Origin of the sequence: Chryseolinea sp. H1M3-3, assembly GCF_029360725.1 — a bacterium.
GTDB lineage: Bacteria > Bacteroidota > Bacteroidia > Cytophagales > Cyclobacteriaceae > Chryseolinea.
Genome location: NZ_JARKMY010000003.1, coordinates 1 through 57671, shown reverse-complemented (window position 1 = coordinate 57671; position 57671 = coordinate 1). Strand labels below are relative to the sequence as shown.

The following is a 57671-nucleotide window of genomic DNA, read 5'->3' as shown; positions in this document are numbered from 1 at the left end:
TACCTCTGAATTGGTCGCATATCATACCCCTGCTCGCCAGAGATCGAAAAGTAATAGTTGCTGAAATGCAAGGGCATGGTCGGACTAGAGATATAGCCCGTGAACTAAGTTATGAAGGTATGGCAGACGATGTATCCGGCCTGCTTAAGCACCTCAAAGTAGATAGTGCGGACATCTTGGGATACAGCATGGGCGGTGGTGTAGCCTTTCAGGTAGCTGTTCGTCATCCCGAACAAGTACGCCGGCTCGTGGTACTGTCAGGCACCTATACCCATGATGGCTGGTGGCCCGATGTCGCGGAAAGCTTTTCCACGTTCACAGCAGACATGTTTAAAGGCACGCCAATTCAAAAGCAATATGATAGTCTCGGAAACGATCCGGCACATTTTCCCGAATTCGTGAAGAAGGTTATCAGCATTGATGTGAAGCCTTATGACTGGTCCAGGAATGTAAAAAATATACAAGCACCGATATTTATGGCGATTGGGGATGCCGACGGCGTACGATATGAGCATGCACTGGAGCTCTTCCGTGCAAAGGGTGGTGGAAAAATGGGTGATATCCATGGACTTCCTAAATCCCGCCTTGCCATTGTACCGGGTACTACCCATATAGGCATGATGCAGCGGACAGATTGGTTGATACCCATGATCACCGATTTCCTGGATTCTGATCTGAATGCCAAGCCACCGACATTTTAAAACGCGATTAAAGACTGCGTTTCTTAAATTAAGCTTAAGAGTTTTTCGATGCACCTATTGGGATCCTACGCGCCACCTGGATGTAGAAAGTCATAAAGGTGGCTTTTTTTAGGAGGGTTCTCGCTTTAACATTGGCCACACGAACGCCAAGCTTCCAAGCGATGTGAAACGCCTGGAATAAAATTCAGGCTGTTTATGAAATAGAATCGGAGCGTCCCTCACGTTGCTCATTTATTTCAATCTTTTGCAGCAATAGCTGCCGGATAGTCTTAGTGTGTTCTTCCCGTACTTAATGCCCGCCTTAAAATCAACATCACACCATATCTATAATCCGGCCATTAAGAAATGTATTCAAGAGCCGGTAACAAACACTTTTATCCGATGCCAGTTGCTTCTCAATTTTTAAGGATTAACATTTTTTTCCGGCCATTAACCCTGTTTTAACCGGATTTTTAACCAATACATGACAACGTTAGCAGTCGAATTGCAATCGATAGAAGGCGTCTCTTCGCATCGGAAATGAAGAGGCTTTTGATGCAAACGAGATCATGTTAAACCTTAAACCATCCTAACCGATTATGAATAGAATTCTACGAGCTATCGGGTACATTCTTTTGCTGGGAACGGTCCTTGTCATACAGAGTTCCTGCGACAACGAAGATGAACCTCTTAATGACAATTTCGGGACAATAACCGGCAATGTGACCGATGGCGCCGGGCAACCTGTTTCGGATGTGACTGTTACCATTTCCGGTATCGACGAAGAGGATGTGTCGGTCACAACGGGCGCGGACGGTAAGTACACAGTTGAAAATGTATCCTTGAAATTACATGCCGTCACTTTTTCCAAATCCGGATGGCTAACCGTCAGCAACTCAGTGCAATTTGGGGATTTTGATGAGGGCAAAGTAGCCACAGTAGATGTTACGTTGGTGAATGCTTCAGCAAAAATCATTGGGGCTATTACGGATGCAAAAAGCGGTGGCGGACCGCTAGCCGACGTCAATGTTACCGTGGGGGTTGCGGGTACCGTGAAGAGTGGTGCCGATGGAAATTACGCCATTGAAAATCTTGTTGTCGATAACTATACCGTAACGTTTACGAAAGAAAATTATGTTACGCTTACTAGACAGGTAACTCCCGGCGACTTCATTGATGGCGTCGTAACAATGAACGTGACGATGGGAAGTCAGGAGCTTTTGCGTGGACTTACTGCGGACGACCTTTCGTCGGCTGACAAATGGTATTACAATGAATATCGTGGCGGACGCAATGCCGATGCTTATCCTCACTGGGACTGGGCATGCGATTATATGAGCACACTTGATTTCCGTGGTGCATGGCAGGAGCAGAACGAAGGAACAACACTGCAGATTCGTAATAATGAAGATGAGCGGACCAATCCAGCCGATCTCAATGTATTCGATTCGTTCGTGTACGGAAGTAAATTGATCACTGCGGATAACAAGATCTTATCATTAAGATTACGCACCCACAATGCCGACGAAGCAAGTCCTGCACATTTTGGCGTACAAGTAATTGACCTATCTGCGGCCCAGCCTGCTACCGTAAAAATTGGCGACAACCGAACCTATGGATCCGGTGATTATACCGACTTCGAATTTGACTTAAGCGAGTATGTAGGTAAAGAAGTAATTCTCGCAATAGGCATTTACCGGCAGGCTACCGGCGACTATTGGAAGCAACTTGTTCTTCGCGCGATTCGCTTTGCCGACAGAAAGGTAACAAACTGGGATTGGCTGCCGGGTACCGAAGTCATTCCGGAATGGAAGCTTACGCAGGAAACGGCACGCTCCACCATGCCGCATACAAAAAAATCATTTACAGGTTTAAGTCCGGTATCTGGGAACCGCGATAATTATGTAGATGCTTATCGTGCATGGCGTGACGTCGGCCACGTAGGCGCCGAGTGGTCTTTTGTTCCACTAAAGAAAGATCCGGAAGTGTTTCCTGCTGAAGGTTATATCCTCAAAACTCGTAATACACCGGAGGTCAGTACAACAGTGCCGGATGCATATATGTACGCGAAATTTGCCATTGCATCAGGCAGCAACCAGCTGACGTTTACAACGCGCAATTTCGGGAGCAACTTCACTTACTTCAAACTTACCGCTATTGAAGACAACGGTACGGTTACGCATGTGGCGCCTCAATCAAATACCGCCCAGGAAGCAAGCGCGGCCGCAGATGGTTGCTGGAAATTTAAGCATGGGGATGGAGGGTCGGGCAACCCGGAAGGTTATGCATCATTCGTGTATGACTTGTCACAATTCGATGGAAAGAATGTAACGCTCGCTTTTGGCGTGTATAACGGCGAGGCGAATACAGGTGAGAACAAACTTGTTTTTCACACAATCGATTTGAACTAAAGCGTGAATATAGCAATGACAAAATTTCGCACCATTACTTTTAAGATCACGACATGCATTCTCGTGTTTCTAATAATAGTCTCAGCGTGCAGCGATACCGTATCAGAAGAAAGCCCCGTGAATCCTCCGGGGGAAGTAAGCCTAGCTGAAAAAAATCTTCTTCGTGCTATGGAGCTAACCGACAAAGCCGTCTCGTCCCATTTTACTGGAGAAGGTATGGCGATGGCGAGGTATTACAATCCGTATACAGGTGTCCGTTCCGAAGAAAAAGGTAGTATATGGATGTACACCAGCGCCATTGAAGCGGTAACTGCTATCCTTCGTGCGCTCGAAACACAAAAAGAACACGGCAACCCCGCGCTTTACGACCAACATTTTAACAAGTATTCGGAATTGCTGGACAAGTTGTATGACAATGCAGATTATTACATGGGCACCTTCCAACTTGTTTCCTATACGCAAACCCGGGATTGGTCCGTATATGGGGTGAATCGCGGTGGTTCGAAAGGCTCCGCACAGGTCGCAGCAATCGATAACGTGTATGATGATCAGATGTGGCTTATTCGCGAACTTCTCGAAGCCTACAAAGTGACTGGTCAAGCCGAGTATCTGGAGAAAGCAGAATATTTAACGGAGTACGTGCTTGATGGATGGGATTGCACACGTGATGAAAATGGTGCAGAACGAGGCGGTATTCCTTGGGGGCCCGGCTATGTTACAAAACATGCATGCAGCAATGGACCCATGGTGAGTCCGCTTGTGTGGCTGCATGAATTGTACAAAGATAAAAGCGATGAAGTAGCCTACCGGTACATCGATGAAACCGATAAACAAACACGGCAGACAAGGCAGTTAAAGAAAAGCGATTATTACCTGGATTTCGCGAAAAAAATATATGCGTGGCAAAAGAACGAATTGCTTCGTGCCGATGGCGTGTACGATGACATGCGGGGTGGCTGCACTCCCGGGACCCCGCAAACAGAAACAGTTAACGGATTCGTCTATCGTAGAGGAAGTACCTGCCCGGATCGTGTAGGCCCACCGATAACTTATAACAGCGGCACCATGCTTTCAGGGGGGGCGGATTTATATCGTGCGACTGGCGAAAACGTGTATCTCGAGGATGCGAAAAATTTGTCGGATGCCGGTTTCCAATATTTTGCTAAGCTAGGACAAACGAGACCGGGCTACTATACCTATGACATCAGTGGATTCAGAAACTGGTTCAATGGCGTGCTGATGCGTGGCTATGTAGATGTATATCCTGCTTACGGAGGTGTTGCAGACTATATTGATTCATTCCAAAAGAATCTCGACTACGGATACGACAACTTTCTTTATGAAGGCGTTCTCCCTACAAATTTATTGGTAGGCTGGAACCTTGACAAAGGCAAGAACAACACAGAAGGCATGTTCAGCTTTGCTTTTGCCGCCGAATACGCCGTGCTCGCGCGATATGAACTTGAAAAATAACTAAAGCCAGTTTAGCCTATGCAGAATAAATACAAAAAACTATTGAGAAAACTGATCAGGCATTCCTTGTTAGGAATCATTGTTCAGTGCGTTGTTTTTTCTTCCGCTATTGGTTCGGAACCAATACAGCAGCAAGAGATAACAGTCACCGGTACAGTTACCGCTTCTGAAGATGAATCCGGCTTACCAGGGGTGAATGTAATTGTAAAAGGTACCAACAGAGGAACCACGACAGACACCAACGGAAAGTATACGATACTCGTTCCGGAAAATAACGCGACGCTGGTTTTTTCATTCATCGGTTATACAACCCAGGAGATAGCAGTCGCTTCACAATCGGTGATTGATGTGGTCCTGGGTGCGGATGTTCGGCAACTGAACGAAGTAGTCGTGGTTGGTTATGGTACCCAACAAAAGGTAACATTGACCGGAGCTGTAGCTAACATCAAAGGCGATGAATTGCGTCAAACTAAAAACGAAAATCCACAAAACATGCTCACGGGTAGAATTGCCGGTGTTCGTGTATGGCAACGAAGCGCTGAGCCGGGAACATTCAACAACAACTTCGACATCCGTGGACTAGGGTCTCCGTTGGTTGTAATCGATGGTATTCCCCGGTCAGTAGACGACTTTCAACGATTGAATCCAAGTGACATTGAAGATATATCTGTATTGAAAGATGCTTCCGCAGCTATTTACGGCGTACGTGCTGCTAACGGGGTTGTACTTGTAACTACAAAGAAAGGAGAAAAAGGAAAAACGTCGATAATCTACAACGGTTCGTATACGCTTCAGAAACCTTCAGGAATGCCTGTGCTTGCCGATCCGTATGAAACAATGACGCTCTACAATGAGAGGTCAATGAACAATATCAATGGGGGGAGTATCATATATGGAGAAGATGATTTCGAAGCTTTCCGAAGTGGTGCTCGTCGCACGACCGATTGGACTTCCCTACTGTTCTCGGATTTTTCGCCTCAGACTCAACACGATGTGAGCATTAATGGTGGAGCCGAAAAAACCCAATACTACGTCGGGATGGGATACCTCTTCCAGGAAGGTTTTTTCAAGTCAGGTGATTTAAACTATAATAAAATAAATCTTCGGACCAACATTACTACAGAGCTTGCAAAAGGATTGACTTTCAATCTAAACCTCAGTGGGATTGCCGATCAGCGTAACACACCGTACTCCAGCGCAGTGGACATTATTAGAAACTATTGGAGGCAAGGCGTATTGTTTCCAGCCTATGCCGATCCTGAAAATACGATGCTGAACTATGAAGGGCTGGATCTCGAGGAAAATACCGTAGCCAAAATGACTTCCGATATATCCGGGTATCGAGAATATAATCAGAAATATTTCCAGTCTTCAGCAACACTCAACTTCGATTTTGGAACAGTATCGCCTGCACTCGAAGGCCTATCGGCAAAAGCATTGGTCAGCTATGATTATCGCAACGACGACAATACAATTTATCGAAAAGAGTATTATCAATATGCATACAATACATCAAGTGGTTCGTACGAGTCTAAACTGTACAACTCCAGCTCTCCCAATCAAATACGCCGCGAATTGTTTGGCAAGCAACAGCTACTAGGTCAGTTCATACTGAATTATAATCGCACGATCGGAGACAGACACAATGTGAGCGGTCTCGTAGGTTATGAAACACAAGAGCGTAAGGGCGATAACTTCTATGCGCAGCGCGACCTTGCATTTGGTATGGAATATCTCTTTGCCGGCGTGAATGAAAACCAGCTTGGCGGCATGCTAAGCGGCTTGGGTGATGTTTACCAGTATGCCAACGCAGCGTTGTTCGGAAGATTGAATTACACCTTTGCCGATCGTTATATTGTCGAAGGTCAGTTTCGCTATGATGGTTCATCAAAGTTTGCTAAAGGTCAACAGTGGGGTTTCTTCCCGTCGGCGTCAGTAGGCTGGCGTATATCCGAGGAATCTTTCTTTAAATCATCTTCGGCGCTGGCGTTTGTCGATCAGTTGAAAATTCGTGCAAGCTATGGTGTGCTTGGCGACGACGGTGAACTGCAATACGATTGGGCTACAGGCTACACTTACCCTGCGGTGGGTGAGAATGCGGGCGCAGGGTATTACAACAAATATGCGCCGGGTTATGTGTTCGATGGAGATTTTGTATTTGGTGTGTCTACGTTAGCACTTCCCAATGAGTTGATCACCTGGTTCACTGCGAATACGTTTGATGTCGGTGTTGACTTTGAAGGATGGAATGGTTTGTTTGGATTTTCATTCGATTATTTTGACCGTAGGAGGGAGGGACGTTTTGCACGCCGGACAGGCGCTTTGCCTACGGTAGTCGGGGCTCAGGCTCCAAGAGAAAACCTGGACAGTGATCGTCATTTTGGTATCGACCTTGAACTCTCACATCGTAACACAATAGGAAATTTTTCCTACCGCATAAAAGCAATTGGTTCCATTACCCGCCAAAAATATCTGACAGCATCAGAAAAGGGACCGTGGGGAAACTCCTACGACCGCTGGCGCAACGACAATCTTAATAACCGCTTTCAGGGGTTGGAGTTCGGATACGAAGGGGCTGGACGTTATGAAAACTGGGACGACATCTGGTCATATCCAATTTACAAAGAAAGAGACATTCTGCCCGGCGACTACAAGTATGAGGATTGGAATGGCGATGGTGAAATTAACGGTCAGGATGAGCACCCTTATGCCTACAATCAAACACCATGGATGAATTTCAGTTTGGCCTATGACTGTTCATATAAAAGTTTTGACCTGAACTTCCTCTTCCAGGGAACGGCCCTGGGCTCTATGCAATATAAAGAACCGTTGTATTCTATTTGGGGAACCAACGGAGGGGGTACGCTTGAACAATATCTCGACCGATGGCATCCAGTGGATCCGTTGGCAGATCCATACAATCCCGAAACGGATTGGGTCGATGGTTATTATGGTTTTACGGGAAGATACCCACGGGAGAATTCTGATTTCAACCGTGTGAGCACAACCTATCTCCGGCTTAAGAGCATCGAACTTGGTTACACGCTACCCAAAAAGATCAGGGCATTCTCTTCCATGAATGTTCGGGTGTTTGCCAACGCCTATAACCTATTCACAATAACAGGGGTGAAGTATGTTGATCCGGAGCATCCCGATGATGACTTGGGTAGGATGTACCCGATCAACAAAACGTATACCGTTGGTGTGTCGGCCAAGTTTTAATGCATAGAATGTAAGACTTATAAAAAATTGACGATAACTATGAAAAGGAAATATACATTACTCCTGATCGCCTTGATTACTTTCTCCGGTTGTACGGATCTTGATATTCCACCGCAGAATATTATCAGTGATAAAGATCTGATGACAAGCGATTCGGGAATGAAAGTTTATCTGGCCCGGATGTACAGCAGAATGCCGTTTGAAGATTTCAAATACATGGCGGAGTGGGGTATCGAATACAACGCATGGCTGGGCTCGATGGGGATTGAAGGTACTGGAGAAGCTGTGAACAGGGACGGCATTTCAAGGGCGTTTACTGGTGAGAGAACTGCATACTGGACAGATGCATTTGTTTTACTTCGCGATGCCAATTATTTGATCGAAACGTTGCCTCAATATCAAAACGTTTTTCCGGAAGTTACCTATAATCATTATTTAGGGGAAGCTTACTTTGCGCGCGCCGTTGTATTCTCTGCCATGGCACGACGTTTTGGGGGTGTACCTTTGGTGACAAAGATTCTTAACTATCCGGCAGAACAAGATGAATTAGAAGTGCCACGCGCCTCCGAGGAGGAAACCTGGAACCAGGTGCTCGCCGACTATGATCAGGCAATTGCCTTATTACAACCGATTAGTCCTGAAAGAGGGTATGCAAACAAATATGTTGCCTTATCTTTCAAATCAGAAGCCATGTTGTATGCAGGCAGTGTAGCGAAATACAACGAGACGGTTACCGGTCGACTTACCGGATTTGGTCAGAAAACCGGTGTACGCGTAATTGGATTTGCCGAGGAGACAGCACAGGAGGCTTCGAAAAAATATTTCCAGGAAGCTTATTCAGCTGCCCGCGAAGTGATCAACAGTGGCCGATATTCGCTTTATAAAAGGAAATGGGCTGCAGGCGATCGTGACGCACAATATCAAAACATGGTTGATATGTTCAGCGATCTCACAAGTCCTGAAAATATCTATGTGAAAGAATATGTTTATCCTACCTTTACGCATGGCTACGATGCGTATAGCGCACCGTTTATATTTAAGGCGCCGTTAGCATCGGGCACTTGTCCTACGCTAGACTTCTTAGAATTATTTGAAGGTTTTGATCGCTATCCTGACGGTACGATTAAAGTGACCACCGGTTCTTCCAATATGGAAGGCGAATACCTGATGTACGATTCGCCGCTGGATTTTTTTGAAAATGCCGAACCACGTCTTCGTGCTTATGTAATTTTCCCCGGCGATGTATTCAAAGGAAGGGAAATTGACATTCGCGCTGGCGTGTACACAGGTGCTACGCCTGTAACTCCCTTATTTAACGACTATTCGTACGCAACTGCTGAAACACGTTATCAAAATCTGCCTGCTTATACCGGCGGATCCAAAACACTTTTTCTTAGTCCACGGGAAGGCAATGGTCAGGAGACGGTGCCTTATGGCGGGGGCAACATAACAGCTGCCGGTGCCAATGGTCCATTTTACGACAACGGAGAAGGCTGCCTTACAGGGTTGTATGGTCGCAAATGGCTAAACCCCAATCCTTCTTTCGAAGCCGGTGAAGGTAGATCAGCGCAGCCCTTTATTTTAATGCGCTATGCTGAAGTATTACTTACGGCAGCAGAGGCAGCAGTAGAGCTATCGTTAGCTGGAGAAACTTCCCCCGATGGTTCCGATCTGATGCTGGTCGCAACGGAAGCTGTGAATCAGATTCGCGAAAGAGCGGGGGCAACGCTTCTTGCTGGAGGCATCACACCTGACGTAATGGGTCGTAACATTGTGCGGAAAGAACGCCGCAAGGAACTTGCGCTTGAACACAAAACCAAATGGGATTTGCGGCGATGGAGAGTGCAACACTATGAAGAACGAGATGGCTTCTGGGGTGAAACCAGAAACAAAGATTTGTTTAGCAGCAACGCGCGTTATCGCTTCCGCGGCTTGTATCCGTTTTTTTCTACACAAACTGGTAAGTACTTTTTCGATGCCCGTTTTCAATGGGTAAGCCTGAAGACCTTCGAGTACAACATCGTCGACTATTACTTTCAGATTCCCGCGGGTGAAGTATCAAAAAGTGCGGTAATTGACCAGCAGCCAAACCGTTAAATAATGACGAATTATTAATAACCATAGAATTACAGAAGATGAAAAAGTTATCATCATATATACTATTGCTCGCACTGTTTCCTTTCAGTTCATGCAGTTTGTTTGAGCTTGACAACTATGAAGAACCCACCGAAACACTGCAAGGCGAAGTGGTGGATTCAGAAACGGGTGAACCGGTACTTACTGATCACGGGAGCGAGGGTATTCGTGTGCGACTCACTGAACTCAGCTGGGGAGATAATGTTACGCCCAATCCTGACTTCTTTTGCATGCCTGACGGAAAATTCCAAAACACAAAAGTATTTAAAGGAACCTACAACGTTCGCATTGACGGACCTTTCATTCCTTTAATTCGTGAAGATGATCGTGGAGTTCCTCTTGCTGATGAAACTCAAACGGTAGACATCCAGGCCGTCACCAATGTTAAGTTTGAAGTGCAGCCTTTCCTCAAAATAGAGTGGGTAGCAGCGCCTGAAGTTGTTAACGGTAAGGTTAGAGCAAAGGTACGTGTTACACGCGGCGTGACTGAAGAAGATTTTCGAGCTAAGGTTGAACCGATGGGGGGTTATAGCAACAGCTTTCTAAATGTTACCGATATACAGCTGTTTATCAGCTATTCCTCTACTGTAGGTTATCGTGCGCGCGACGAACGTTGGTCAAGCGTGTTAGAATATTCCGGTTCAACTTTCAACGCATTGTTAGGCGAAACGATTACCATCGAATCGAATGGAACAATCCCTTCCGGAAGGGCCGTCTTCATCAGAGCTGCAGCGCGCATCAACTACGACACACCCAGAGGCAGCGGCACCAGGAGATGGAATTACAATGAAGCTAAGCAATTGCTGATCCCATAATTTGGTTTGGGTTGGAAGTCACCTCACAATGGGGTGGCTTTTTACCTTTTCATTATGGGCCGGCGGGTGAGCTGTTCAGATCTCATCGCAAGTTTTTCACATGACTTCGATCTGCCGGGATAATCACTTCCCTTCCTAAGTAAAACGCGATTAAATATCAAATGGAAAAAACGATCATACTTTATCTTCTGCTAGCCCTTTCGTTTCAAGTTTGTTCTCAGTCACATCAAAAGGAGAAGCTATCACGAAGTACGCCAGGAGAAAAAACAATTTTTCAAACGGCTAATCCATGGAAACCTGTTACCGATACCCGGGCTGATGTTGCCATCGTGTACAGTGTAAAAGAGCATCATGAAAAAGGCAGTTTAACTTTTGAACAACGCGTTCAAACCTGGCGTGACAAAGGATACAAAACACATTTCATGACTGGAATCGCCTGGGGTGAATACCAGGATTACTTTACTGGCAAGTGGGATGGAAAGAAGCACTTCGACGAAGGGCAGGTAACTCAAAAAGGTGACACCATTTGGCACGGGCGCATGGTGCCATACATTGTGCCTTCCATGAATTTCATCAAGTATTTAAAAGAAGAAGTGATTAGACGTGTGATCGACGCCGGCATTGACGCTATTTATCTCGAAGAACCCGAGTTCTGGGCAAGGGCGGGCTACAGCGCAGCATTCAAAAAAGAGTGGAAGGAATACTACGGGTTTGACTGGAGACCGCAGCACGAATCACCCGAGAACACATACTTATCCAACAAGTTAAAATATCACCTTTATTACCGGGCAGTGAACGAATGTTTCACCTTCGCGAAGGCGTACGGTAAAACCAAGGGAATGAACATCCGTTGCTATGTCCCAACGCATTCGCTAGTGAATTATTCACAGTGGATGATTGTCAGCCCGGAAGCTAGTCTCGCTTCCTTGCCTTGTGTGGACGGTTACATTGCACAGGTCTGGACGGGTACGTCACGCGAGCCCAATTTTTTCAATGGGCAAAAAAAAGAACGCGTGTTTGAGACTGCATTTTTGGAATATGGTTCCATGGAGTCGATGACATCGCCTACCGGAAGAAAGATGTTTTTTCTCACCGACCCGATCGAAGATTGGCCACGCGATTGGGCGGACTACAAGAAAAATTACGAGGCAACTTTTACGGCACAGCTACTCTATCCGATGATTGCCGATTATGAAGTGATGCCATGGCCCGATCGAATTTATGAAGGTCTCTATCGCACAAGCGCCGAAAACGATAAGAAGGAGCGGATCCCGCGTTTTTATTCAACGCAGATGCAGGTGATGATCAATACCCTGAACAACATGCCGTTGTCTGAAAACAAAGTGAGCGGCTCGCAGGGCATAGGTATTCTTATGGGGAACTCACTGATGTTTCAGCGTTTCCCGGTTCACAATGGCTACGAAGATCCACAGCTGTCAAACTTTTATGGTCAAGCGCTTCCATTATTAAAGCGAGGCGTTCCCGTTAAAACAATTCACATAGAAAATGTTTCCGTTGCCAAAACATGGAGTGATGTAAAGATCCTGATCATGTCTTACTCCAATATGAAACCCATGGATAAGGCAGCGCATGATCACATTGCCGAGTGGGTAAAAAATGGAGGGGCGTTAATATACTGCGGTAAGGATGATGACGCTTTTCAAAGCGTACAGGAGTGGTGGAATACAGGTGCAAATACTTTCAAGACGCCATCAGCGCATTTGTTTATTAAGCTAGGTTTGAAAGAACCTTTCAGCGCCGGTGAATATACTTGCGGCAAAGGAAAAGTTTATATCATGCGGAACGATCCGAAAGAGTTTATTATGAAGGAGAAAAATGATAGCACATTTGTAAATGCTGTTAAACGATTGTATGAAGCAGGGAGAGATCAGGCAAAACTTGAGTTAAAAAATCACTTTAGGCTTACGCGGGGACCTTACGAACTTATTGCTGTTATTGATGAAAATTCCGATCAGTCTCCCTTCACCATTAAGGGAAAGTTCATTGATTTATTTGATCCGGAAATCCCTATTCTAGATGAAAAACAAGTGCAGCCCGGAGCGCAAGCATTTTTATACAATATCAGCAACGTTAAAAATCCTGGAACACCGCAGGTACTGGCAACAGCTGCGAGAGTTTATGAAGAAAAGGCGATGAAGAATGGTTATTCATTCGTTGCGAAAAGTCCATTGAATACCACCAACGTGATGAGAATTCTGCTTCCTGAAAAAGTAAAAAGTATTGAAGTGACAGATGCTGACGGTAATGTGGTGCAGGCGAAAACATCGTGGGACGAATCGAGCAAAACGTGTTTTCTAAGTTTTGAGAACAACCCGGATGGAATCCATGTCAAATTAGGCTGGTGAATCATTATAAGGATAACGGAGAGGCTATTTAATTCAATGCAGAAAAAATAATGAGCTAAGATGAGGAGGAAGATTAAATTATTAGGGCAGACGTTTTTTGTATGTTGTTTTATCGTGAATGTAAATGCGCAGGTCGCTGACCCTGTTGATTATGTAAGCACAATGGTAGGAACGAATTCCAAATTCGAGCTTTCAACAGGAAATACCTATCCCGCCATCGCGCTTCCCTGGGGCATGAATTTTTGGTCCCCTCAAACGGGTAAGATGGGCGACGGGTGGATGTATACTTATACAGCTGATAAGATCAGGGGATTTAAACAGACCCATCAGCCAAGTCCATGGATGAATGACTATGGACAATTTTCCCTTATGCCCATTACCGGCAACGCGGTGTTTGATGAGGATCAAAGAGCAAGCTGGTTTTCACATAAGGCAGAAGTTGCCAAACCTTATTATTATCGGGTACATCTAGCCGATCACGATGTGACGACGGAAATCACCCCTACAGAAAGAGCGGCCATCTTCCGCTTTACTTTTCCTGACAGTAAGCACTCTTTCATTGTTACGGATGCTTTTGACAAAGGATCGTTTATAAGAATTATTCCTGAAGAGAACATGATCGTTGGCTACACAACACGTAATAGCGGTGGCGTACCTGACAACTTTAAAAATTATTTTGTAATCGTTTTTGACAAGACTTTCTCTTACTTCGCGACTGTTCAAGATGGCAAGATAATAGAAGGAGAGAAGGAGTTCAAAGGAAATCATGCAGGCGCAATTATTGGGTTTCCAACATCAAAGGATGAACAGGTCCACGCTCGCGTGGCTTCTTCTTTTATCAGCGAAGCGCAGGCACTCATCAACTTGAAAGAGCTGGGTTATGAAGGCTTCGACAAAGTAGTTGACAAAGGAAAACAACGTTGGAACGAGGTGTTGGGAAAGATCAAAGTCGAAGACGATAATATCGACAACATAAGAACTTTCTATTCTTCTTTTTATCGCTCGGTTTTATTCCCTCGGAATTTTTCTGAAGTTGACGCAAATGGTAAAATCATTCACTATAGCCCATACAATGGAAAAGTTTTGCCAGGTTACATGTTTACTGATACTGGATTCTGGGATACCTTTCGCAGCTTGTTTCCATTCTTGAATCTTTTATTCCCTTCTGAAAATGTGAAAATGCAAGAGGGTCTTGTCAACGCGTATAAGGAAAGCGGTTTCCTTCCGGAATGGGCCAGCCCCGGACACCGGGATATCATGGTAGGAAATAATTCGGCGTCTGTTGTAGCCGACGCTTACTTGAAAGGCTTGCGCGGATATGATATCGAGGTATTGTGGGAAGCGCTTAAGCATGGCGCGAACACGGTACATCCGAACGTTTCCGCTACGGGTAGAAAAGGTTATGTGTATTATAACAAGCACGGTTATATCCCGAGCAACGTAGACGTTGACCAAAATGTAGCCCGCACGTTAGAATATGCTTATGATGATTGGACGATCTACCGGCTTGGCAAAGCACTTCATAAGCCGCAACAGGAAATTTCGGTGTATGCAAAAAGAGCTATGAATTATAAAAATTTGTATAATCCGAAGCGTAGATTGATGGCAGGGCGCACGACAACTGGATCTTTCTCTGATTTGTTTAATCCGACAGATTGGGGCCGTGATTTTACTGAAGGAAACAGCTGGCACTACTCGTGGTCAGTATTTCACGATCCCCAGGGATTGATTGAATTGATGGGCGGGCAAAAAGAATTTGTAACAATGCTCGACTCTGTTTTCACTATTCCCGGATCGAAGGGGATGGAGAGCCGTTCGATGATTCACGAGATGCGAGAGATGCAAGTGATGAACATGGGCCAATATGCGCATGGCAATCAGCCAATTCAGCACATGGTGTATTTGTACAACTATGCAGGTGAACCCTGGAAAGCGCAATACTGGGCGCGGGAAATCATGGACAAACTTTATGCTGCTACACCGGATGGATATTGCGGCGATGAGGATAACGGACAAACGTCGGCGTGGTATGTGTTCTCTGCTTTAGGATTCTACCCATTGTGCCCGGGTAGCAATGAATATATTCTAGGGTCTCCGTTGTTCAAGTCTGTGACGATACAACTTGAAAATGAAAAAGAGATAGAGATAAAAGCAGATGGTAATTCAAAAGAAAACTGCTATATCGCGGAAGTATTGTTAAATGGTAAGTTGCACACAACAAACTATCTGACACACGAAGATTTAATGAAGGGAGCAAAAATCAATTTTAAAATGGGCCGGGTTCCCAACAAAAGCCGGGGAATAAATAAGAGTGACTTCCCATATTCTTTCTCAAACGAAAAATAAACAGCAAAGGAATTAAGTTTTATGTTCAAGATATCTTTAAATAAAATACTCGCCGTTTTTGTTGTAACCTTCAGTTTGGGTTCATGTGCCCAACAGGAGAAACAAAATGAGGAAGCCGGCCGCGAGTTTCGTGCGCCAGCCTATCCGTTAATAACAATTGATCCTTATACGAGCGCATGGTCAACCTCCGACCAGTTATTTGACAGTCCGGTAAAGCACTGGACAGGCAAAAATCATTCGTTGATCGGTGCCGTGCGGGTTGACGGGCAAACGTACAGATTCCTTGGAAAGGAAGAAACTCCACTGCAGCCAGTTTTACCCAACGCGAAATATGAAGCCTGGGAGGGTAGATTCGTTATCAAAGAACCTGCAAAAGGGTGGGAGAAACCGGGGTTCAACGACGCTTCATGGAAAAGTGGCAAAGCAGGTTTTGGCACACCCAATACCTTCGAAACGAATACGTCTTGGGAAACAAAGGAAATATGGGTGCGCAGGGAATTCAACTTACCAGCTAACGAAAGCAATGAACTCTATTTAAATTATTCTCACGATGACGATTTCGAGTTATACCTGAACGGAACTCAGATCGTTAATACAGGCAACCGCGCCAGGAGCAATGTGACGCTGAAACTTGATAAGAGTCTGTTGAATGCTGGTGGGAAAAATATTATCGCTGCCCACTGTCTTGATCGCGGTGGTTTGGCTTATGTTGACTTTGGTATTTTTAAAGAAAGTGATCAGAAGCCCACCTTTAAACAAACTGCAATTCAAAAAAGCGTAAAGATCACAGCAACACAAACGAAGTATGATTTCACCTGCGGCCCTGTGGACTTACACCTGGAATTTGTTTCTCCATTGCTGATGGACGATTTGGATTTGCTTTCGCGACCAGTAAACTACGTCAGTTATGAAGTGGTATCTAACGATGGGAAATCACACGATGTGGCGGTATATTTTGATGCAACACCCGAGTGGGCCGTTAATGAATTAAACCAGGAAGTTGAAGTTACCGCTGGAAAAACTGGTGCGGTCAATTTCGCTAAAGCCGGAACAACGGAACAATCCATTTTGCAAAAGAAGGGCGACAATGTGCGTATAGACTGGGGGTATTTTTATCTGGCTTCCACTGAATCTACAAACACCGCTGTAGCTGTTGGAGGCTTCTCTTCGATGAAAGAATCTTTTGTAAAAGGAGGCAAAATAAATTCTGCAAGCGACAAAATCACAGCAGTCATGTCTAATACAATGCCTGTACTTGCTTATACTGACAATCTTGACAAAGTTTCCACTACACCCGAATCAGGCTATGTGATGCTGGCATACGATGATCTTGAATCGATACAATATTTTGGAGATAATCTTAAGGCGTGGTGGACGAAAGACGGTCAGGTCACGTTTGACAAAGCCCTGATTGCCGCTGCCACCGACTACAAGAAAATAATGGCTCGGTGTGATGATTTTGACAGCAAAATCTATCGCGAAGCACTTCAAGCAGGCGGCGAAAACTATGCACGCCTTTGTCTGCTGGCTTATCGTCAATCCATTGCGGCGCACAAATTGGTTAAGGATACGCAAGGCAACACGCTGTTCCTATCAAAGGAGAATTTCAGCAATGGATCCATCGGTACGGTGGATGTAACCTATCCATCTGCGCCTTTATTTTTGAAATACAATCCAGAACTTTTGAAAGGAATGTTGAACCCGATCTTTTACTATACTGAAAGCGGAAAATGGACCAAACCTTTTGCCGCTCATGATGTAGGCACTTATCCCCAGGCCAATGGACAAACGTATGGCGGCGATATGCCAGTGGAGGAATGTGGCAATATGTTAATTTTGACAACGGCTATTGCTGATGTAGAGGGGAATGCCGGCTACGCTGAGAAACATTGGGAAGCCCTGACGACCTGGGCGAATTATCTTCTCGAACACGGACTTGATCCCGAGAATCAACTTTGTACCGATGACTTCGCAGGACATTTTGCTCACAACGTAAATCTTTCGGCTAAAGCTATAATGGGCATTGCCGGTTATGGAAAGCTGGCGGAAATGCTTGGCAAAAAAGATGTATCCGAAAAATACACATCGGCAGCGAAGGGCATGGCGCAGGAGTGGATAAAAATGGCTGACGATGGTGACCATTTCCGATTGACGTTCGATCAGCCCGGAACATGGAGTCAGAAATATAATCTTGTTTGGGATAAATTGTTAAACCTCGGAATTTTTCCTGAGGAAGTGTTGCAGAAAGAAGTTGCTTATTATCTAACGAAACAAAATAAATATGGATTGCCATTGGATAACCGGCGCACGTATACAAAAGCAGATTGGATTATATGGACCGCCACGCTAGCAAGTGATACGTCCACTTTCCGGAAATTTGTTGACCCGGTTTATGGTTTTGTTATTGAAACGCCTGACCGTGTCCCAATGAGCGACTGGTATGAAACACCCGATGCGACACAGGTCGGATTTCAGGCTCGTTCGGTAGTGGGAGGTTATTTTATTAAGATGCTGGATGAAAAATAATTAATTTGATAAGCTAACTCGAATAAAGAGTAATAGATAATTGGAATCGCGAAGCATTCGCGGTATAGCTCATGTTGAACCTTTGTAAGGATGAGAATAATCATTGCCCATTGCTTTTCTATATTCAATAACAAAAGCCTGATAGCGGATTCTGGCTTCGTCATTCATTTTTAATTTTTGCATCGCCTTAATTTGATACGTCAGCGCTACATCATTGAGTGGATCGATATTAAATATAGCTTCTGCTAAGGCAATCGTTGTATGATAGCGCTCCGCTGAAAAACTTTTTTCCATTTCTACAATCAATACCGGTTCCAGTTTCTTTTCCATCTCTTCTTTAAATGAATCATACAGCGGATGGTCAGAGAGTTGCAGAAACTTGCCGCGCGATAATATTTCAACGAGTTCATCTCTGTGTCGTTCTGCATCCTTCGTGAAGATTAACTGTATGCAACGGGTATAGTCACAGTAGACTCCCGGGCCTTGCTCTATTTTAAAGTGGCCTTTTTCATATATTAATTCTATGCCGTCAAGTTCACTTAAAACTTTACGCAAATGATTTATAGTAACTCCCCTGGAATTTTTCACTTTGTCGGCAGGCTTGTCGGGCCATAGGATATTGCTGAGTCGCTGTGACGCAATGCCCTCATCGGTTATGCTGTATTGCAATATCAGACAGAAGATTTGCTTCAGCTGAGCGCTAAACATGTAAGTAATGTCCCGATTTTTTTTGTCACGTACAGTGAAATCTCCGAAAAGGTAAATGCTGTTAGCTCTTGTTGGGCCTTCAATCTTATTTGCCGGCGTTTCGATTTTATTAATAGCAATGGAGTCTGGCCCAACAGGATATCTAACCTCCCTGGATTTTTTGTATCCCAGCTTCTTATAAAAAAGATAACCCAGGATAGCTACCAATGAAAACGAAAGTATAACTACCGCTAAGGTGTAGTTGTTTTTCTCCATTGAATAACTTGCCAGTTCCTGCGCCGTAAGTGGAGGGAATGACAAGGAATAAACTTTCACATTTGAAGAAATGTCATCGTCAAATTCCTGAACAACAGCAAATAAATTGTTTAGTACACTGTCATAGTAGAGATTAGCGTTGGTTGTAATTTTATCTGAGCGTATCGGAATTGAATCTCCAAGTATCTCGTAAGTACCATCCTTCAGTGAAAATTTGTACAGCTTAAGAAGTGATTCAGAAAAATGCTCTGGATAGCATAGCGTATAAAAGCATGAATCGTCGAGAATAACCATTCCTCGTACGGGAACCATATTGTCCTGTTTCCATTGAATTTCCCAAAGCTTTGAAATATGTTTTGTATCGAGGTCTATCTTGTACAGATCATAATAGTATTTTCTTCCAACGGTCTGCTCTCCCGATTCATTACCCATTCCGCCAAAAACATAGATGGAGTTGGTTTTTTTTAAATAGCCAACCGACGAAAAGTATCGGGGTGATAGAAAGTCTCCGGTAAAACCTGCCACGGTATCCCATTCCTTTTTATTTAAATCATAGGAGAAGAAATCCTTACTGTAGCGCATGCGTCCGAAACCACCAAACAAAGTGAATTGCTCTGCAGAGGGGTTGAAGTAAGCGCCATGGTGATGCAACGGACTGGGTAGTTGCTCGGAGCTTTCGGCTGTCCATTGATACGAACCCAGGTCCAGGCTCGCTACGGTTGGGCCGGCATAGTCATCATTGTATGTTTCATACGCATACAGTTTCTCATGTTTTGTATCAATGAAGTTGGTTCCTAATACGAGTTCAACCGGACATTTTTCCTGGAAGACTTTGAGGTTTGTGACACCCGATCTCGTGTTGTAGATATACAACGAATCGCGGTTGAAATAATATATCTCCTTCCTTTCAGGATTATAATTTGCGCCGGCTACCGATTGCGACTTAAATGATGTTTTATATCTCCAGTGGTACGCGTCATTTACCAACCACTCCGGATTTAAAACTGCACCAACGGCTTCGCCTCTGACATCATGGACGATGCTGCCTTTGCTTTCATCTAAAGCAAAGGAGTGCTTCTCATGATTGCCGACAGAAAGGTTTTTTATCGCGAATGAGGGTACATCAATAATATGATCACTTCTGCCGAAAAGTATGACCGGCGAATACACGTCGGGAAACTTTTCATTTCCAGTGCTAAATGTTTGATTGTTTATTGTGAGTTTTATGGAATCGCCTTTCAGGTCGAATGAGATTTTCATTTTGAACCAATGCATGTTAAGCAATTCCGCCCTGTCGATGTTGGCTACGATCAGATTGCTCTTACCTTCTTCATTAAACTTGAAGGTGAGGTTATCACCTTGACCATCATAAAAAAGATTATAGATTCTATTGCTTTCTTTGTTTTTGATTCGCAGAATATAGCCGAACTCCGATTCAGGGTAAAGTGAGAGGCTAAAATCAATATCGAAATAGTCTGAGAACGTGATAGTTTTATTACCGAAAACATTGTACGACGTCCGTTGATTGATGGGTTGTTCACTGCCATGAAACTTCAATCCTCCCGGCGACGACGCATGCAGCGGCATAAACCCAAACATTAGCAATACACAGCATAACGATTTTAACGACGAAAGCATAACTTCAAAATTCCGAAAGAAAATACACACATCCCCTTGCATTCCACGTTTATTCACGGTTTTCGGAGACAAAATATAAAAAAGCAAGCATTTAATTTCGAATGCAAGCGCCTGCCTTTTTTTGTCACAGGTTTTTATTTATTAAAATCGGTCAGCTTAAAGAATGTTTTTGCAAAAAGGAACGATGCTTTCAAATAGTCAAAGGACGACAGGCGGGCGGTTTACAGACATTCACGAGCATCATCCGGATAATCCCAAAAAATCATCAACATAGACTGGCCCCGCGACGACCAGAGACAACACCAGACCATTCGTGAGAAAACACTACCGTTGTGAGCTTGATTGCCCAGGTCATTTTGGAGAAGATGGGTAATATCCCCATGATTACTCAAGTCAATCTATGGATTACCGCATCGAGACCGAAAATACCTCACTAGTGAAAGTCCAAGAGCAATGTTGCAAAGGAGATTATGAATATTCCGATCAGGTGATGAGGAGAAACTTTTTTTAACATAACGTCAATCTTTAAAAACGATTACCATCAAAAAACTAATTCCTATTTTGAAGTATTTCTAACGCTTTGGCTGGATGGCATGGTTTTTAATTCATCGATAAATGCTTCATAACCTTCTATGTCATTTACGATTTCCCAGGCACGTTTATAAACAGGTGGAAAAAGATTGCGATAACGGTTGTCCACCCAGTTTAACAATTCCCCTCTATTAAGTTTTACAAGAATCATTTTTTCAAGGGCCATCTCATGAAGATGATTTAAAACTACGGGCGGTTCTGATGCATATTTTTTCCTCAGTGGTGAAATGTCATAAACATTTCGAACATAGGTATGCATTACTTCATGAAAAACGATCTCAGGGAAAGCCCACAGGGGATGTTGATTTACCGCAGACGACAGGAAGCCTTTTACATTAATGATCAGCGGTGAACTCACAGACGACAAATCGCAGACGGTAAGTGTTGCTTGCATCTCCCTGTATGGGAACGGAACACCTACTTCTTGTAGTGCCGTTTCCATAAACAATGCACCATCTTTGTCCCATAAATCCTGAAATTCTCCAAGGCGGCTTGCCGCCTCATCAATCGAAGATTTTTCAACTGGCTTCTGCATAAAGCTTCCGCATTCTCGGTCAAACGGAGTTCCGTTTTTGGGGTACACCAGAAAAATCTTTGGTGCGGATATGTTTTGTCCGGACTTTACGGTTTGAGAGGTACTTTGAAAGGGAGATAATATTACTAATGAAAAAAATGCGATGGGTAAAATGAGTTTCTGCATGGTTATAATCCCCCATTGTGTGGACATTTGACAAAGCAATCACTTCTTTTCAATAAAGAAAAATACTTAATTTGAATAGACTTATTCCCAAATGGAATAACACGCTGTCCTGTAAGAATGAGCGATACAAACTTCAAAGGCCGAAGATCATGGACATTCAAATCCTGCAGAACTTCTTAAAGGTTGCTCGAACATTGCATTTTACAAAAGCATCGGAAGACGCTTCCATCGCCCAGCCGGCCTTGAGCCGTCAGATCCAACAGCTTGAAGACACACTAGGGGCGCAACTGTTTAAGCGTAACAAGCGCAAAGTTGAGCTTACCGAAGCCGGGCTTTTTTTCAAAACCGAGGTAGAGCGAATATTGCAGCAGTGGAATGATGCATGTACCCGGACGGAGCAAATTCACAAAGGCGTTGCGGGTGAGATACGAATTGGCTATACGCATTCCGCCATGCAAGCATTTTTACCCGACATGATCCGGCAAATCAATCAGGTATTTCCGAATATGAGAACCCGCATGTTTGAACTCACCAACCTGCAGCAGGTAAAGGCGTTGGAAAATAAAGAGCTGGAAATCGGATTTACTACCAATCCGGTGATAGAGGGAAGTATAAAAAGTAAAGTTTTACTTCATGATAACTTCGTAGTTGTTGTTCCCATAGGGCACCCCGTATCCCAGGAGAATTATAACGACTTTTCGGTATTTGCGGAGGAAGGATTTATTCTCCCACCAAAGGATGAAAGTTCACTGTACGTTGCTACCATTGAATCAATTTGTCTTGACGCAGGTTTTATCCCGAAGATCGTGCATGAAACTTCATTCGCAAGTACAGGTATACGTCTGGTTGAAGCTGGCATTGGTATAACTATAGAACCAAAGTCGGGTTTACGCGGACAGCCTCATGGCGTAAAATATATCGAACTTAAAAATATTCCTCAGAAAGCTGATTTGACAATGCTCTGGCATAAAGACCTTGAAAAGCAAAAACCACAGTTGCTGAATTTGTTGCTAAAGGCGTAGCAATTACTGAGCGTTAGAAACCTGCGAGCAAGTCCAATGCCCTCGGAATTACCTGGAGATACATCACTTGTGAATCTCCTTGTGTTAGAGTATCCAAGCTGATCAATTAAAAGATCGTCTAAATTCCAAGGGCGAAAGATTTGTTTTTGTCTTGAAGAATTTGCTGAAAGATTGGGGATGTTCAAAACCCAATGCATATGCAACTTCACTTACCGTTAAGCTGGTGCCTGATAATTTTTCTTTCGCTTTCTCAATTAATTTGTCGTGAATGTGCTGTTGCGTATTCTGTCCTGTTAGCGCACGCAGCATATCGCTCAAATAGCTTGGCGAAATGTTTAAAGTTTCGGCAAGGGATTGCACGGTTGGTAAACCTGCCCGCAATGATTTTTCATCATTGAAATGTCCATCTAAAATTTCTTCGAGTTTTTGTAACAGATCGCTATTGACCGTTTTTCGGGTAATGAACTGACGCTTGTAAAACCGATTGCTGTAGTTTAGCAATAACTCAATTTGAGAAATAATTACATCCTGGGTAAAATCGTCGATCCTGCTTTTCAACTCTTCCCCGATTATTTTAAAAATAGAAATGATCGTGGCTTTTTCCTGTTCCGACAAATGCAATGCCTCATTAGCTGAGTAAGAAAAAAAGCCATACTGTTTTATTTTTCTTGCCAGCGGATGATTCCACAGGAAATCAGGATGAATCAGCAATGTATACAACGAGCATGGCGTAGCATCGTTTGCATCATTGCCGATCACCTGGCCGGGAGCGGCAAACAATAAGCCGCCCTCATCAAAATCATAGTAATCCTGACCATATCTTATTTTCGCACTAAGTTTTGGTTTATACGATATCTTATAGAAAGTCAACACATGGGGATGCGGAAACCTATTCATGGGAAATGAAACATCCGCGTGATCTATCAGACTTAGCAGCGGATGCAATGGTTTGGGTAAACCGAATGCCCGGTGTACGTCGGATAAAGAATCAAATTTGTGAGGGATATTTTCTACCTTCTTCATAGTTAAAATATAAGACGATGGTAGCCGAATTATATTGTTTTTAGTTATTGGATATTAAAATTGATTGTTCTTGACTAGGTTTCCCTGTGCTTCAATCGATACGGATTCCCATGCTTCCCAGGTTGCCAGCCGTTCAGCATAGGTGGAGCGCACCCAGGGTAAACTGTTACTTCCCAGAAAAAATCGAAGCGGTGGATTCTCTGCATCGACAATTTTGAAAATCGCTCCGGGCGTGGCGGCAGGATCGCCTCGTTCCATGGTTTGTAGCCCGTTGAGAAATTGTGTTTTAAATTCCTCGTAGATGGCGAGACCCGATGCAAATTTTAATGAGTCCGGACTGCCAAACTCCGTGGCGTACGCACCAGGTTCTATGATCGTTACTTTGATTCCGAAGGATTGAACCTCTGCGGCCAGGCTTTCGTGAATTGCCTCAAACGCCCATTTAGAAGAAGCGTAATAGCCGATCACCGGCAGTGTTACATGACCGACGTTACTTGATATTCCAAGGATGTGTCCCCAGCCCTGCTTTCTCAATAACGGTAGCGCTGCTTGAATCACAGAAACCGAACCGATAATATTTGTCTCGTATAGTGCGCGGATATCGTCTGCGCTGGCTTCCTCAATAGTAGCGATAAGTCCATAGGCAGCATTATTGAGAACGATATCAAGTCGTCCAAAGTGAGCGTGTGCTTTCGTGATGGCAGTTTTTACTTGATCTGGCTTGGTGACGTCTAGTTCCAGCGTTAGAACGTTTGTGCCGTATTTTTCCTTGAAGTCGGCGATGCTTGACAACGTCCGGGCTGTCGCTGCTACCTTGTCCCCACGCTTAAGGGCGGCATCTGTCCAAACGCGTCCAAAGCCGCGGGAAGCACCCGTGATGAACCATACTTTATTTGCACTTGTGTTGTCGTTTTGATGCGTCATGATTTTATGTTTAAATTCCTGATGCAACAAAGGTCTGGATCTGCTATATGACAGATGTAGTCAAATTGAGGGTTTCTGTATCTCAAATGAGGTAATAGATGCGCGTAGTGTTGTTATCATGTTTTATCGTTACGTAGTGAATAAAACATTCGCTGAAAAAGTATGATCGTGATAACCCACGAACCCGGATGTGGATTTGTAAACTTGCGATGTTGTTAACGCAGAAACAAGCTTTTGACTAGACACATAAAATTACATCTATAGCGCCGCAAAGTTTTTCGGACGTAACATCACGCTTGTTAAAAGATTGAAACGGCGCCGACCATAACCCTGTTTAGCATCGCTGCTTTGCTGCTATTTCTTTTCCCGAACATTTTGTACAGCCATGCCGGGAAGCTGGTTATTGCCGCTCTGTTTTTCTAATTCAAATTTAAGCATAGTTATAAACCAGCTTCCGTGCAGATTTTTCAGATCCGCATGATAACGGCCTTCGACGGTCCAGCTGTCGTTACCGATAAAATGGTCGGCCTTGCCTTTAAAGGTAGCGGTGGCATGCCCATCATTATCCTGAATGGTAAAATCAGAAAGCTGATGATGTGTCCGATCAAAGCCAGGCAAAAAGGATTTCCAGGCATCAATAATTTGAACCGATGGTTGGACCGAAGCAGGGTTCCCGGAGAGCGATGAATAATCAAGAAGAACATTTTCAGCAAAGGCCATCTTCACTTTTTCCCAATTGCGTTCATCCGCGCCATTGAAAAGGTCTAAAACGCGTTGTTTAATTGTTGTGTTTTCCATAGCAGTAGCTGTGTTTAAAGGAAATGCTACGATAAACTGCAAGGTGCGTTTAGCACTTCAGAAATTCAACATTTAGCCTATAGCAAAAAGTTACTTACGAGATTCGATACCTCTCCGAAATTGGTTTCCAGCGCATGGTGACCACCGTCCAGAATGTGTACTTGAGCATTCGGCAAGTCTCGCTTATAACAATTGGCTTCTTTCACACTGAAAAATGCGTCATGCCTTCCCCAGATAATTAACGCGGGAGGCTGGTAAGTGCGGAAATATTTTTGGAATGCCGGATACATTTCAAGATTGCTTTTATAATCGCAGTTCAGCTCAAATTGCATATCAATATTGCCTGGCCTGCTCATGCGGTCCCAATCGAAGATCCAAAGTTCAGGACTAACACGCGCGAGTAGTTCATTGGATAACCCGGCCGTGTACTGCATCTTAATCCCATCCTTACTTAAGAATGCTGCAACACGCTGTTTCTTTTCCTCGGTAGGATGCTCCCAATAATCCCGTGTTTCATCCCATTCGGGGCCAATACCCTCCATATAAGCATTACCATTTTGAACAATTAGCTTTTCAATCTTTTCAGGCTGGTTCAAACATATCCGAAGGCCAATAGGGCAACCGTAATCATGGAGATAAATGCTGAAAAATTTTAAATCTATCGCTTCCGTAAACCTGTGGATGTGTACGGCAATATTTTCAAATGTATATTTAAATCGTTAGCGCTCGGAAAGGCGCTAAAGCCAAAGCCCGGATAATCGGGAGCGACGAGGTAAAATTTATCTGAAAGTAAAAGCATCAGATTCTTAAAAATAACGGATGATGACGGGAAGCCATGAAGCAGCAATAAGCATGGCTTTGTCCGATCCCCGGCCTCTCGATAGAAAATTTCTACCCCGTCGACAGGAATGGTTCTGTTAAATATTTGCCTCGTCATACTTCAGTACTGTGAAATTATTCTGCACTAAGCACAAGCTATTTACATCACGGTAATAAAGACAACATTGTTCCAGGCGAATTGTTAAGCTGCTTATTAAAGATCAAGGACGTCGCATCATGGGTTATAAGTTCATCTAAAGTTTTTTGCTTTTAATTCTCAGTATCCGGGTACCCGCGTCGCGTATTGGTATTTGCTCGAAAGGGAGTAGGGCGTTATCATTTTACCACTGTTGCTTCCAATTCGACTGACAACGTTTCGAAGAGACTTTTAACTTCCAAGAACGTCAAAGCCTGTTTCATGTCATGCTTTGCAATCCATTCTTGAAGGATGTTGAAGTGAGGCCAAAGCGCTGCTGAGGAAGTGGTATAAATATTCAACCGTACCATGTTTTTCGGATTGTAGCCAGCTTCCAGAATAACTTTTTCAAGATTCTCAATCGCAAGCATCAATTGTGTTTTCATATCCGCATCACTTGATTTTCCATCAGGGTGGATTGCGGTCTGTCCCGACACATATAGCGTACCCGTTACATTTTGCACTTCAACCGCTTGTACGTAGCTGCGGGCATCTTGCCATTTCCAGGGATTAATAATTCGTTTCTCCATTCGATTTTGTTGTTTTGTTGGTGGACATACCTAGGACATTAAAAGCCATTAACAGGCGCCTTTTTTAGTTGCATCTTTTTACTGTTGCTGGGGCAAAGTTGTAAAGAAGAAATACTCCTGTTGTGTGATAAATATCACAATTTAAAATCTGTGACGAACATCACATGGCAAAGGTTAGGAAGACAACCTGCTCAACGTTTCGCGCGAAACCCCTAAGTATGATGCAAGCAACGTTTTGGGCACACGTTGAAATAGGGTGGGATGCTGCTTAAGTAATTTCTCATAGCGCTCTTTTGCGTTAGAGGTGATGAAAGACAATATTCGCTGCTGAGCCGCTATATGGCCGCGGTTTGCTTTTTCAAGAAATAAATGCTCCATCTTGTGAAGTTTAGCACACAATGTCTGATAACCTTGAAGCGAAAGACACAACACTTCGGTATCTTCAAGACAACGCAATGACATTGTTGCTTTAGCGCCAGCATAAAAAGCATAATAATCCGTTTCCCACCAGTCTTCCATAGCAAAGGAAACTACGTGTTGTTTTCCTGAACCATCATCGTATGTAAGCATGATAAGACCTGACACAACAAAATAAACATAGGGTACGTCGTCTCCTTGTTGAAAGATAGATTCTCTTCGTTTATAATGTTTGGAAGCGAAATGAGCAAATATGTAGTCAAATTCCTGGTCGTTGAGTTTAACGATTTCCTCAATGTGTTGTCTTAGTTTATGCTGCACGGATTCAAGATAATTAAGGCGGATAAACTGAAAAACCTCGCCGCCTGCCTACGGAACCTTTGTGCATATAGGGCAGGGTGAGTGAATGAAATGATTCCATCATCACAAATTTGATAAAGGGATACTATACTGTCAATCTTAGAAGCTAACAATCCAATTGCAAATAGTGCTAAAAGTGCCAGGCGGTTTATTTAGTTACCATCGTTTGGTAAGCTGTTAAATGCATTTCTTTTTTCATTCATCCAGGCATTGGTTGCTTCAGGAGAAGTCATGGTACTGCGCATTTCATTCATGGCAGCGATGTGCGCTGCGTCGCCTTGTTGCACCATCTCACGTGCGTGCTTACTCACCATCATGGCGATCTCATCAAACGTATTGGCACTAAATGTTTGGTTGCAGGCGCCGCCCAGTTGTTTACAAGTCATCGTTTTCATGTCGCTTTTGTTTTCTGTCTAGCCAAAAGTATGAAGTTTTATGTTAATGCGTTTGCAACGAAACCAGAGCAGCTCACCCCAAGTCACTCGGTCTTCATTTCTTACAAAATGAACTTCAATTGATTTGCGTGTACCTGATGAGTGCCACTCTTCTAAAAAGAGGTCCGTTGTAGTTATTCTCCAACACCTTTTTTGTGTGGTCGTGTTAAAATATAAACCATCATGATGGAAGAAGCGATAAAATTTATTCGTTAGGCTAATAATCTTGTTTTGACCTTGAACAAAGAGTGGCAGAATTTTTTTATACATGTAAGCGATTCATTTCTGCTAGCAGTAGGAGAAGAGCGCCGTTGGGTATCGATAACGATTGTAACGAATCCTGAGGCGATTAAGGGTTCACAAGCACGCGTTTTTGCCCTTGGCCGTACGCATTAACGCCGGAATTAAAGGGGATAATTTTTCCTGCGAAGTGACTAATTGATTATCAGCTCGTGTGCGTACACACACGCATTGTGTGCGGTTACAATTGCATAAATTCGTTTGCTTTTTATTAACGCTTCTTCTAGCTTTAGTGATAAGATGGCCTTACATCCGCAAGGGTGGACAAGTGCGGGCGTTTTTTTACCGATGACAAATAACCGAGCAAACGTGAAGCGCCTCACAAGATCATCTTAACTACAACCAGCAGTTCAATAATTCATTATTAACCTAAACATCAAAACCCAAATGAAAAAACGTTTACCAGGATTCATGATCATCTTCCTGATATCGTGGGCGAGCGCCGTGGCGCAGCACACCGTGACGGGGAGAGTCACACAATCGTCGGATGGAGCAGCACTTCCAGGTGTTTCCGTTGTTGTAAAAGGCACTAACACCGGAACGTCAACAGATGCTGATGGAAAATTTACAATTGGTGTACCAAGCGACAACGCGACGCTTGTATTGTCTTTCATCGGTTTCACAACCCAGGAAATTCCAGTAGGAAGTCAGACCACTCTGGATGTAAGCATGAGTGAAGACACTCAACAATTGAGTGAAGTTGTTGTGACAGCACTTGGTATTCAACGCGAAGCAAAATCGTTGTCTTATGCGCAACAAAGCGTTGATGGAAGTGACCTCGTGCAAGCTCGCGATATCAACATTCTGAACAGCCTTTCGGGGCGTGCAGCAGGGGTGGATATTAAAAAGAGTAGCTCTGGCCCAGGTGGTTCTACCAAAATTGTTTTGCGTGGAAATAAGTCCATGAGTGGCGGCAGCCAGCCTTTGTTCGTGATTGACGGTATTCCTATGGCGAACAACACAGGTACCCAACCAGGAATGTGGGGTGGAACCGATCGTGGCGATGGTATGAGCCAGATCAATCCGGATGACATTGAAAGCATGACGGTGCTGAGAGGGTCCAATGCCGCAGCGCTGTATGGAAGTCAGGGTGCCAACGGTGTGGTCGTGATCACCACCAAAAAAGGAAAAGAGGGAGCAGCTAAAGTTGAATTCAATACCGGTGTAACAATCGAGACGGTGTTGAAGAAACCTGAACTTCAATTTAAATACGGTTCAAAAAGCGGTACTGAAAAAGAAAGCTGGTCAACCACACCTGGCAACTATGCCAGCAATTATGTGGATGACTGGTTTCAAACAGGAACGAATGTTATCAATTCGCTTGCCGTGAGTGGCGGAACAGGTAAGACAAACGTGTATTTTTCGTATGGTAATGTTTCAGCCAGAGGGATTACACCAACGAACACGTATGACAGAAACAACTTTACGTTCAAGCAGTCCACCAAACTATTCAACGACAAGTTGACGATCTCTTCAAATGCAATGCTTTCCGCTGAGCGTTCAAAAAATAGAATGCCTGCAGGATACTATCTGAACCCACTCACCGGTTTGTATATGTTCCCTCGCGAACGCGATTTTTCTTTATATAAGGAAAATTATCAAACCTTTGATGATACGCGAAACCTGTATGCAATGAATTGGTTTGTTACTGATCATCATCAGTCAAACCCCTACTGGATCATTAATCGTGAGCCAAGGAAGGATTTAACCAACCGCGTTATTTCCAGTCTTGACTTAAACTATGCGTTCACGGAAAACTTGAGTTTATCAGTACGCGGAAATATTGATTATGCGATCAAGTCTTTTGATCAACAACATTCCGCTACGTCTAATACTACCAACGTTCACCCTAACGGCTCATGGCAATATCATAAATACACTGATCAGCTAACGTACACCGATGCGATTTTAAAGTATAATAAAAAGGCCGGTGACTTTGATTTTAATTTGGTCGGTGGAACAAGTTATCAGAAAACCGTATACGGCGATGGCGTGCAAGTAGAAGGCGACGCGAATAATGGTTTGTTCTATCCAAATGAGTTTCATTTTGGAAATCTTCAAACCAACGTACGTGTTAAGTCCACGTTGGCGAGCCGTTTGATCAAACAGGCTGTATTTGCAAACGCGACGATCGGCTTTAAGGAATTGTTGTACCTGGATATTTCCGGCAGAAATGACTGGGCATCGAGCCTTGCTGGCACAGGAAACGATTCTTATTTCTATCCTTCAGTGGGTATGACCGGTATTATCAGTGAAATGATTACCATGCCAACGTTCTTCAGCTTTGCAAAGGTTCGTGCATCTTATTCGTCAGTTGGTAACGAGGTTCCATTTAACCTTGTGAACCCGGGCCACGAGATTCTTGCCAGTGGCGGCGTTAAGCGCAATACCAAAGCAGCGTTTGCTACCTTAAAGCCGGAAATGATCAAGAGTGTAGAGCTTGGAACTAATCTGCGCTTTTTTGACGACAATCTAGGCCTGGATTTCACGTATTACCATATCACCAGCACGGATCAGTACATTGAACTAAATGCACCTTCCGGTTCTGGATTTGAGAAGTATTATGTAAACGCTGGTAAAATTGTAAACAAGGGTGTTGAGATCACAGTTGACGCTACGCCTGTTTATAATGAAACGTTTTCATGGAAGACTGCTGTTAACTTTTCAAAGAATATCAACGAGGTGGTTGAAACCCATCCGAACCTCACAGCGCCTATTACAACAGGTGAATCTGAAGGTTATTACTCGCGGTTCGAAGCTGGTGGATCTATCAATGATGTTTACGTCTACAAATATCAGCGTGATGATCAGGGACGCATCATGTTAGGAGGTACTGGTGCGCCGTTGAAAACAGCACTTGTTGAGTACGCAGGAAATCTGAATCCGGACTGGATCTTGGGATGGAGCAATACGCTGACTTATGGCAATTTCTCTTTGAACTTTATGGTCAATGGAAAATTTGGAGGGGTTACATTCAGCCAGACTGAGTCTATGCTGGATGGCGCAGGAGTTAGCAAGCGGACAGCAGATGCCCGCGATGCAGATGGTGTGACAGTCAACGCTGTGCAAGCTGGAACTCCAGTCAGTACGGTGGACGCTGAGACATGGTACCGTGCCATTGGCGACCGGAACGGAATCGGTGAAGCATATGTCTACGATCGTACGAACATCAGACTTACGCAGCTTGCGCTTTCTTACAATTTCCCTATGAATGGAAAGTTTGTGAAGGGCTTAACTGCATCACTGGTGGGTCAGAACTTGTTCATCTTCCATATGGAGGCCCCATTCGACCCTGAATTGACAATGAGCACTGACAGGAACAGCCAGTCGCTGGATAACTTCAACCTGCCAGCTACACGCACAATGGGTTTAAATTTAAAGGTCACCTTCTGATAGAGAGTTTATGAAAAAGAAAAAATATATAGGGTATACCCTGTCGACGGTGTTTGTACTACTATTGAGTGCCTGCACCGATAATTTTGAGAGCACGAATAGAAATCCTTATGAAATAACGGATGAATCGCTGGAGCAAGACTTCAATCACGTCGGGGCGTTCTATCCTACGATGTTGGACAATATCTTCCAGGATCAGATTGCTGACAATCTTGCCCATGAGTCATTTGTTGGACATCTGGGAACGCCAACACCTTTTGTGAGTAACCGGAATAATACCACGTACTATGTTACCTGGGGGGATCCATACTGGAACGGCGTATACAACAATATTATGGGACCAGCCAGACAGGTTATTGAGATCGCCGAAGAAGGCGGTTACGACATATTTGCGGCCTGGGCGAAATTGATCAGGGTTATCGGTGCTTCGCGTTTATCCGCGTACCATGGCCCTATCATCTATTCAGAATATGGGTCGACCTCACAGTCCATCAAATATGATAGTGAAGAAACACTTTACAATACATGGTTTGCTGAGCTGGATGAAATTATTGCAGTTCTCAACGCTGATAAGGCGTATGCGGGACTCGGCAAGTTCGACGCAAGCTATGGTGGCAACGTGAGCAAATGGATAAAAGTAGCTAACAGCTGGCGCTTGATCCTGGCGATGCGCCTTTCAAAAGTAAAACCTGACCTTGCCAAAACACAAGGTGAAAAAGCGATCAGCGATCCCGGAGGTTTGATCACCTCAATGGCAGATGGTTGGTATCTTTCATTATATGGCGGACCTTTCAAGCCAGGACGGATTGCTTTCGGCTGGGGCGATACGCGCATGGGTGCTGCAATGGAATCTGTACTGGGTGGATACAATGATCCCCGGGTGGAAAAATTCTTTGATCCTGCTACGGACAACACGCTTTACGCTGATCATCCGAATTTTCCCTATAAAGGAATTCAAAGCGGTGCTTACCTTGTAGCAAAAGATGACAGACTTACTTACTCAAATCTGGATGCGCAATTTGACCCTGCAGGAAACAACGCTGGCGGCAAGCGCAGAATGCTGATGCCGAGCGATGTGCTCTTTACACTTGCTGAAGCCTCTTTAAGGGGATGGGCAGGCGCCGGATCTGCGCAGGAAAACTATGAGAATGGTATTCGGGCATCATTTACAGAATGGGGTACCGGCGGTGTAGATGACTATCTACAAAACGACACGGATTTACCGCTTAACTATATTGATCCAAAAGATCCCAGAAATAATTTCGCGAACCGGATGACGGTTACTGTAAAGTGGGATGAAGCGGCAAGCAATGAAGTTAAGCTTGATAAGATTCTTACCCAGAAATGGATATCCAGCGTGCATAATACGCTTGAAATCTGGGTAGATCACCGTAGAACCGGTTATCCTAAACTTCCTTATGTCTCTAAAAATGACAGCGATGCAACGTGGGGTATTATACCTGCAAATGACTTTCTCAGAAGGATGCCATTTATAAACGCCGAACGAGAAAACAATCCGGCTGGAGTTGCAGATGCAACAGCAAAGCTTGGCGGCCCGGATCTCATCAGTACCCGCCTGTGGTGGGATACAGGAGGACCTAACTTCTAATTTTTGCTGAATTGAATTTAAAACACCGACTGCCTTGACCTGGTGGTCGGTGTTTTTTTTTTATTATTGCCTGTATAGAAATCGGATTACCTATTAATGAAATCGCGCTTTGTAAAAGATACCTTTCCCATTGTATTTTTTCTCGTCTTTATTTTTTCGTGTACAGATAAAAGGTCGGACAATTCTTTATCGATTGATGCGTATAAGGAACTCGGTATGCCAGATGAGAAAAAGAAATGGGATATGACGGACTACACACAAGCCCGCAACGTGCTGACCAGAATAAAATGGGAAAAACCAACTCAATTACCTGTTAAAGGAAGTGGAAAATCCGGATTGCTTTTTGAACACATGCTGAGCCTTGAATATCTGTCGTTTCTGAAGGACACCACAATTACGCTAAGTGAGAAGGCTCAGCTGATCTCCGAGTTCGGTGTCGTTTATGACTACTGGATTGATGTCTACACAATTCCAACCCTTAAGCAAAATTACTACAATCGTGAAATAATTGATATCCAAATATTTAATCTCCGGCTGACAGAGGCCGCCCTAAGTTTGGCTCATGAGATAAATAAATCTGACGATCCTGCCGATATCGCATTACAATATGGCTATCCCTCCATTAAGCGGGCTTATCTTGAATGCCTGCATAATTATTTGCAACCCCAAAGCTATGTGTCGGAGTTTGCTGAGAAAGATATGGAGAGAATGGTTGACAGTATTCATCATTCCGTGATGCGAAATAGGTCGTGGATGGACAGCAGTACAGTCAATGAATTGAAACACGCTTTGCGGTTAGCAAGGGATAGTACATCTTCTAATGCGCTCAAGGATAGATACAAGCTTTTGGAAAATCACTTGTCATCATGAATTATTAAAAGTTACATCGCATGATGAAAAACAAGCCTTATTACACACTCATTGTAACAATTTTATACCTGCTTTTTTCCTGCACGCCGGAAAATAAAACGCTGTTTTCAGAGGTTAGTCCGGACGATACTGGAATTAAATTTAGAAATGACCTTGTCGAAACGAACGAAAAAAATGTGCTAAGCTACATCTACTTCTACAACGGTGGAGGAGTGGCTGCCGGCGATTTGAATAATGATGGGCTGGCAGATTTGGTTTTTACAGGAAATCAAACAGGAAACAAACTGTACATCAACAAAGGAAAACTTAAGTTTGAGGATGTCACTAGCGCTTCAGGCCTTGAAGATCAGAAAGGCTGGAGCACAGGAGTTGTACTCGTTGATATCAACAACGATGGGTGGAAGGATATTTACATTTGTCGTTCCGGAGACTCAAATCCTGAAAACAGAAAAAATCTTCTCTACATTAACAATCACAATAATACTTTCGCCGAGCAAGCAGCGTCTTTTGGTCTCGATGATTCCGGCTATTCAACGCACGCCACTTTTTTCGATTATGATCGAGATGGTGATCTGGATATGTTCCTGCTCAATCATTCTATACACTACTTTCCGGTCGACAATGAATTTACCAGGCTTAGGAACCGGATCGATAAAAATTTTGGAAGCAAGCTGTACCAAAACAATAACAACGTTTTTGTTGATGTCAGTGAAAAAGCCGGGATTGCTTCGAATTTTATCAGCTTCGGATTAGGTGTAGCAGTGGGAGATGTGAACAGTGACGGATGGCCGGACGTGTATGTCTCAAACGATTTTAAAGAGCAGGACTATTTGTACATCAACCAGCAGGACGGCACTTTTAAAAACGAATTGGAAAAGCGAATGGATCACGTGTCTTTGTTCTCGATGGGATCCGATATGGAAGATGTAAACAACGATGGTTATACTGATTTGATGACACTCGATATGCTGCCGCCCGATAATATGAGATTGAAAATGACCGCAGGTGCTGAGAACTTCGATAAGTTCAAAATCCTCAATGATGCGGGATTCTACTGGCAATACATGCGCAATATGTTCCATCTCAACAATGGTGATGGTACTTTCAGCGAGATCGGAAGTCTGTCCGGTATTTCAAACACCGATTGGAGCTGGTCGCCTTTGTTTGCTGATTTTGACAGTGATGGTAACAAGGATCTGTTTGTTACCAATGGTTATGTTCGCGACTATACGAATATGGACTTCATGAAATTCATGGTCGATTATCAGAACCAAGTCCAGGTAACGGGAAAAGAACTTCCTATTCTTGATCTCATTGCAAAAATGCCATCTTCCGAACTCAATAATTTTATTTTCAGAAATAACGGTGATCTCACGTTCACATCGAAAGTCGTGGAATGGGGTATGGAAAAGAAAAATATTTCATCCGGAGCCTCTTATGCCGACCTTGACAACGATGGCGACCTGGATTTGATTGTTAACAACGTCAATGATTTCGCATCGATATATTGTAACAATAGTGAACGTCTGTTAAAAAACAACTACGTCAAAGTGCAGCTGAAAGGAGCTTCGCCTAACGTCCAGGCTATTGGTGCCAAAGTATATATGTATTCAGGTGATCTGAATGTCTATCGGGAGCATTTCATGTCGCGGGGATACGAGTCTTCAGTAGATGACGTGATACATTTCGGACTGGGGACAAGGACAAAGGTCGACTCGATTGTTGTAGTATGGCCTGATGGGAAGCATCAGAAAATTGAATCTGTGGCTATCAATACTATCACTACAGTGACAAAAGATGCGAATGGCGTCATTGCCGATGAGAGACCGGTCGTACCTTTCTTCACTCCAGTGGAGGATAAGATCTCAGCTTTTTATAAAGAGAATGAGTTCAACGACTTTAAAGTACAGGCACTCCTGCCTCATTTTCTTTCCCGGTTCGGACCCTGTATGGCAAAGGCTGATGTGAATGGCGACGGACTGGAGGATCTTTTTGTCGGAGGGGCGAAGGGATATCCAAGCAAATTATTTAAGCAGACAACCCGTGGTTCGTTTCAGATGTTGCCATCGAAGGCATTTGAGTCGGATTTACATAGTGAAGATGTAGACGCTTTATTTTTTGATTGTGATAAAGATGGTGACCAGGATCTGTACGTGGTGAGCGGAGGATATGAATTTGTTCCCGGCGACGAAGCGCTTCAAGACAGATTATATATCAACGATGGGAGAGGCAACTTTATGAAGCGTAAGAGCTTGCCTGAAATGAAGGTGGCCAAGTCTTGTGTCAAGCCAATTGATTTTGATAACGATGGCGATATTGACTTGTTCGTCGGCGGCCGTCTGATATCAGGAAGTTATCCCATGACGCCTCCAAGCTTTTTACTTGAAAATGATGGCAAAGGTATAATGAAAGATGTCTCAAAGAATTTTGTTAATGGAAATTCTCTGGGAATGATTTCGGATGCCGCCGTTGCCGATCTTAATGGCGACCAATGGCAAGATCTGATTATGGCAGGAGAATGGACACCAATAACGGTTTTCATTAATGACTCTGGAAAGTTTGCAGAACGTACGAAGGAATTTGTAACACAACCAAGTAACGGATGGTGGAACAAAATACTTCCCGCAGATTTTGATAACGATGGAGATTTGGACTTCATAGTGGGTAACCTCGGTGTCAATGCGCAGATTAAAGCAGATGAACGAACACCATCAAGATTGTATTACAGTGACATCGACAAGAACGGTTCCGTCGATCCCATCCTTACCTATTACATCAATGGTATAAGCTATCCCGCTCCATACCTCGATGATTTGATTTCGCAAATTCCATCATTACGGAAAAAAATATTTTACTATAAGGATTATGGAAAAACAACAATAGAAAATATTTTACCCGAGAACAATAAAGACAGTGTGCCCGTTCTTTTTGCGAATAAACTTCAGAGCGTAGTCTTGAAAAATGAGGGAGGAAAACTGACAATGATCGACCTGCCTATTCAGGCGCAGTTCTCCCCGGTGTTTTCAATATTAAAAACAGACGCAAACAAAGATGGATTTGACGACATCATCCTTACAGGCAATCTCACTCAGACGCGCGTACTGTTCGGAAGGTATGACGCCAACCACGGAATGCTTTTCCTGGGAAATGGAAAATGCGGGTTTGAATATATATCCCAGCCACAATCCGGATTAAAATTGAAAGGCGACGTAAGAAGTTCCGTCGAAATCAATGACTGGCTGATATTTGGTGTTAACGCTGATTCTATTCAGGTTTATGAAAATACACTCCCGGACAAAAATCGAAATCAATAGATAGCTTAAAAAATATACTACGCAAACTCTTAGGCCTCAAGTTTTTTAATTTCGTTACAAGTAAGATTGAATAGATCCACATGATATGGAAATCGGAATAGATAGTTTTGCCTCCGCGATGTACGGCAATCATGAACTCAGCAGCACGGATGCGATGGAGCAATTGCTTGAGCGGATTGTTTTTGCCGATGAAGCCGGACTTGATGTTTTTGGTATAGGCGAACACCATAGGAAAGAGTTTCTGGATTCTGCTACAGCAGTGATATTGGCGGCTGCGGCAGGTCGCACAAAACGCATCCGGCTTACGAGTGCGGTTAGCGTTCTTAGTACTGCCGATCCCGTGCGCGTATACCAAAATTTTGCTACACTAGACCTCGTTTCTAAAGGTAGGGCCGAACTCGTAGTGGGACGAGGTTCTTCCGTTGAAGCCTACCCGCTTTTTGGATTCAGTCTGGATGACTATGACGCTCTCTTTCAGGAAAAGCTCGACTTGCTTCTAAAGATTCGCGACAATGAGTTCGTTACGTGGTCTGGAAAATTTCGCCCGGCGATGAACAACCTCCCTGTTTATCCAAGGGCTGTGCAAAAGAAGCTACCGGTATGGCTGGGGGTAGGGGGAACACCGGCATCGTTCGTCCGGGCTGGAACACTTGGCCTTCCTTTAATGGTCGCTATCATCGGAGGACGTACGGCCAGATTTCGCCCGCTGATCGATGCCTATCGCGAAGCTGGTCTCAAAGCTGGCTTTTCCCTCGATCAACTAAAGGTTGGACTGCACTCGCCGGGATATGTTGCCGATACTGACGAGCAAGCTGTTGCGGATTATTATCCAGGTTATGCCGAACTTTGGACTAAGATTGGACGTGAAAGAGGCTGGCCCCCGGTAACAAAAGATCATTTTAATTCTCTCATTGGCCCACAAGGGGTATTGGTACTTGGCAGTCCGACGGTCGTCGCTGAAAAATTAATTCATCACAGCAACGCATTAGGTGGTATCGATCGTTTTACCTTTCAGATGGATAACGCCGGGTTGACGAGTTTACAGTTGATGAAATCAATTGAACTGGTGGGTACCAAAGTTATACCCTTAGTCAATGGCGCAAGGTAGCCGTTGAGGGGCGCGAGCGTTTCCCATCAACTACCGATCAAAGAACAATATCTCGCAGAAGCCTAAACTAAAAAATTCACTTTAGCTCAATCAATTCTTTTACCTCGCCATCCTGCGTTTTTAAGCTCAGTATATATAGCCCTGACTTCTGACCTTTTAGATTTACAACGACACTTCCAGGTTCTTCGATGGTTTGTTGATGCACCTGTTTCCCCTGCATAGACAACACGCTTACCTGGGCAGGCAATTTTACTTTTTCGTCTATGGACACCGTTAGCTCCTCAGAAAACGGATTGGGATAAAAACTTAATTGCATGTCTTTTTCGATGGCAGACAATTTAATGGTCGAAACGGGTTCGTTCATAAATTCGTTGATTTCTTCTGATATCGGCCCCATAAATTCTTTGCGCCATATTGGTGCGCCGCTCTTGTTAAAAAGTGTCATTGAAAAAGGAAGAGATACTCCGTTGATGGTTTCGACTTTCATGCTTAACATTTTTTCTGTAGGGTGGGCAGAAAGCGAAACAGATGAAAATCCACTGCTTACCAGATTGTCGTCGAGCACAATAACATCTTGTGGTTTTTGATTTACGTCCAATGCAAGCGTAAAAAGCTGCGGTTCTTTAAAATCGGGCAGTGACATTTGAAAAGGCTGTTCGAACTGCTTTGTCCAACTAAGCTCACCTTGTAACCACAGCGAAGCTGAGACCCTTGGTGTCGGACAAATTGGTGGTATCAAACAAATAGGATTTAGTTTCCAGTCGATCAGGAAATCGGTCCAGCACCATTCACGTTCATTGTGGTAAGCCGAAAAGTCGAAATTGTCAAACGGCTCGAATGCTTCAGGTACCACACCCATACTTGATGAAGACGGCTGCGTATATTTCACAGCCATTTCCAGTGATTCACTGACAGTGGCATCCTTCCGACTTCCAGCAAAGTACACGTTATTGCTGGCGTCAACATGAACGGCCTTTACAATCATTGCCACCGGTTCATCGGGAGGACTAATCACCCATTTTAAATTTCCTTCATCATCGTACTTAAGTATACTAGATAATGGGACATCGTCCGCCCTTGAAGCTATAGCGACATAAACATTTCCTGTTGCGTCAAGTGTAATATCATTGGTCCGAATATTCTCATGTCGCGGATGTGTATATGCTTGATGCCACCTTTTACTTCCTAAATAATCAAATCTGATAACGTCAGCCGTAGCGACATCCGATTTAGGATATGCAACATAAACATTGTTTGAATTATAGACAGCGATCTTTGGGAACTTTGTATTTAGGTCACCTGCTACGAGGGGCTCGTGCCTCGACCATTGAATGGCGCCATCAGTCCTGCTTTGTTTGACAACAGACATAAACAGCATATCTTTTCCTACAATGTATACATCACCAGATTCGTCGAGCGTGATGTTTGAAGCTTCGCCCGCGGTGGCCGAAGTTCCCCTGTAGAGACCATGATTAAAACGTGACCTCCATACTTCTGCGCCTCCAGGACTAACTTTTAGGGTTGTCCAATCTTTCGCAGCAGCGAACGTTGGGTGAGGTGTAGTACAAGCGACATAAATGTTGCCGCTGTTGTCCACCACGAGGTCTCTTGAACTTCCCGGACCGGTGTTAACCCATAATTGAGTACCCATCGCGTTGTATTTAACGGCAAAATATTTAAAATCATCCCATGTCCTTGAATTGGAAGTGCCGGCGATTACTACCTCATTGGTGCGTTCATCTATGGCAATAGATCGAGCCTCATCACTGAAGTCTGAAACATTATAGAACCTATCCCAAAGTAGCCGGCCGGCAGAGTCAAATTTCAATAACACTGTATAATTTTCGCCCAGGAAAGCTGGTGCTTCCGGCCATACGTTACCCACGACATAAGTATTTGCTTGGCTGTCCTGAACCATCGCAACAGGCATCGCATCACCGTCGGGGTGGCTATAGAACCTGAACCATTTATCTGCGCCCCCTGAGCTGAATTTGGCAAGTTGTAAGTCAATCCGGCGCCCCGATCTGACCCATCCGGTAGCGTACACGTTACTTGCTCCATCGGTCGTAATATCAACGCGCTCGCCAGTGTGAAGGACCTTTCTCCATGCAAACACAGGATCCTGCCCAAAAGCCGAAATTATAGCCAGGAAAAGGAACACACAAAACAGAAAGAAACGCATAAGAAGTACGGTTGTGATTGAAGAAGTAGGGGTGAAAGCAATTTTCATGGGAAGGTTTTTTGAAGGTGTGCGTTGCGGTTTAGGTAAATATGAACATTGGTTTGTAAAAGACGGGAATACCCGGCTAATGTACCATACCTTAAAACAGGTAAATCGACAACAAGCGTGAGGCTACTGCTTGAATCTTCGCTTCAATTTTTTTATTGACTTCTAACGTTATGCCTATCTTCTCCAAAAATAAAACCGAAGCGAGGGGCGTCTTTTACAAGGAGGAGTTCACATTAAAAACTCGTCACGCCAAAGCAAGGGTTGAGCACCCAACACGTGCACAACAATTTTAGAATAAGAGACATAGAAAAGAACAAGTGATTTGATGATGTGATTACTTGTTTCACCATACGAGTCCTCACGATCATAAATCGATAGTTTCGCCCAGGCCGAAGAATTTGTATCCGTCTCCAAAGATCTTTTGAAACACAGAAAATCCCAGATGGCCTGTGCAGTGTGCTGGCGCTACTTGTTTGACTTTATAAACATCTTTCATACGTTGGGCCAGACCTTCAATATAATCTCGTTTATAAGGAATAAGATGGAATCCGCCGCCAACCAAATATATTTTACTGTTGTTAACTTTTACGACCGCCTGAATAATGGATTCTATGGTACTGTGTGAACATCCTGCAATGATAACCTGGCCGCTTTCGGTTTGAAATGAAGCTGATAACTCTGGCATTCCAATCAATTGAGGGTTGTCTTCAAAGGGTGGATATTTTATGTACGTCCCCATGAGCGTGGATGTTGTAGGAACCAGTTGGAGGCCGGGGAGAACTTCTTTCGCTTCACGCAGATATTCCACGTTCCCTTTCGAAAACCTTCCTGTAGGGACAGTCACCATTCCTTCAATCACTTTTTCTCCGCGGAAATATTGTTCGTCTTTTCCCAGTGTTTTCGCTATCGCAGGTTCGTCCTCCTTAAAAGGAAACTTGGTAGGAGCACCAAGAGAAAAGAAATCGTAAGGCAAATAGATTTTAACATTGGGATTGACACTGATGAGATAATCGAGGCCGCCCATATGGTCATAGTGCCCATGAGACAGGACAGCAACATCTATTTTACGCAGATCAATTTTAAGTGCCTTTACATTCTGCTCAAATAATTGAGTGTTTGTACCGGCATCAAACAAAATTATTTTACCATTATATTCTACGACACATGAAAATCCAAAATCCTGCGTGAGCGATGGATTTTGTTTTCCGAAGGCATCATAAGCGTTGATCAACCGTATTCCTTTTACTCCAGCACTGGTTTGCGCGATGCTTATCGAGCTTACACCCATCGCTAAAAGCAACAAAGTATACTTCAGGATTCTATTGAATTTCATCTTGTTCATGTATAGGGTTTATCAAACATCAAATTGCGCTAAATGCAGGTCGAATCCTAGCGGCTGAGTCGATTTGAGGATCGTTAAATATGTCTTGTTTGTTGCACTTGCGGTCAGACTTAAAAAAAATTCCCAGCGAGTATCCCACTATTACTTCCTGAGTTCAGAAAAATTTTTGACCGGTTTGCGTGGATTGTTGGTGACAAGGTTGAAATCGCTCGCGGCAAACCGAATACAATGTGCTGCGTGCAACCCGATGGATACTGGCCGAGGGAGTCATGAAGCATGCTTTTGCCGAAAACAGGTTCCTCGAGTTCGAGGAAGTTATCTCCCGTGCGGACTCATTCGAGTAACAAAGTGAAACAGGAAATCCTAAAGAATCGCTTAACTCTCTAAATCGTTGTTATGTCTTTGATGGAAATTAAAATTAAAAAGCTCTGACAGGTCTAACCATAAAGACCCAGCTTTTTTGTGAATTGAAAGCGCTACGGTGACGGACATCCCATGCATAAGCGGTAAAATCGACTTGCTGCGTTGAACTCCAATAACTTTGATTTTCCACGAAATTTCCCACACCATGGACGATCAGGTTCTCATCAATCAATTGCAACTCATCGATAGCGGGTAAGAACCAGTCATCGTAACCATTCATGGTTAAGTCGCTGCATTCTTTAGCTGCAATACCTGCCGCAGTACAACCCGCTAAGATATTTGTGGTATTTTGACTTCCGCTGCCCACGGCATTGCTCGTGCTGATTGACACATTTTGGCAACCCCACGGCATACTGGTAGCGAAATCATTATCTGCTACAATCAATCCATGATTGCCGGACGGATCAATATAAAAGATTATCCCACCCTGATATGTATCTCCGATAGCGATTGATAAAGTGTTAAAGCTCATTTCAGATCCATATGCTGTACCGACACTGTTAGTGGCGTAGGCTCGCACATAATAGGTTGTCGTTTTTGCGAGACCGGTAAGTTGACCTTCAAACTGTCCGGTTCCACTTCCCTGACTTATTTTACTATCATTTACTGTTGGATTAGCCATGGTACTCCAGCATATTCCTCTATCTGTTATTAATGCTCCACCATCAGATGTAATTTCACCTCCGGAAGAGGCCGAAGAAGCGGTGACAAGCGTTACATTCCGTGTTGAAAGAATCGGTAGGGTCGCTGGCAATGTGCTGAACGTTAGCTCATTTCCGTAAGAAGTTCCTACAGCGTTCGTCGCAAAAGCGCGAACATAATAAGTTGTGCCGGCCACCAGGCCCGATGCGTTCGCCGTAAAATTGATCAGACCATCTCCGTTCACGACTTCATCGTTCAGGGTAGGAGTTGGTGACGTGCTGTAGCAAATACCAGCTGCTGTTATGGGAAGTCCCCCATCGGCACTTATCGACCCTCCCGATGTAAAAGTTGTATGAGTAATTAAAGACACTTCAACTGTCGTAAGTATGGGTGCAGTTGATGCTATTGTAATAAAACTTATTTCATTTCCATACGCAGTCCCAGCGCTGTTGACGGCATATGCTCGGACATAATACGTTGTGCCTTCATTTAGTCCGGTCATTTGTCCAATAAAGCTCCCTGCTCCACCGGCATTTGGTACCACAAAATTTTCAGTAGTCGGGTTAGTTGACGTGTTATAACACAGGCCTCGATTGATAATTGTTCCTCCTCCATCAGATGTAATGTCACCCCCCGACGAAGCAGAGGTCTTTGTAAGTTGAGAAATTTCTAAAGTAGATAAGGTGGGTAACATTACGACATCATCGTCATCGTTGCAGCTCGAAATAAATGTTATTAGGAGTAATGCGAAAAGTTTTCTCATTGCTAACTGGTTCACTGTTTATTGGTCAATTCCGTAGGTTGGCAGCCTATGGTTAACTATCCGGCAATCAAGGAATTTTAATACCAGAAAAACTATTAAGGTAACTCAATAATGAGACAACTTGCATGTGCTTTGTGCAAATTCCAATATCATAGGGTAATCCGCTATGCTCGTATTGCTTTAATATCGTTAGCAACAATTGTAATGTCGTTGTAAAGCAACAACAAGAATATGCTGTGACGAAATTCAAATCCTCGTCTTGTATTGTTTTACAAAGGTACACCTCGCTCTGAAGGTTTTTTTAAAGTTTCCCTCGTAAAAAAAAAATTGTTTACTTACAGATTGTTTTTAGAATTATGATAAGAAACTATTTTAAAATTGCCTTAAGAAGTTTGTCGAGAGACCTGAACTATGCACTCATCAATATCCTCGGACTTGCTGTTGGGATTACATGTTGCATCATCATCGCTCTTTATGTACGGTTTGAAATAAGTTACGAGTCTTTTCAGGTTAACCGTAAGGAGATCTTCCGATACATTCCACGTTCGGCCAATGAAGGAGAATTGGCAATGCAAACTTATACACCCGCAGGAATGGCACCTCGGTTTCATAATGACTTTAAGGAAGTTAAGGCTTACTCAAGATTTGCTGTCGTAAACGAGGAACCGAATTTCAAGTACGATGAAAAACAATTGGGCGCCGGTCAGTTTTGCCTGGCTGATAGTGCTTTTTTTCAAATGTTCACTACGCCTCTCATCAGGGGAGAGGCTGATAAGGTTTTGAGTAGGCCTTCAACAATCGCCATCAGCCGCAGCATTGCAGAAAAATTTTTTCCAGGTGAAGATCCAATCGGAAAGTCAATTCAATTTGATAATAAGATGCTATTCGAAATCACAGGCGTGTTCGAAGATGTTCCCCGCAATTCGCATCTGCAATTCTCTTACCTGGCTTCTTTCACTTCGCTGCCGGCGATGATGGAACAACTTTTCCAGTTTAAGAATGACAAGGTGCTAGAAGATATGGGGTCTTGGAACTACACCACATACTTGCATATTCCTCACGGAGTTTCTTCAGACTTGGAGCGGAGGATGAGTGAGAAACTCCACGAATACCAGACAAACAGTCCGGCCAAGGGGGGCAACGTTGAAATTGACTGGCTCCAGCCTTTAGACGATATCCACTTCACCTCGGGAATAAAGGGAGACACTGGCGGCACCGGTAGTCTTGTGTATATAAATGTGTTTTCTTCCGTTGCTATCCTCGTCTTGTTAATAGCTTGCTTTAATTTCATGAATCTGGGTACAGCCCTCGCGTTGGTCCGGGCTAGGGAGGTTGGTTTGCGTAAATCGATCGGTGCTTCACGCATGCAATTGATATGGCAATTCATAGGAGAGAGTCTTTTTCTCATCGCCCTAGCCTTTACAATGGCGTTGCTGATCGTGTCGCTCACACTGCCGTTATTCAACAGACTGATGGGCCTTACGTTAGAACTTAATCTTATTGATGATCCTGTGTTTTTCCTTGTACTCATAGCCATCGGCTTGATCACTGCTTTGGTCGCCGGTGCCTATCCGGCATTCTACCTATCCTCATTTTCTCCTGCCAAGGTGTTGAAAGGCGACAGGATAGTCAGCAACAAGGCAGGGCTAAGAAAGACGCTAACCATTGTTCAATTTGGCATTGCCACGTTTATGATCATCGCTACCATTGTCGTATTGCAGCAAATGTCGTTTATGAAAAATTCCAGCGTCGGTTTCGATCGTGAGCATGTAGTAAGCTTTCCAGCAAGCATTGAGGTGCACCAAAATTACGATCTCTTCAAGGAACGTCTTCTCAATCATAGCGGCATAAAGGCAGTTACCATTTGTAATGCCGTACCTGGCAACACACTCGGACACTGGAGATATGGATTCCCGGGTCAGGATCGGGAGGATGTGAGTATTAATACTGTCGCTACTGATCACGATTATATTGACGTGATGGAACTGCAATTGGTTGACGGGAGGAAGCTTTCTCGCGAGTTTTCAACAGATGATTCGCTTGCGTATCTAATCAATGAAACTGCCGCTCAACAGTTTTTTTTGGATAAGCCAGTAGGCACACCGTTCCAGGTCCTGGATGGTGCTCATCCGGTAGGAACTATTGTGGGGGTTATAAAAGATTATCATTTCCGGTCATTGCAGCATAAGGTCGATCCCTTGGTTATACGCATAGATAGGAACAATGCTTATGTTATTGCAATTAAACTGCAGGGCAACCGGTATAAAGAAACCCTTGAGTTTATAAAAAGGGAATGGGATCAGCTTTCTCCGGATAATGCTTTTAAATACTCGTTCCTCGATGATACATACGACAAGCTTTATAAATCCGAGGAAAAGACAGGTATACTAATGACATCTTTCGCAGGTCTTGCGATCTTCGTGGCCTGTCTCGGGCTGACAGGCCTCGCCTCATTTCTGACCCATCAAAGGAGAAAGGAGATCAGCATTCGCAAAGTACATGGTGCGTCTATCCGACAGGTGGTATCACTGCTCTCATGGGATTTTATGAAACTTGTGCTTCTTGGATTTGCCATGATGGCGCCGCTCGCCTGGTATGCGGTGAAGCAATGGCTTACTAATTTTGCCTATCAGGTTGATATCAGCCCGGTTATTTTTGTGATATCCGGGCTGATGGTGTCTGTCCTTGCTTTTATTACTGTGGGATATCATACTTATAAAGCGTCGCTCAGCAATCCTGCACAGGTATTGCGGGATTCGTAGAGCAATTCTTGTCGTACTTGGGTTTACTCATACGCCAGCGCTTCACGTGTGGTTACTTTGTTTGTTCTGCGGGCTGGAAATACAGATGCGAAATATGATCCCACAGTAATTAATACTACCCAGATTGCTATCGCTATGGGCGAGATGGTTAAGGTTAATGGCGTTCTAAAGGAAATGTTGCCAATGAATACTCCCATAAAGTAGGAGAAGGCAATTGACACGACGAACGCGATCATAATGCTCAGCACACCAATGGTGATACCTTCCCAGACGATCAGCGATTTGATTGTCCCTGGCGTTGCTCCGATAGCACGCATAACCCCGATTTCTCTCGTTCTTTCCAGAACGTTCATGCTAATCGTAGAGGTCAAACCTAAGGTTCCGACAATCGCCATGAGTAAAGCCATCGCAAGAAGTGAATTGACCAAGACTTCCATGTGTGCTGCAACTGCGTTATGCAATAGCCATACCGGTATACTGGCACTGACTCGTATATTGTTGTCTTCAAGAACATCATCAATCTCGCGACTTTTATTTTGTGAATTGTTCCTCGAGCGATCGGAATATGCGATCCGTAGCATTCCTACTTTGCCGGATGACCCAGCGATTTTTGCAAAGGTTGTAATTGAAACATACGCTGTTGCAGGCGAGCCAACATCTTCCGTAAATCCTATGATTTTCCATCGCGTGGGTTTTCCGTCTATAGCGAGCAACACGTCATCACCAATAGTCATTTCGGAGGTCCTCGCCAGTTGGTTAAGCACCACCTCATTTGATCCTGCGGTTTTTAGCCACTGGCCTTCGACTACAGTTGGATTCAATAATTGAGTAGGAACGGGTAGTGCCTGGATAGAGAAACTTCCATGGCCCTTGTCGGGATAAGTTTTTGTGATTTCATATTTGCTATCCTTAATGATGGAACTGGAAGCAAAGTCCCAACCTTCTACTTTAGTTACACCATCGATGGCTTCAATGACGCTGAAAACCGAGTCTGGCAAGAGACGTTCATTTAGTCTGATTTCCTGATCGTATAAGCGCTGCGTGTAAATGCGTTTCAGGTTTGTTTCCCACGCGTCAGATACATTCAATGCAGTCATGAACATGGCGCCGCCGGCGGCTAGTAGTCCTAGCGTTAGTACTAATCTGCTGCGTTGCCGGAAAACATTTCGTAACGAAAGCCTGTATGTGTCTGTGAACAGGCTTGTACGGGAAAGAAATGTGCTCCACCGGTTTACTTTTTGTGTCGACACACCGTAGTTGTCGAGTGCGGCGCGGACCGAAACGCGACTTCCTCGAATGAGCGGGATGGCAGCGGCAATCATCGGAATTAATATGCCCGAAGCAATTTGAATGAACGGTACCCGCAGTGGAATTGATGAATCGGTGATTTCAAGATTAAGCAGCTTTGCTATCTGTGTGTAAAAACCGAACGCTGCCAGTCGGCTTAGGGGAATGCTCACGAGAATGGCAACGACACAAACTACGAGCATCATGAAGAAATACATCGTCGAGATTTGATAAGAACTCCCGCCAATCGTTTTCATTATGCCGATCTGTCTCACCTGCTTGACCATCAGCGTCGCCATTGAAGTAGCCACGAGGATCGAGCCAAGGAGAAGAATCATAAAACTGAAAACTGTAAAAATAGAAAGGACCGCTTCCATCTGGCTTTGATGCGGGTGCTTTCCTGGAGAAGGAACCTGGATTTCGTGGATTTCTATTCCGCGTTGCTTCAGCCAATCAGCCACTTCTTCAGCTTTTTGCGTTATGTGTTGACGTGCGTATTCATTTTCGGATACCTGAATTCTTAAGAGATCGAATCGTGAATTTTCGCCCAGTGCTTTCAAAGTTGCCATCGTGATGTAACCGTACCCCGCTTGCTCTTGCCATGCAGGCGCCAACGCCGGGTCATGTACCACACCACCTATTTTTAACGTCTGCTGACTGCCGTGCGGTGTACGAACAGTGATGGCATCACCTTCACTTGCTCCCATGACCATCAATGCAGTCCGCTCCACCAACATCGTTCCCTCCGTTGGTATTTTTGTCCCTGAGATGTGCCGAAATCTGCTGATCTCCATCTTTTCAAAATCATCAATCACAAAGAAAAGGATCGGATGCCATCGTTCATGGACTTTCATTCGACCAACAATCGTAGAACGTCTCTCAGCTTTCTTTATTCCCGGAAACGTTCGAACGCTGTCAAGCAGCGTGGAAGATATGTCCCCGTCAATTTCAATAGTCGCTGATGCCGGCGCGGTGCTCATATAGTTCGCGTTCATTTCCCGGCTGAGGACCGCATAGCCGCCAAGGATAGATCCTATTCCAAATACACCGATGGCAATGGCCAACACCAGCATCAGGTTTTTAGAATAATCTGAAGTAAGATCACGGATGACCTTCATGTATCTTGGTCTCATCGATAGCGTGTTAAGCGTGGACAGAAATTTGTGCGTTGACCATGCCATCTGCAATGCTGATCGTGTCTTCGAAGTAAGCGGAGAATTCGCGTTCGTGCGTTACTACGATCACCGTCTTTCCTGATTTAGCCAGTTCTGCAAACAACTCGAAAATTGAAGTTGCGGTATGCGAATCAAGGTTTCCCGTGGGTTCATCAGCCACCAGTAGCGGAGGATCATTCGCCAATGCTCGGGCAATCGCCACACGCTGTTGTTGTCCACCGGAAAGTGCTGAAGGAAACTTGCCTGCTTGTTCTTTGATGTTAACTTTTTCCAGCAACGCAAGTGCCTTATCCCGACGTTCTTTTTTTGAATAGGTATTACAAAAGTCCATCGGAAGCATCACGTTTTCGAGAATCGTTAATGTGGGCAGAAGTTGGAAGAATTGGAAAACTACACCAACATTCTTTCCACGCCACGACGCGAGTTCCGTTTCGGATAGCTTATCCACCTTAACGCCGCTAATCGTCACGCTACCTGTTGACGGCCGGTCTATTCCGGTGATAATATTGAGGAGCGTTGACTTGCCGCTTCCTGACTTGCCAGTGATGGCAACGAGTTTTCTGCTTTCGATAGTGAGCGAGACATCGTTCAATGCCATGAAGGTTCCAGACGCTACAGGGTAGGCCTTGCTGACGTTTCGCAGTTCAATGAGGGGTTTGTGTTGCTGGTGAATCATAATGTTTTTTTTGCAACAGTAGAGCACCATGTCTCGAACTACGCTCAAAGGGATCCTGTTGGACGTCCAGCTACATACTATTTTTCTTATACTCCGTCGGTGTGAGGCCGGTGAACCGTTTAAAGATTAGGTTGAAGGTAGACTTCGACTTAAATCCTGCCTCCAGCGCCATACCAAGCAAGTTGTAATGCTGCTTTTGCGGATCAGCCATCAACCGCTTCACTTCTTCAACCCTGTATTTGTTAATGAAGTCGTAAAAGTTTTCGCCCACACCTTCATTAATTAATTGAGATAACTGATTTCGATTTAGTCCAATTTGTTTCGATAGCGAACTCAGTGATAATTCAGCGTCAAGATATGGTTTTTTGTCCTCCATGAATTGGATTAGTTTATCAACGAGGTCCTGACTTGGCTTTTCAGGTTTGGGTAACTGTTGGAATATACGCGGTTCCGGAGGAGTTAGATCCGTATAAAATATCTCACGTTGGAGAATACCTTTATAACCTAACGCAAATATCGAAAGTGACAGCAGGACTCCGACTGACTTCCACACAACGTTCATGATATCAAAGTGTATCACGGCAAACAGACCGAACAAAAAGAAAATGTTGATGACCAGGAAAACACCCATAAAAAATTGCACCCATGAAATGCTAACATTTTCAGTGTTGGAAACTTCCTGTTTGATGACATGTTGATAGTCACGCCACTTTCGGTGAATCAAATATTGATAGCATGAAAATTGAACTACAACGAACACCCAGAAGAGCGTATAAGGCAATCGAGGATGTTCATCGAATATATTCACCAATGAATTTCTGCTCAGGAACGAACCAAAGGAGATTGAACAGAAGATCATTACCAAGAACGGCAGGAAGTGCGCTACAGAACCGGGTGAAAGTCGTACGCGACCACCGGTTAACTCCGTGATGTAAAACCAAAGCAGGGGAGGAATAAGCAGGAAAGTAGGATCGCCCAGGCTGTAGGCTTTGAATGAGAAATGGTGGATGACATCACCTGCATAACGCAAGTGAAAGGTGCTGAAGGTCAAAGCCCCCAGGAGTACCGACAGAAATGTATTTGCCCGCGACTTGCGGACACCTTTATTGTTCAGCAGAAGGATAACAAATACACCGAGGACGATTCCTCCATTGATAAAAATCTGGAACAGTTGACTCATGAATGCTGGCGATGGAGGCTGACGACCGGCCAAATTTAGTACAAAAGACTGTCACAAGCACGTGCGAGGCGTCCATTAGGACGTATTGGACGTGCGTTGAAACAAATTTGTTGCACTTAGTGAGATTGAAAATTTCCATTAGCGACATTCCCTCTTGCTTACAAATGGACCATCCGTGCATATCCGGATATATGCGGGTAACAACACGGTTAAGATAAATCATAAAATAGACCTGTAAATTAAAAATGCCGCGAGCCGCAGAGGTTCCAGGTGAGCTTCATTCAGTACAAACCGCCGAAATTTATGGCTATGTATCTTCAAAAGCCTTCATGATGTTGTAAGTCCGATAAAAAAATTGAAGATTAGCTTTTAGAGCCGACAGATAAAAAAGAAACATGCGAATTCGCATATATTTGGTTGGCTAAACGTAATACGTATAGTAAGTTGTTGTAGGTAATGCGCTAACAAAGACATGAGATTCCCGATCCTGACAATATTGACATTTGCGACAACGACTCTCTTTGGACAGACAGTTCAAAAATGTGACGGCCCGGTTCTTAGTATTATCGCGGACAAAATTGGAAAAGCTAATCAAAAAGAGATAGCTGACTTCTTGTTGACTTTTGGAGAAGAATGCCGAAACAATATTGAATATTCAGAATGGAGCAATGAATTACTTTTCTCCCTTCTGGACAAACAGACAGATTTGACAGTTAACACAATTGAAAAAGAAGAAAAAAGACTTGAAATGGAAGCAATTCTTGAAGACTTGAGTTCACCTCTTCTTGACCCTAACATCAAGGACATAATTTCAAGAATTGAAAGGGTAAAAATTAAAAAAGAACTGAAAGACAAAATAATTGAAAGACTTAGGACGGCAGACGGAAAAGCAAATTAGTGTGGACGCGCACTACCTACAACAAAATGTATGTGCCATTGTGGGGCTCGGTTTAAGTTTTTAGTTTTCTTTTTCAATCAATGTTTGGTGTCGCGGACAATTTACTAATCTTAAACCCACAACGTCACATACATAAACGTTGTAGGTAATGCGCTAATCAAAGGGCAATGATTGGTATTAAAGTTACAATTACAAAATACATTAGTGACGAACCCCAACCAGGGATGGTGGAAGGAAAATTCAAAGATGCGTGGGCCAATGAGTTCATCATGGTTGCGAAAACTGCAATTCTCAGCAGCGAGTCATTAGGGCACGATTCCAAATACCCTCGAGATGGATTTATAGCATGTGAAATTGTTGAAAAATGGACGGACGAAAAAGGAAGAAGATTGGTTAGGATAGACCTCGATAGCCCCTGGGGTGTGGAGACAATTGACGGATTGACAAAATTTGATTTAGAAGAAAGTGCTCTTATTCATTTGAGTTGACACAACGTAAGAGAGCGTGTGACGCCACTACCTACAACAACAAATATGCGCCATTGCAGTTTTGTTGTTAGATTTGAAAGAAAAACTGCAACGGCGCATATTTAAGCGTTGGTGGCAATTTGGCCAGGACAGGTATGGACAACACAAAATTTGACAAGACTAAACAAACTTGAACGAAGTAGCTAAAATAATCACCATTTCAATTTTCTTAACTGGCGTTACTCATCTTGCCCTGCTGATTATTACGAATAAAATTAGAATTAAAAGACTTGTGACTTACGTAGAGAATTTTAGAAGCGCAAATGTCTTGACAAAGAGTGATTACGAGTATTTACGGGATAGATACACGAGTTTTATGGGTTACATGGAATCTTTTCCAGATAAGACATACTATAAAGTAATGTATGACAATCCCGAATTTGATCAATTCGTTCACAAAATGCGGAGAAGACTTAGATACTATGCAATTGTTGCCGCAGTGACATTGATAGTATTGATTTTTATTTTACCGACAAGTACCTAGAAAAGAACCAATTGACGTTTGGAATTATGTAGGGGGGGTGGCCACACAGCCACCAACAACATGTATGGTCCATTTAAATTTTTATTATTTTTAACGCCAAGGTAAATTTAAACGGCCCATACATCAGCGTTGTGGGCAACTCTTTTATGGAAGTTAGCATGAGATATTTGGGACTTATTTTCGGACACTTTTTTCTATTTAGCTGCGGACAGAATAGAACCAAACAAAATGAAAACTCATCTTTTGACAGCATGATGATCAAACCAGATTATTCCAGTACTACTAATTTGACTGGAGAGGAGCGCAAACGCAGGACGAATGAATTCTTAAAGGAATTAAAGATCCCAACCTTGGAGCATCTTCCGCTAGTAGAAGATTTCAAAGAGGCTAGGTTTAGGAACGATAGAGAAGTTGCGGAGAGATGCATCATCTTATATGGAATCATCTTCGTTGTACATGGAGAAGCTTCAGGAGAGGAAATGACTGAGTATTTGAAAGAGTTCGCTCTATGGGACAAAGTTTCACCGAATGAAAAAAAATTCTTAGAAAACAAGAATCCAAGTGATCAGGATAAGGTAGAACATAGTTGGAAGATAGAAAGCTTAAACGTTTTATTATGGTCACTTAACAAATTTGATGACTTAGAATTACCTATTGACATGTGCGACTTCGAGCATATCGAAGATTTGCCTGACCTAAGTATTGATCCGACCGCTTGGATTGAAAAATCTAGATTGCGTAACAAGGAAGAAATCCTGAACCAAGTTGACCTTATTTACAGAATGCATTGGGCAACGAGAGACGCGGAGTTAAATAACAAAAAAATTCCGGGAGACTTTCATCCTGGAATAGTATTCGAGAGACATTATGCTTTGAACTGGTTGGTAATGTATGCTGACGAGTGGGACGACATAACGACTGACACGTAAAAGAGCAGCCCACAACAATGCATATAATCAATGGTGGGGTTCAGTTTAAGTTTTAAATATTTATCTTCGTTCAACGCTCAGTTAACGGTTGACAGATTCTACTTCGAACACCCACCACTGTTTATATGTTAGCGTTGCCAGCAATTGTTAAAATGAGAGAAGTACACGAATTATTACCGACTGAAGGACTTTTACTTCTGGACATTAAATTGACAACCGGACAGCAACTCCTTGCCAAAACGATAGAGGAATTTGTTCTTTTAGGAGTTATCGGAATTGAGACAAGGCACTTCGAAGATCAAAAAGTTGTAGTAGTAAGTGAGAAGAATTTTGAGAACTCTTACTTAAAAGACTATCATAATTTGTTCCTGGCATCAATTAGGGAACACTATCAAGCGTACAGCGAAGTGACAGCTAAAAATGCATTGACTCCGAAAAAGCTTATTGGTTCTGTACGGTACAAACTTGACTTCAATGATAAGAATTACAAATTTGGACACATTTACGACAGACTAAAACTTTGGGAGTTAGCTAAGAATAGATTTCCGCACTACTACATTAACAAACCTTTGACAAGAAAGGGTGAAGAGTTAAGGAGCAAATTAAAGGGACTTATTGACAGTCTTGACCAAGAAGTTAAAACAAATAAAGATAAAAACAGACTTAGTGAATTAAGTAACGGACTTGGATTTAATGTCATTTTGATCCCTGGAGTATTTAAAGAACTAGGACAAAATGAGTTCGACAAACCAAAATACTTTGTGGGACCAGGACTGGAAATTCAAAATTCCTTTCTGCAGTGGGAGATTTTAGATAGAGCAAATTTGCATGTACTTGAACCGGAACTATTTGACTTACCCGACGACATCGATGACTAACAACAGCTGGCAACAACATGTATGTGCCATTGTGGGGTTCGGTTTAAGTTTTTAGTCTTATCTTTCAAGCAACGTTTGGTGTTGTGGAACAATTTACTAATCTTAAACCCACAACGTCACATACATAAGTGTTGGCGGTAGTTGCAACCGGACAAGGATGAACAACCAAGAAACATTTATTCAATACTCTCTACCAGACTCAAGAATTGGACAAGCTGTTAGAGAAAAGGGAATTGAAATGGCTTGGCTAAAAATTGAATTTTTTATTAGACAATTTACGACCGCCTTGCCCGAGAGTCCGGATGATTCTCGTTGGGATGCTATTGAGTTGCATATATTCAGTGGCTTTGAGGATTTGAAGACAGACGACAAATGTTGGACTGCGATCAATTCAGCAAATCAAAAATTTGGAGAAGGACAAATTATCAATGTGCAGCAACCACAACTTTACGACAACCCACCAAAAAAAGAGACGATTTGGCGACTTAAAAAAGAGACATTTAAAGATGCAATAGACCTTTTGATATCTGGTGATCCATGGCCAAAGCAACAACTCGGGCCAGTGGAATTAATGTTTAGTTATGACTTTCATCTAAAGGACAATAAATCAAAGAAAATTTTGGACGGCTCGCCCTTCCAGTCTGGAATAATGTTTTGGTTGACTCGGACGAGCTTTTGTTCACCGACACTGAATTTTCCTTTTCAAAACGCAGACGAGTCTTTTTGGGACTATGTGAAAGAGATGGAGCCTTATATGCCTTTTAAATTTGACAAGAAATATTTAAGACTTGTAACAAAAAATAAGAAAGGCACGGGGTACAAATGGAGAAAGTTGTGAGATTGCAACAACCGCCAACAAAATATATGCATCATTGCCTGTGACGTTCTAGTTTGTTAAATTAAAGGTCAAATAACGTTTTGCACGTGGGACAATGATGCGCTTTGAACACGGCAACGCTGCATATATAGCCGTTGGCAGTCATTTCCGTCACGACAGATAGTTATATTATAAAAATAGACCACATGGCAGCAGAAATACCGTATATGTCAGCACCAGGATCAATCTCCAAAATTCTGGAAAAGATCAGGGAGGCTGCAACTCCTGAATCGTTTAGCCAAGATTTCCTGAGTACGAAACTTGGATTTAATGGAGGAAACTATTTAACCTTCATTTCATGGGCAAAGAAATGCGGATTGTTGAACAGTGATGGAAGTCCTACTCAACTTTACAAACAATTTAGGAACCCTGCTACATCGTCTCACAGTTTAGGAAAGGCTCTGCGCATTGGGTATGCAGAGTTATATTCCAGAAACGAGTATTGTCATGACCTCGATAAAAAGGGATTTAAAGGGCTGGTAATGGAAGCCACCGGTGAAGCACATGATTCAGCGAAGGTCGACAGGATTGTTAGCACATTTTTTAATGCAAAAACCCTAGCAACGTTTGACGGCTCTCCGGAGGTCAAGAAAGAAGATAATAAAGATGACAGTAAGCCGAACAAAGAAGAAACTCAAATTCATGCACTTAGTCATTCGCGCGGGAAGACATCGATTGGATTAAACTATACAATCAATCTCGTGCTTCCTAAAACAGATGACCCAGCAATTTATAATGCGATTTTTAAATCTTTAAAGGAAAATTTATTGAATGACTAAACCGGACATTGAATCGAAGATTAAATTGTTTGCATTAGCGAATTCCTTGACTGAGAATGCGCTTGATAACATTGAAAGGGAACACCTCGTCGACCTCGGAAGAAAAGAGCCCGTTCAAGCAAAGCGCAGGGAATATTACTTGCAATTTGACTCAAAGTTCAGACAGGAAGCACAAATTATGGCAGAACATTATGAGGTGTTTTACTGTCTTGAGCGTTCAATACGAAGTTTGGTGATGCAATTGATGTTAGAAAAGTATGGTGAAGATTGGTTCAATACCAACGTTGACGAGGAAATACGAAAGAATGTCGAAAAGAATATCCAGAGAGAAGAGGATTCTGGTTTTACGATCCGGTCGGAGGAAAAAATTGATTATACCACTTTCGGTGAACTAACTCAAATCGTAACAAAGAATTGGCCAGCGTTTGAAAATCTATTTAAACGTGGACAACGTGCCTTTCAGAGAATTACCAATAATCTAAATCAATTAAGAGGCCCGATTGCCCACTGCTGTCCATTGGCTGACGATGAAGTTGTGCGTTTAGAGCTGACGGTTAAGGACTGGTTTAGACTTATGGAATAGGAAACAACTGCCAACAAAGTGTATAAAACATGGCTGGGGTTCAGTGTAAATTTGTAGTTTGTTTTCAAATTACGGTGGGTCACGTGGGACAGTACAGCGCTTTGAAAGCCCAGCCACGTTTCATACACAAACGATATCTATGATCAAATCAAGAGATTTGTAAATTATTTTTCAGTGTGGTTTGATACGGAGTTCCACGTTTGATGACAGCCACAATTCGATGAATTAATTTATTTCTTACTGCATTGATGA

The 57671-nt window shown here is 43.5% G+C and carries 40 protein-coding genes (1 of these 40 running past the window's edge); 24 read left to right on the top strand and 16 right to left on the bottom strand.

Annotated features, from left to right (window positions below):
* From P2W71_RS13440 to P2W71_RS13400, 9 genes are all read left to right on the top strand, one after another.
* On the top strand, positions 1-701 hold the 3' portion of the coding sequence (locus P2W71_RS13440) for an alpha/beta hydrolase (protein ID WP_276371777.1). Its footprint begins 241 nt before the window's first position; only the last 701 of its 942 coding nucleotides appear in the window; its start codon lies beyond the left edge, outside the window; its stop codon occupies positions 699-701.
* Between the two features lie 578 nt (positions 702-1279).
* Positions 1280-3091 (top strand): carboxypeptidase-like regulatory domain-containing protein, encoded by a 1812-nt coding sequence (locus P2W71_RS13435; protein ID WP_276371776.1) that lies wholly within the window; start codon positions 1280-1282, stop codon positions 3089-3091.
* A 15-nt stretch (positions 3092-3106) separates the two neighbouring features.
* Positions 3107-4564: a glycoside hydrolase family 76 protein gene (locus tag P2W71_RS13430; RefSeq protein ID WP_276371775.1), complete on the top strand. Its 1458-nt coding sequence runs from the start codon at positions 3107-3109 to the stop codon at positions 4562-4564.
* 18 nt (positions 4565-4582) lie between these two features.
* Entirely contained in the window at positions 4583-7786 is a 3204-nt protein-coding gene (locus tag P2W71_RS13425; protein ID WP_276371774.1) for a TonB-dependent receptor, read from the top strand.
* Between the two features lie 39 nt (positions 7787-7825).
* Positions 7826-9883, top strand: coding sequence for a RagB/SusD family nutrient uptake outer membrane protein (locus P2W71_RS13420; protein WP_276371773.1), 2058 nt, complete (start codon positions 7826-7828; stop codon positions 9881-9883).
* Positions 9884-9921: 38 nt separating this feature from the next.
* Positions 9922-10737 (top strand): DUF3823 domain-containing protein, encoded by an 816-nt coding sequence (locus tag P2W71_RS13415; RefSeq protein ID WP_276371772.1) that lies wholly within the window; start codon positions 9922-9924, stop codon positions 10735-10737.
* Between the two features lie 161 nt (positions 10738-10898).
* Entirely contained in the window at positions 10899-13103 is a 2205-nt protein-coding gene (locus tag P2W71_RS13410; protein WP_276371771.1) for a hypothetical protein, read from the top strand.
* Positions 13104-13163: 60 nt separating this feature from the next.
* Positions 13164-15449: a GH92 family glycosyl hydrolase gene (locus P2W71_RS13405; protein ID WP_276371770.1), complete on the top strand. Its 2286-nt coding sequence runs from the start codon at positions 13164-13166 to the stop codon at positions 15447-15449.
* 21 nt (positions 15450-15470) lie between these two features.
* Positions 15471-17975: a DUF4965 domain-containing protein gene (locus tag P2W71_RS13400; RefSeq protein WP_276371769.1), complete on the top strand. Its 2505-nt coding sequence runs from the start codon at positions 15471-15473 to the stop codon at positions 17973-17975.
* A 69-nt stretch (positions 17976-18044) separates the two neighbouring features.
* Here P2W71_RS13400 and P2W71_RS13395 read toward each other — a convergent pair whose 3' ends face one another.
* Together P2W71_RS13395 and P2W71_RS13390 are read right to left on the bottom strand one after the other, a co-directional pair.
* Positions 18045-20633 carry a kelch repeat-containing protein gene (locus P2W71_RS13395; protein ID WP_276371768.1) on the bottom strand — a complete coding sequence of 863 codons (2589 nt, stop codon included), beginning with the start codon at positions 20631-20633 and terminating at the stop codon, positions 18045-18047.
* Positions 20634-21132: 499 nt separating this feature from the next.
* Positions 21133-21867: a hypothetical protein gene (locus P2W71_RS13390; RefSeq protein ID WP_276371767.1), complete on the bottom strand. Its 735-nt coding sequence runs from the start codon at positions 21865-21867 to the stop codon at positions 21133-21135.
* A gap of 149 nt (positions 21868-22016) precedes the next feature.
* Between P2W71_RS13390 and P2W71_RS13385 the strand changes: the two genes are divergently transcribed.
* Positions 22017-22889 carry a LysR substrate-binding domain-containing protein gene (locus P2W71_RS13385; RefSeq protein ID WP_276371766.1) on the top strand — a complete coding sequence of 291 codons (873 nt, stop codon included), beginning with the start codon at positions 22017-22019 and terminating at the stop codon, positions 22887-22889.
* A gap of 102 nt (positions 22890-22991) precedes the next feature.
* Here the strand turns inward: P2W71_RS13385 and P2W71_RS13380 are convergent, their stop codons facing one another.
* From P2W71_RS13380 to P2W71_RS13345, 8 genes are all read right to left on the bottom strand, one after another.
* On the bottom strand, positions 22992-23912 hold the full coding sequence (locus P2W71_RS13380) for an AraC family transcriptional regulator (RefSeq protein ID WP_276371765.1): 921 nt from the start codon (positions 23910-23912) through the stop codon (positions 22992-22994).
* Between the two features lie 54 nt (positions 23913-23966).
* Positions 23967-24836: an SDR family NAD(P)-dependent oxidoreductase gene (locus P2W71_RS13375; protein WP_276371764.1), complete on the bottom strand. Its 870-nt coding sequence runs from the start codon at positions 24834-24836 to the stop codon at positions 23967-23969.
* Positions 24837-25190: 354 nt separating this feature from the next.
* Positions 25191-25634: a nuclear transport factor 2 family protein gene (locus P2W71_RS13370; protein ID WP_276371763.1), complete on the bottom strand. Its 444-nt coding sequence runs from the start codon at positions 25632-25634 to the stop codon at positions 25191-25193.
* Between the two features lie 77 nt (positions 25635-25711).
* Entirely contained in the window at positions 25712-26296 is a 585-nt protein-coding gene (locus P2W71_RS13365; RefSeq protein WP_346659960.1) for an alpha/beta hydrolase, read from the bottom strand.
* Complete coding sequence (locus P2W71_RS13360; protein ID WP_276371761.1) at positions 26293-26571, bottom strand: alpha/beta fold hydrolase; 279 nt, start codon at positions 26569-26571, stop codon at positions 26293-26295. Before P2W71_RS13360 ends, P2W71_RS13365 begins: the two co-directional genes overlap by 4 nt.
* A gap of 218 nt (positions 26572-26789) precedes the next feature.
* Positions 26790-27179, bottom strand: a complete 390-nt coding sequence (locus P2W71_RS13355) for a RidA family protein (RefSeq protein WP_276371760.1) — start codon at positions 27177-27179, stop codon at positions 26790-26792.
* A gap of 174 nt (positions 27180-27353) precedes the next feature.
* A complete protein-coding gene (locus P2W71_RS13350; protein ID WP_276371759.1) occupies positions 27354-27917 on the bottom strand; it encodes a Crp/Fnr family transcriptional regulator in 564 nt (187 codons plus the stop codon).
* 191 nt (positions 27918-28108) lie between these two features.
* A complete protein-coding gene (locus tag P2W71_RS13345; RefSeq protein WP_276371758.1) occupies positions 28109-28351 on the bottom strand; it encodes a DUF1059 domain-containing protein in 243 nt (80 codons plus the stop codon).
* Between the two features lie 726 nt (positions 28352-29077).
* Here P2W71_RS13345 and P2W71_RS13340 point away from each other — a divergent pair.
* From P2W71_RS13340 to P2W71_RS13320, 5 genes are all read left to right on the top strand, one after another.
* Complete coding sequence (locus P2W71_RS13340) at positions 29078-32083, top strand: SusC/RagA family TonB-linked outer membrane protein (RefSeq protein ID WP_276371757.1); 3006 nt, start codon at positions 29078-29080, stop codon at positions 32081-32083.
* A gap of 10 nt (positions 32084-32093) precedes the next feature.
* Positions 32094-33692: a SusD/RagB family nutrient-binding outer membrane lipoprotein gene (locus P2W71_RS13335; protein ID WP_276371756.1), complete on the top strand. Its 1599-nt coding sequence runs from the start codon at positions 32094-32096 to the stop codon at positions 33690-33692.
* 96 nt (positions 33693-33788) lie between these two features.
* Positions 33789-34562: a hypothetical protein gene (locus P2W71_RS13330; RefSeq protein WP_276371755.1), complete on the top strand. Its 774-nt coding sequence runs from the start codon at positions 33789-33791 to the stop codon at positions 34560-34562.
* A 20-nt stretch (positions 34563-34582) separates the two neighbouring features.
* On the top strand, positions 34583-37876 hold the full coding sequence (locus tag P2W71_RS13325; protein ID WP_276371754.1) for a VCBS repeat-containing protein: 3294 nt from the start codon (positions 34583-34585) through the stop codon (positions 37874-37876).
* A gap of 85 nt (positions 37877-37961) precedes the next feature.
* The gene (locus P2W71_RS13320) at positions 37962-38984 is read left to right on the top strand and encodes an LLM class flavin-dependent oxidoreductase (RefSeq protein ID WP_276371753.1); all 1023 of its coding nucleotides are present in this window, start codon (positions 37962-37964) and stop codon (positions 38982-38984) included.
* 76 nt (positions 38985-39060) lie between these two features.
* Here the strand turns inward: P2W71_RS13320 and P2W71_RS13315 are convergent, their stop codons facing one another.
* The 3 genes from P2W71_RS13315 to P2W71_RS13305 all read right to left on the bottom strand — a co-directional run bounded on the left by P2W71_RS13315 (position 39061) and on the right by P2W71_RS13305 (position 44384).
* Entirely contained in the window at positions 39061-41214 is a 2154-nt protein-coding gene (locus P2W71_RS13315; protein ID WP_276371752.1) for a T9SS type A sorting domain-containing protein, read from the bottom strand.
* 364 nt (positions 41215-41578) lie between these two features.
* On the bottom strand, positions 41579-42556 hold the full coding sequence (locus P2W71_RS13310) for an MBL fold metallo-hydrolase (protein ID WP_276371751.1): 978 nt from the start codon (positions 42554-42556) through the stop codon (positions 41579-41581).
* A 418-nt stretch (positions 42557-42974) separates the two neighbouring features.
* Positions 42975-44384 (bottom strand): DUF1566 domain-containing protein, encoded by a 1410-nt coding sequence (locus P2W71_RS13305; protein ID WP_276371750.1) that lies wholly within the window; start codon positions 44382-44384, stop codon positions 42975-42977.
* 356 nt (positions 44385-44740) lie between these two features.
* On the opposite strand from P2W71_RS13305, the gene P2W71_RS13300 reads away from it, so the two are divergent.
* On the top strand, positions 44741-47146 hold the full coding sequence (locus P2W71_RS13300) for an ABC transporter permease (protein WP_276371749.1): 2406 nt from the start codon (positions 44741-44743) through the stop codon (positions 47144-47146).
* 23 nt (positions 47147-47169) lie between these two features.
* Here the strand turns inward: P2W71_RS13300 and P2W71_RS13295 are convergent, their stop codons facing one another.
* The 3 genes from P2W71_RS13295 to P2W71_RS13285 form a co-directional block, all read right to left on the bottom strand.
* Positions 47170-49566, bottom strand: a complete 2397-nt coding sequence (locus P2W71_RS13295; RefSeq protein WP_276371748.1) for an ABC transporter permease — start codon at positions 49564-49566, stop codon at positions 47170-47172.
* Positions 49567-49576: 10 nt separating this feature from the next.
* Positions 49577-50284, bottom strand: coding sequence for an ABC transporter ATP-binding protein (locus P2W71_RS13290; protein WP_276371747.1), 708 nt, complete (start codon positions 50282-50284; stop codon positions 49577-49579).
* Positions 50285-50354: 70 nt separating this feature from the next.
* Positions 50355-51464, bottom strand: coding sequence for an AraC family transcriptional regulator (locus P2W71_RS13285; RefSeq protein ID WP_276371746.1), 1110 nt, complete (start codon positions 51462-51464; stop codon positions 50355-50357).
* Positions 51465-51936: 472 nt separating this feature from the next.
* Here P2W71_RS13285 and P2W71_RS13280 point away from each other — a divergent pair, with 472 nt between their 5' ends.
* The 8 genes from P2W71_RS13280 to P2W71_RS13245 all read left to right on the top strand — a co-directional run bounded on the left by P2W71_RS13280 (position 51937) and on the right by P2W71_RS13245 (position 57419).
* Complete coding sequence (locus P2W71_RS13280; RefSeq protein WP_276371745.1) at positions 51937-52362, top strand: hypothetical protein; 426 nt, start codon at positions 51937-51939, stop codon at positions 52360-52362.
* Positions 52363-52529: 167 nt separating this feature from the next.
* Entirely contained in the window at positions 52530-52850 is a 321-nt protein-coding gene (locus P2W71_RS13275; protein ID WP_276371744.1) for a hypothetical protein, read from the top strand.
* A gap of 169 nt (positions 52851-53019) precedes the next feature.
* Positions 53020-53373, top strand: coding sequence for a hypothetical protein (locus P2W71_RS13270; RefSeq protein ID WP_276371743.1), 354 nt, complete (start codon positions 53020-53022; stop codon positions 53371-53373).
* Positions 53374-53531: 158 nt separating this feature from the next.
* A complete protein-coding gene (locus P2W71_RS13265; RefSeq protein ID WP_276371742.1) occupies positions 53532-54302 on the top strand; it encodes a DUF4272 domain-containing protein in 771 nt (256 codons plus the stop codon).
* Positions 54303-54454: 152 nt separating this feature from the next.
* On the top strand, positions 54455-55180 hold the full coding sequence (locus tag P2W71_RS13260; protein ID WP_276371741.1) for a hypothetical protein: 726 nt from the start codon (positions 54455-54457) through the stop codon (positions 55178-55180).
* A gap of 157 nt (positions 55181-55337) precedes the next feature.
* Positions 55338-56018: a hypothetical protein gene (locus P2W71_RS13255; RefSeq protein ID WP_276371740.1), complete on the top strand. Its 681-nt coding sequence runs from the start codon at positions 55338-55340 to the stop codon at positions 56016-56018.
* Between the two features lie 185 nt (positions 56019-56203).
* Positions 56204-56836 (top strand): DUF5343 domain-containing protein, encoded by a 633-nt coding sequence (locus P2W71_RS13250; protein WP_276371739.1) that lies wholly within the window; start codon positions 56204-56206, stop codon positions 56834-56836.
* Positions 56829-57419 (top strand): Swt1 family HEPN domain-containing protein, encoded by a 591-nt coding sequence (locus tag P2W71_RS13245; RefSeq protein ID WP_276371738.1) that lies wholly within the window; start codon positions 56829-56831, stop codon positions 57417-57419. Before P2W71_RS13250 ends, P2W71_RS13245 begins: the two co-directional genes overlap by 8 nt.
* The last annotated feature ends 252 nt before the right edge of the window (positions 57420-57671 follow it).

Coding starts and splice junctions, on each gene's coding strand:
- P2W71_RS13245 (WP_276371738.1), top strand. CDS start 56,829: ATGACTAAACCGGACATTGAATCGAAGATTAAATTGTTTGCATTAGCG.
- P2W71_RS13280 (WP_276371745.1), top strand. CDS start 51,937: ATGAGATTCCCGATCCTGACAATATTGACATTTGCGACAACGACTCTC.
- P2W71_RS13320 (WP_276371753.1), top strand. CDS start 37,962: ATGGAAATCGGAATAGATAGTTTTGCCTCCGCGATGTACGGCAATCAT.
- P2W71_RS13385 (WP_276371766.1), top strand. CDS start 22,017: ATGGACATTCAAATCCTGCAGAACTTCTTAAAGGTTGCTCGAACATTG.
- P2W71_RS13265 (WP_276371742.1), top strand. CDS start 53,532: ATGAGATATTTGGGACTTATTTTCGGACACTTTTTTCTATTTAGCTGC.
- P2W71_RS13420 (WP_276371773.1), top strand. CDS start 7,826: ATGAAAAGGAAATATACATTACTCCTGATCGCCTTGATTACTTTCTCC.
- P2W71_RS13405 (WP_276371770.1), top strand. CDS start 13,164: ATGAGGAGGAAGATTAAATTATTAGGGCAGACGTTTTTTGTATGTTGT.
- P2W71_RS13250 (WP_276371739.1), top strand. CDS start 56,204: ATGGCAGCAGAAATACCGTATATGTCAGCACCAGGATCAATCTCCAAA.
- P2W71_RS13370 (WP_276371763.1), bottom strand. CDS start 25,634: ATGGAAAACACAACAATTAAACAACGCGTTTTAGACCTTTTCAATGGC.
- P2W71_RS13400 (WP_276371769.1), top strand. CDS start 15,471: ATGTTCAAGATATCTTTAAATAAAATACTCGCCGTTTTTGTTGTAACC.
- P2W71_RS13435 (WP_276371776.1), top strand. CDS start 1,280: ATGAATAGAATTCTACGAGCTATCGGGTACATTCTTTTGCTGGGAACG.
- P2W71_RS13340 (WP_276371757.1), top strand. CDS start 29,078: ATGAAAAAACGTTTACCAGGATTCATGATCATCTTCCTGATATCGTGG.
- P2W71_RS13375 (WP_276371764.1), bottom strand. CDS start 24,836: ATGACGCATCAAAACGACAACACAAGTGCAAATAAAGTATGGTTCATC.
- P2W71_RS13325 (WP_276371754.1), top strand. CDS start 34,583: ATGATGAAAAACAAGCCTTATTACACACTCATTGTAACAATTTTATAC.
- P2W71_RS13430 (WP_276371775.1), top strand. CDS start 3,107: ATGACAAAATTTCGCACCATTACTTTTAAGATCACGACATGCATTCTC.
- P2W71_RS13410 (WP_276371771.1), top strand. CDS start 10,899: ATGGAAAAAACGATCATACTTTATCTTCTGCTAGCCCTTTCGTTTCAA.
- P2W71_RS13290 (WP_276371747.1), bottom strand. CDS start 50,284: ATGATTCACCAGCAACACAAACCCCTCATTGAACTGCGAAACGTCAGC.
- P2W71_RS13260 (WP_276371741.1), top strand. CDS start 54,455: ATGAGAGAAGTACACGAATTATTACCGACTGAAGGACTTTTACTTCTG.
- P2W71_RS13345 (WP_276371758.1), bottom strand. CDS start 28,351: ATGAAAACGATGACTTGTAAACAACTGGGCGGCGCCTGCAACCAAACA.
- P2W71_RS13295 (WP_276371748.1), bottom strand. CDS start 49,566: ATGAGACCAAGATACATGAAGGTCATCCGTGATCTTACTTCAGATTAT.
- P2W71_RS13285 (WP_276371746.1), bottom strand. CDS start 51,464: ATGAGTCAACTGTTCCAGATTTTTATCAATGGAGGAATCGTCCTCGGT.
- P2W71_RS13330 (WP_276371755.1), top strand. CDS start 33,789: ATGAAATCGCGCTTTGTAAAAGATACCTTTCCCATTGTATTTTTTCTC.
- P2W71_RS13310 (WP_276371751.1), bottom strand. CDS start 42,556: ATGAACAAGATGAAATTCAATAGAATCCTGAAGTATACTTTGTTGCTT.
- P2W71_RS13360 (WP_276371761.1), bottom strand. CDS start 26,571: ATGACGAGGCAAATATTTAACAGAACCATTCCTGTCGACGGGGTAGAA.
- P2W71_RS13255 (WP_276371740.1), top strand. CDS start 55,338: ATGAACAACCAAGAAACATTTATTCAATACTCTCTACCAGACTCAAGA.
- P2W71_RS13300 (WP_276371749.1), top strand. CDS start 44,741: ATGATAAGAAACTATTTTAAAATTGCCTTAAGAAGTTTGTCGAGAGAC.
- P2W71_RS13415 (WP_276371772.1), top strand. CDS start 9,922: ATGAAAAAGTTATCATCATATATACTATTGCTCGCACTGTTTCCTTTC.
- P2W71_RS13305 (WP_276371750.1), bottom strand. CDS start 44,384: ATGAGAAAACTTTTCGCATTACTCCTAATAACATTTATTTCGAGCTGC.
- P2W71_RS13275 (WP_276371744.1), top strand. CDS start 52,530: ATGATTGGTATTAAAGTTACAATTACAAAATACATTAGTGACGAACCC.
- P2W71_RS13335 (WP_276371756.1), top strand. CDS start 32,094: ATGAAAAAGAAAAAATATATAGGGTATACCCTGTCGACGGTGTTTGTA.
- P2W71_RS13355 (WP_276371760.1), bottom strand. CDS start 27,179: ATGGAGAAACGAATTATTAATCCCTGGAAATGGCAAGATGCCCGCAGC.
- P2W71_RS13390 (WP_276371767.1), bottom strand. CDS start 21,867: ATGCAGAAACTCATTTTACCCATCGCATTTTTTTCATTAGTAATATTA.
- P2W71_RS13315 (WP_276371752.1), bottom strand. CDS start 41,214: ATGAAAATTGCTTTCACCCCTACTTCTTCAATCACAACCGTACTTCTT.
- P2W71_RS13425 (WP_276371774.1), top strand. CDS start 4,583: ATGCAGAATAAATACAAAAAACTATTGAGAAAACTGATCAGGCATTCC.
- P2W71_RS13380 (WP_276371765.1), bottom strand. CDS start 23,912: ATGAAGAAGGTAGAAAATATCCCTCACAAATTTGATTCTTTATCCGAC.